The following is a 56,445-nucleotide window of genomic DNA, read 5'->3' as shown; positions in this document are numbered from 1 at the left end:
ACGCACCACCTTCACCGGGTGCCAAGGTGCATGCAGGCCCGGCGGTTCGGAAACTGGCGCGGGAGCTGGGTGCAGACCTGACTCGCATCAAGGGTTCCGGCCCGAAGAACCGAATCCTGAAAGACGATGTTCAGGATTACGTAAAGGGCCAGCTACAGCAGGTGCAGCAGGGTTCTTCTGTGGGTGGCGGAAGCGGCATCCCCGCAGTCAAACTGCCGGACTTCAGCAAGTTCGGTGAGGTTGAGCGGGAAAGCATGTCTCGCATGATGTTCACTACGGCGAACAACATGCAGCGCAGCTGGCTGAACGTGCCTCACGTGACCCAGTTTGACGATGCCGACATCACCGAAATGGAAGCCTTCCGCAAAGCACAGAAGGCCGCCGGCGAAAAGCGGGGCGTGAAAATGACTCCGCTGCCGTTCCTGCTGAAAGCCTGTGCTGCTGCGCTGGCCGAATTGCCTCAGTTCAACGTATCGTTGGACATGGAGCGCAAGGAAGTGGTGCGCAAGAAGTACATTCATATAGGCATTGCGGTGGATACCCCCCACGGTTTGATGGTGCCGGTGATCCGGGACGTTGACCAGAAAGGCTTGTGGGAGCTGGCGGCTGAAAGCGCCGAGCTTGCACAGAAGGCGAGAGACAAACAGCTCAAACCGGCTGAAATGCAGGGCGCTTGCTTCACCATCACCAGTTTGGGTGGTATCGGGGGCACTGCTTTCACACCGATCGTGAATACGCCGGAAGTGGCGATTCTGGGTGTGTCCAAGGCCTCCATGAAACCGGTGTGGGACGGCAAGGAGTTCCAGCCGCGGCTGATGCTGCCGCTGTCGCTGTCTTACGACCACCGGGCGGTGAATGGGGCAGATGCCGCCCGGTTTACCAACCTGTTGACGCAGCTGTTGGGGGATATTCGTACTCTGCTGTTGTGATCTCTCAACACCGCTCCGGTCATCCCTGGCCAGAGCGGTGTTGCTTCTCAGGTTCTATCAGATTCCCAATCGCTGAGGCTTCTGCCCTCACTTACCAGTTGCTCCAATAACGGAGCGGGTGCCCAGTGCGCCTCGCCGGTCTGTTTCTGAAGCCTCAGAATACTGTCGTAGACGTTTTTCAGGCCGCGCTGGCTGGCGTGGAACATCGGGCCACCCCGGTAAGACGGAAATCCATAGCCACACACGTATACCACATCAATATCGCTGGCCCGTTGGGCGATCCCTTCCTCCAGAATCCAGAATCCGGAAACCCTCATTGATCAGTGCCAACAGGTGTCGGTCCAGAATTTCCCCATCCGAAAGCTCCCTTTGCTGAACGCCGTGTTGTGCCGCCTGCGCCTGGATAATCTCCAGCACTTCCGGGTCTGGTGTGCGTGCGCGGGTTTGTGGGTCGTAGCGGTAATAGCCGGCACCCGTTTTCTGCCCCAGCCGATCCTGTTCAACCAGGGCATCGGCAATGCAATAGGTTCTGGGGTCGCCCTTCTGTTCAGCTGTCAGTGCCTGACGGGCCTTATAGCCAATATCCAGACCTGCCAAGTCGCCAACGGCCAGGGGGCCCATGGCCATGCCAAAGCTGGTCAGTACCCGGTCAATCTGCTCTGGTGCGGCACCTTCAATCATGCACAACTGGGCTTCCCTGCCATATTGTCTGAGCATACGGTTACCAATGAAGCCATAACAGACCCCTGCCAGTACCGGCACCTTGCCAATACGTTTGCCCAGCGACATGGCAGTGGCCAGAACGTCGTCTGCGGTTTTGTCTGCACGCACCACTTCCAGCAGTCGCATGACGTTGGCGGGGCTGAAAAAGTGCATGCCGACGACATCCTCTGGCCGGGTCGTAGTGGCGGCAATCTCGTTGACGTCCAGGTAGGAGGTGTTGGTGGCCAGGATGGCTCCTGGTTTGCAGACTTCATCCAGTTTGCTGAATACCTGGCGTTTCACATCCATGCTCTCGAAAACCGCTTCGATAACCAGGTCGGCATCGGCCAGGGAATGATAGTCTGTGCTGCCGGAAATCCGGGCCTGGCGAGCAGCCGCTTCCTGCTCAGACAACTTGCCTTTGCCGATGGTGATGCCGTAGTTCTTGTCGATCAGCGCCAGGCCGCGTTGCAGCCCTTCGTCGTTCAGTTCCAGCAGGGTCACCGGTATGCCGGCGTTGGCGAAGACCATGGCGATACCGCCGCCCATGGTGCCGGCACCGATAATGCCGACCCGATTGATGGGCCTGGGCTGCACGGCTGTGTCCAGGCCACGGATTTTTGGTGCCGTGCGTTCGGCGAAGAAAATATGGCGGAGGGCAGCGGACTGTTCCGAGGCCACGCATTCGGTAAAGCGTTCACGTTCGAATGCCAGTCCTTCGTCGAAAGTCAGCCGGGTAGCCGCCTCGATGCAGTCGACGATTTTCTGCGGTGCCTGCTGGCCTCGCTTACGTTTGCCCAATTGCTTGCGGTATTCGTCGAACGCATTCTGGTTGAATCCGGGGGCAGGCACGGAAAGGTCGCGAATCCGTCGCAGGGGCGCCCCACCGGCAATTAGCTCACGGGCATACGCGATGGCTGCAGGTTTCAGCTCGCCTTCCAGAACCCGGTCGATCAACCCCAGGCCGGCCGCGTCTGTTGCTGTAATTTTCTGGCCGCCCGTGATCATATCCAGGGCCGCTTGGGGGCCGATAAGCCGGGGCACCCGTTGCGTGCCTCCGGCACCCGGTAGCAGCCCCAGGTTGACTTCCGGCAGCCCCACCGCCGCCGAGGGACTGGCGCAGCGGTAGTGGCAACACAGTGCCAGTTCGAACCCGCCGCCGAGCGCAGTGCCGTGGATAGCGGCAACCACCGGTTTGCCGAGGGACTCCAGCCTCTCATTGACCTGCTGCAGTGAGGGGGATTGAACGGGCTTGCCGAACTCGGTGATGTCCGCTCCAGCCACAAAGGTCCGGCCCGCACAGAATAGCAAGACCGCCTCGGAGTCATCATTCCGGGCTTGGGCAAGGGCATCGTTCAGCCCCTGGCGAACGGCATGGGACAGGGCGTTCACCGGCGGATTGTCGACTGTGATGATGCCGAGCTCTTGTTCGCGATGATAGGTAACCGTCATGTGTGGCTGCTCCTTGGTTAAAACTACGGGCGATGCCACACCCTAACAGCTGCCTCGCAATGCCACTATTATATACTTTGTATATTTGCTATACCGATACGGTATCAATTGCCTGTTACTGGATGCGGTTATGAATCCCAGCCTGAAACTTGATCTGCGCCAACTGAAAACCTTCATCACCATTGCCGATAAAGGCAGCTTCAGCCGTGCCTCGGAAACGCTGTTTATCGCCCAACCAGCGCTTAGCCGGCAGATCCGGATGCTGGAAGAGGCCCTGGATGTGGAAGTGTTTGTGCGCCTGGGGCGGGGTGTGCAACTGACCACAGCGGGCGAGCTCCTGTATCAGCGGGCCCGGGCGTTATTGCAGGAAGCCGAGCAGTTACAGGCGGATGTCAGCGCGGTGGCGGGGAGCGTCACGGGGCACGTTACGCTCGGCCTGTTGCCGACGGTGTCCCATGGCCTGGCAACTGCGATTATCAAAGAGTTTCGTCGTCTCTATCCGCGGGTAACGCTGGCGCTTCGCTCTGCCATGAGCGGTACTCTGCAACAGATGGTTTCGCAACAGAAACTGGACATCGCCATCACCGACGACCAGAAAAAGAACCGGCACTTGCGTTACCAGCCACTGGTAGAGGAGCGCTTTGCCCTGATTGCACCTCCGGACTCGGACCTTGCGAAACGGGAGGCGGTCGACCTGGATGAGGTGCTGAGTCTGCCGCTCATACTGCCGGAAGAAAAGCACGGCGTGCGGGCCCGGATGGAAAAAGAAGCCATGGCCCGGGGGCAGAAGATTAACATGGCCTTTGAGGTCAGTGCCTGGCCGCTTATGGCGCACATGGTGAACCAGAATCTCGGCTATACCATTCTATCGTCGGTTTCGGTGGAGGAAGTGGCCGCTCGGGGCGAGGTGGCAGTGGTGCCGATTGTCAGCCCGGAAATCAAGCGTACCCTGGCGATTGCAACGCCCGGCAATATTCCCCCGTCCATCGCAACCATGAAACTGACGGAGGTGATTCTGCAGGAGGTCGCAGCGCAAGTGCATGACCAGCGCTGGGTGGGTGAGCTGCTGTTTTGACAGGGAATATCGGTCTGCCAGGGTATTCATTTCGGTTATGGGTTTTATGCCAAATATATAATTGTGGCATTTCTTTCAGGCTGTTAGCTTTGGTCAGGGCGTTTGGATGGCTGACCCCTTCCGACCGGTTCGATCACATCCACAGAGGTTTTCCCCATGCGTGAGGTTTTTATCTGTCACCCGCGTCGTACCGCTATCGGCCGTTTCGGCGGTTCTCTGTCGACGGTGCGTCCGGATGATCTTGCGGCCCACGTTATCCGCGCTGTCGTTGGCGAGGCACCGGGGCTAGCTCCGGAAGCGATTGATGAAGTCATGCTCGGCTGCGCCAATCAGGCGGGGGAAGACAACCGCAACGTGGCCCGGATGTCGGCGCTCCTGGCGGGCCTTCCGGTCTCAGTGCCCGGCGTTACCCTGAACCGGCTCTGCGGCTCAGGCATGGATGCCGTGGGCTCCGCATTCAGAGCTATTGCCACCGGTGAGATGGAGTTGGTCGTCGCTGGCGGTGTGGAGTCTATGTCCCGGGCGCCTTATGTCATGGGCAAGGCCGATACCGCCTTCTCCCGGGCCCAGATGCTGGAAGATACCACCATTGGCTGGCGCCTGGTAAACCCGTTGATGAAGCAACAGTACGGTATTGAATCCATGCCGGAGACGGCCGAGAACGTGGCGAAACGCTACGGGATTTCCCGCGTGGACCAGGACCGGTTTGCCCTGCGCTCCCAGCAAAAGGCCGAGGCTGCGCAGAATTCAGGTATCTTCAAGGATGAGATCGTGCCGGTGGAAATTCCTCGCCGCAAGCAAGAACCACTGTTGGTGGCGGTTGATGAACATCCCCGGAGCACGACGCTTGAGAAGCTGGCCGCGTTACCCACGCCTTTTCGGGAGGACGGCAGTGTCACCGCTGGCAATGCCTCCGGTGTGAATGACGGTGCCGCCGCCATGTTGGTCGCCAGCCGTGAGGCGGTGGAGGCCCATGGGCTTGAGCCAGTCGCACGTATTGTGGGTATGGCCACGGCGGGTGTGGAGCCGTCGGTGATGGGTATTGGCCCGGTACCTGCAACTGAGAAACTCTTGAAACGCCTGGGGATCGGCCTTGAAGAAATCGATGTTATTGAGCTGAACGAGGCATTTGCCGCCCAGGGGCTGGCGGTGCTCAGGGAGCTTGGTGTGGCTGATGACGACCCGAGGGTAAACCCTAACGGCGGAGCCATCGCGCTGGGGCACCCACTGGGCATGTCCGGCGCCCGCCTGGTGATGACGGCGGCGCTCCAGTTGCAACGTCAACAGGGCCGGTACGGCCTCTGTACCATGTGTGTTGGCGTCGGCCAGGGTATTGCCCTGCTGATCGAGCGCTGTTAAGCCGCTGGCGTGTCGTCTTCGCCGGCGAGGGAGACATTGATCAGATCCTGCTGTAGCTTCTTGAGCAAGTGCAGCAGGCTGACACCATCATCAAAGCTCATGCCCTGTAAGGCCTGCTCGTAGAAGTTGGTGATGGTGTCCTGCAGTTGGTTCCAGTACTCGCGGCCCGCACTGGTCAGAACCACCAGTCTTGCCCGGCGATCCTCCGGGTCTGGCATTCGTATCACATGGCCGTCTCTTTCCATGCGTTTGAGCACGCCATCCAGGTTCTGACGGCTGACAAACAGATAGCCTTTGAGCTGGTTGAAAGAGGTGCCGGATTCAAAGCCCTCCCGGGAAAGTGCCCCCAGCACCGCCCACTGGACGGCACTGATGCCCATTTCGTTCTGTACCTGGCGTTGTAGAATGTTTCCGGTTTGGAATAATCGGAAAAAAAGCCGGTTGGGAATGCCGCCGGATTCGTTTACGAGCATGTGCGGTCCTGCTGGGGGTGGTGCATTGGCAGACTGCCTGAATTTATGAATCATGGGTATCTTCACACAGATTCAGGGCAACTTTCCCCATTTTCTTTCCAGACTCGAGATGATTCAAGGCATGATGGATCTGCTCCAGGGGGAAGCTGCGATCAATCACCGGTTGAATTCGGTGGCGTTGGACGAACTTCAGAAGGTCGCTGAATTCGGCGAGCGTTCCACCGGTAGAACCGAAGATCTGGAGCTGGCGCACGAACAGGCGCTGCAAATCCGCGCCCGGCTGAGCTCCGGATGTGGCCCCGCAGGTTACCAGTCGCCCACCCCGTACCAGTGATTTCATGGCCTGGGACCAGACCGCTTCGCCGATGTTTTCAATCACCACATCCACGCCGCGCCCGTTCGTGTATTCAAGGGCCGCTTTCGCCACCTCCTGATCCTGACTGTTGATGGCGGCATCGGCCCCCATGGCCAGGGCGCGGTCGAGTTTGTCCGTGTCGCGAGAGGTTACAATTACCCTGGCGCCTGCCGCTTTAGCCAGTTGCATCGCCGCCAGCGATACCCCGCCACCCACGCCAAACACCAGAACGGTTTCCCAGGGTTTCAGTTGGGCCTTGGTGAACAGCATCCGCCAGGCGGTCAGGAAGTTTACCCCCAGAGCGGCACCTTCGGCGAAAGTGAGGTGTCCTGGCATTGGAAAAACATTGGCTGCCGGCACGCTGATCCACTCGGCGAAGGTGCCGTCGGTCTGCTCTCCCAGAAACTGAATTCGCAGGCACAGGCTCTGATCGCCCCGTTGGCAGAATTCGCACTGGCCACAGCTGAGGGCCGGAAACAGCACCACCGATTGCCCTTCGTGAAAGTGCCCGCTGGCCTTGCCGGTTTCCGCGACAACGCCGGCCCCGTCCACGCCCATGATCTGAGGCAAATGGTGCGTGATGCCGGCGCCACTGTTGCGCATATACAGGTCGACCTGGTTGAGAGTAGCGGCCTTGACGTGAACCAGAATGTCACCGGGCTGACGCCGAGGTTTTTCACAGTGCCGGACTTCGACCACTTCGTTGCCACCGTGGCCGGTAATAAATGCGGCTTTCATCATAGCTTCTCCTGCGTTGTGCCAGTATTGCTGGTTTATCGGAAGTTGCGTTTCACCAGGGTCTCAATTGCCCCCACAATCCCGCTGCGGAAGGCCAGTACGGTCAGTACAAAGATGCCGCCGAGGATCGGATCTACCCAGTCGCGCAGCGGCCCCTGGGACAGCTGGTATTCGATGTTCACCACAAAGGTGGCGCCCACCACCGGCCCCAGCAGCGTACCCATGCCGCCCACCAGAGTCATCAGGATGACCTCGCCCGACATGTGCCAGTGGGCATCGTTCAGGGACGCCAGCTGGAACACCACGGATTTCATGGAGCCGGCCAGGCCCGCCAGCGCGGCGGAGATGACAAAGGCCAGGATCTTGTAGCGATCCACGTTGTACCCCAGCGACACCGCCCGCGGCTCGTTCTGCTTGATGGCTTTCAGGATCTGCCCGTACGGGCTGCTGACAATGCGCTGCACCAGCAGGTAGCAGGCGATGAACACCACCAGCACGAAGTAGTACATGTTGAGGTTGTCTTCGAGGTTGATCAGGCCAAACAGCTCGCCCCGGGGGATACCGTGCATGCCGTCTTCGCCGCCGGTGAATTCCGACTGCACAAAGAAGAAGAACACCAGCTGTGCCAGCGCCAGGGTGACCATGGCGAAGTAGATGCCTTGCCGGCGGATCGACAGCAACGCAAAGGCCAGCCCCAACAGGGTAGCCGTGGCGGTACCGGCAATGATACCCAGCTCGGTGGTCAGGCCCGAGACATTACTGAGCAGGTAGCCCGTGGTGTAGCCCCCAGTGGCCAGGAAGGCGGCATGACCGAAGGACAGCAAACCGGTAAAGCCGAACAGCAGGTTGAAGGCCACCGCAAACAGCGCAAAACACAGGATCTTCATCAGGAAGACCGGGTACATCACGAAGGGGGCAGCCAGCAGCAACAGCAGCAGCACGCCGTTCACCATCAGTTTCTTGCGGTCCTGGATCTTCTGCTGCTCGACAATGGCTTTGTGGATGTCGGCAGGGTTCACAGACTGGTTCATGATTATGCCTCCTTACCGAACAGGCCACTGGGCCGGAACATCAGCACCAGAACCATGACGAGGAAAATGACCGCCGAGGAAGCCGGCGGGTAGAAGGTTTTGGTCAGCCCCTCAATAACGCCCATCAGAATGCCGGTGATGATAGCGCCACCAATGGAGCCCATGCCGCCGATCACCACCACGGCAAACACGGTAATCAGGGTCGCCGCCCCCATAACCGGCGTAACCGAGTAAATCGGTGCGGCCAGAACACCGGCGAACGCCGCCAATGCCACACCAAAACCATAGGTCAGGCTGATAAGCAGAGGTACGTTAATACCAAAGCCCTGCATCAGCTGTGAATCCTCGGTACCGGCCCGTAAGTAGGAGCCGAGCTTGGTTTTTTCGATGATGAACCAGGTTGCAAAACACACAAGCAATGCCGCAACGATGACCCAGGCCCGATAATACGGCAGGAACATGAAGCCAAGATTGACCCCGCCTTTGAACATATCGGGCATGCTGTAGCGGAGCCCGGAAACACCGAACCAGTTCACCAGCACACCGGAAATGATCAGCGCAACACCGAAGGTCAGAAGCAGGCTGTAAATGTGATCCTGCCCGGCGATGCGGCGCAGCAGGAAATATTCAATGGCAACACCCAATGTGCCTACCAGCAAGGGTGCCAGGAAAAGGGCGACCCAATAGTTCACGCCCAGATAATCGAACATCAGCACGGTGCCCATGGCGCCAAGCATGTACATGGCGCCATGGGCGAAGTTGATGATCTTCAGCAGGCCGAAGATAACCGCAAGGCCAAGGCTTAACAGGGCATAAAAGGCGCCGTTGATAATCCCGATCAGCAGCTGGCCAGACAGCACAGCAAGGGGGACGCCGAAAATCATGGTCATGTTGCTAACTCCACAAGCAGCGCAGACGTTGTTTTTGTTGGGGTATTCGTCCGGGCGGGTGCCCGGCGCCGGTCGCGCCTGAAGACCGGGCACCGGGCAATTCCCCGTTGCTTAGTTCACCAGTTTGCACTTGCTCTCGGAAAGCGGACGGAAGGCCTCGTCTCCGGGAATGGTGCGAACAATTTCGTAAAGATCCCACTCATTGGCGGATTCCTCGGGCGTCTTTACCCGGGTCAGGTACATGTCGTGCACCATGCGGCCGTCTTCCCGGATGTAGCCGTTGCTGGCAAACATGTCGTTGATCGGTGTTTTGATCATTTGCTGGCGTACGGTCTGGGCATCGTCAGAGCCGGTAGCTTCAACTGCTTTGAGGTATTGCATGGTGCTGGAGTAGACCCCGGCATGAATCATCGTGGGGCGCACGCCGGTTTCCGCCATGAAGCGATCGGACCATTCGCGGGTTTCGTCGTTCATGTCCCAGTACCAGCCGGTGGTGAGCTCCAGCCCCTGGGCGACTTCCGGGCCCAGGGCGTGAATGTCGCTCAGAAACACCACCAGACCGGCAATGGCCTGGCCTGCCTGGGTCACACCAAATTCCGCCGCGGTGGTGATGGCGTTGGTGGTATCGGAGCCGGCATTCGCCAGGGCGATCACGTCGGCACCGGAAGACTGCGCCTGCAAGATGAAGGAGGAAAAGTCAGAGGTCGGGAAGGGGTGTCGAATGCTGCCCACCACTTCGCCTCCATTGGCCTCTACCACGCGGGTCACGTCGGCCTCCAGAGCATGGCCGAAGGCATAGTCGGCGGCTAGAATGAACCAGCGCTTGTTGCCTTCCTTAACCATGGCGGTCGGGGTGCCGACGGAGAAGGCATAGGTGTCGTACACGTAGTGAATGTGATTGGGTGTGCAGCTTTCGTTTGAAATACTCGCTGCAGCGGCACCGGATACCAACCCGAGTTTATCGTTCTGCTCCAGCAGGCGTACCGCCGCCAGAGTCACCGAAGACGCCACCAGGCCGCCCACCATGTCCACGCCATCGTTCTCCAGCCAGCGGCGTACCGTACTTGAGGCTACGTCGGCGCTGTTACGATCATCCGCACTGACGATTTCAATCTTTGCCCCGTTGACTCGTCCCCCGAAATCCGCGACCGCCATCTCCATGGCTTTCAGCCCGTTTGGGCCAGCCAGATCCCGGTAAGTGCCAGACATGTCGGCCAGGTAGCCAATTTTTACAGTGTTGTCCGAGATAGCCGCCTGGGCACCTCCAGCCATCAGGGCTGAGGCAACGGCTGAGGTCAGAAGCTTTTTCATCATTGTCATTGTTGTTTCTCCGCTACTGTCTTGCGTTGGTTCGGGTTGTTGTTGGTGTCGGGTCAGACCCCGAGATAGCTGTCCAGCACCGACTGCTTGGCGCTCAGTTCGTTGGCGCTGATTTCTTCCACAATCCGGCCATGCTCCACCACGTAGTGTCGGTCGGCCAACGGCGCGGCAAAGTGGAAATTCTGCTCCACCAGAACAATGGTCAGGCCCTTGTTCTTCAGAGCTATCAGAACTTCCCCCAGTTTCTCCACGATCACCGGAGCCAGGCCTTCGGTGATTTCATCCAGCAACAGCATGTTGGCGCCGGTGCGCAGAATGCGGGCCATGGCCAGCATCTGCTGTTCGCCGCCAGAGAGCTTGGTGCCCTGGCTGAAGCGGCGCTCGTAGAGGTTGGGGAACATGGTGTAGATTTCTTCCAGGCTCATGCCGCCGCTGCGTACCACCGGCGGCAGGGTCAGGTTTTCCTGCACGCTGAGGGAGGAAAAAATGCCCCGATGTTCGGGGCAATACCCGACCCCCAACCTGGCAATATGATGAGGCGCGCGCTGCATGGTTTCTTCGCCGTTGATCATGATGGAGCCGGTGCGCCGGCCCACCATGTTCATGATGGCCTTCAGCGTGGTGCTGCGCCCGGCGCCGTTGCGGCCCAGCAGGGTGACCAGTTCGCCACGGTGCACCATCAGATCAATGCCGTGCAGAATGTGAGATTGGCCATAGTATGCGTGCAAGCCGGAAATGCGCAGCTGCTCGTATTCGCGATCCGGGCTCTTGCTCATTGGGCCGCCTCCACGTTATCACTGGCGGCGCCCTGTGAACCCCGTTCGCCGCTGCCGGCACTGCCCATGTACACCTCACGCACCCGTGGGTCGGCAGAAACCGTGTGGTAATCGCCCTCAGCCAATACTGCCCCCTGGGCCAAGACGGTGATGCGGTCGCACAGCTTGCTGACCACGCTCAGGTTGTGCTCCACCATCAGCACTGTGCGGCCCTGGGCGGCCTTGCGCACCAGTGCCACCACGCGGTCGACGTCTTCCGAGCCCATGCCCTGGGTGGGTTCATCCAGCAGCAACAGCTGGGGTTCCATGGCCAGGGTGGTGGCCAGCTCCAGCGCCCGTTTTCGGCCGTAGGCCAGCTCCACCGTGGTGGTGTTGGCGAACTCGGCCAGGCCGACAGACTCCAGCAGCTCCATGCAGCGCTCGTTGAGCTTGTGCAGGGAGTTGCCGGATTTCCAGAAACTGTAGGACGAGCCCTCTGCGGTTTGCAGGGCCACACGGATATTCTCCAGCGCGGTCATGTGGGGGAACACGGCGGAGATCTGGAACGAGCGAACAATGCCTTTGCGGGCAATGGCGGCGGATTTCAGGGGAGTGATGTCTTCCCCGTGAAAGAGGATCTGGCCACGGGTAGGCTGAAGAAATTTCGTCAACAGGTTGAACACGGTGGTCTTGCCGGCACCGTTGGGGCCGATCAGGGCGTGGATGCTGCCTTCGCTGATCAGCAGGTCGACGTCATCTACGGCGGTAAAGCCGCTGAACTCTTTGGTCAGGTTGCGTGCTTCAAGTACGGGTCTGGTCATCATGCCGCCTTTTGTCATTGTTTAAATCTGGCAGGATGGAAAAAAACCCATCTTCCCATTACCGGAGAAAATGGGTGAAAAGCCCAAGGACGGAGTGATTCGTTATTTGGGCAGGTATTCCCTTGCGATGATGTTCTTCATAATCTGGGCGGTGCCGTCGCCAATCTGCAGCCCGAGCACGTCGCGCAGCCGCTGGGCAAAGGGCAGATCCTCGCCCCAGCCGGTATGGCCGTGGGCCAGCAGGCACTGTTTCACCACATCAAACGCCAGCTTGGGTCCCCACCATTTATTCATGGCGGCCTCCGCGTTGTGGGGCAGGTTGTTATCCTTCAGCCACAAAGCGTGGTAGCACTGCATGCGTGCGGCATGGACATAGGTCTGATACTCGGCCAGCGGGTGCGTCAGGCCCTGGAAAGCGGCAAGGTTCTGGCCGAAGGCGGTACGCTCGGTCAGCCACTGCCAGGTTTCATCCAGGGATTGCTGGGCTACGGCCAGGCACTGGAGGCCAATCAGGGCACGGCTGTAATCAAAGCCTTGCATCACCTGTTTGAAGCCTTTGCCCTCGTCTCCCATCATGTAATTGGCGGGCACTTCCACGTTGTCAAAGAAGATGGAGCCACGGCCGATAGCGCGCTGGCCGTTATCTTCAAAGCGGGTGGTGGTGATACCCGGGGTGTTCATGGGTACCAGAAACGCACTGATGCCTGAGGCTCGTTGCTCAACGGTACCGGTGCGGGCAAATACCACCGCCACATCCGCCTGGTCGGCCATCGAGATGGACGTTTTCTCGCCGTTGAGCACGTAGACATCACCTTTCTTCTCGGCTTTCAGGCGCAGGTTGGCCGCATCGGAGCCACCGTGGGGCTCGGTCAGGGCAATGCAGGCAACCTTCTGGCCGGTCGTCATGCCGTGCAACCATTCTTTGGCAAGCTCCGGGCTGGCATGGCTGGCAATGATCTGGCCATTCAGCGACGTCAGCAGCGGGATGTAGCCTACGTTGAAATCGCCTTTGGCAATCTCCTCAATGATCAGGCCGCTGGTGACGCAGTCCATGCCGCTGCCGCCGAATTCTTCCGGCAGTTCACCACCGAGCAGGCCCATCTCACCAAGCTGGCGGATCACGTCGCGCTCGATCACCCCTTCCTGATCGCGCTTGCGATAGCCCGGAGCCAGCACCTCGGCGCTGAAACGGGCCACAACCTCGCGGATCGCGTTCTGTTCTTCATTGAATGCGAAATTCATGGTGTTCTCCGGGTCTGGTTGCCGCCCGGCCGAGAGTTGCGGCCGGGCTCAGGGCTTATTTGTAGTATTTGCGGAATTCCGGCTTGCGCTTTTCCTTGAAGGCATTCACGCCTTCCTTGGACTCCTCGGTGTCGTAGTACAGGCTCAGTGCCTGCATACCGAGGGCGCCAATGCCACCGATGTTGTCGCTGTCCGCGTTGAAGGAGCGCTTGGCGATGGTCAGTGCCGTCGGGCTCTTCTCGAGGATTTCCTCGCACCACTTCTGAACTTCCTCATCCAGCTGCTCGGGCGGCACCACGGCATTCACGAGGCCCCACTCCAGTGCTTGTTTGGCGCTGTATTTTCGGCACAGGTACCAGATTTCCCGGGCCCGTTTTTCGCCAACAACACGGGCCAGGTAGGCGGTGCCAAAGCCTGGGTCCACCGAGCCGACCTTGGGGCCGACCTGGCCGAAGATAGCGGTCTCAGAGGCAATGCTCAGGTCACAGATCACGTGCAGTACGTGGCCACCACCAATGGCGAAGCCGTTAACGCGGGCGATGACCGGTTTGGGAACTTCACGGATGGTGCGTTGCAGTTCTTCCACCGGCAGGCCGATCAGGCCGCGGCCGTCGTACTGGCCCTCGTGAGCACCCTGGTCGCCGCCGGTACAGAAGGCTTTGTCGCCGGCGCCGGTGAACACAATCACCCCGATCTCTTTGTTCCAGCCGGCGCGGTTGAAGGCGTCCAGAAGCTCCATGCAGGTCTGGCCGCGGAAGGCGTTGTAGCGGTCCGGACGGTTGATGGTGATGGTGGCTACGCCGTTGTTCTCTTCGTACAGAATGTCTTCGTAATTCATGATGCGTTCTCCTGAATCTTGTTGTGGTGCGCTTAGCCGGCCATGGTCAGGCCGCCGGACACACTGATCACCTGGCCGGTGATGAAATTCGCGTCGTCACTGGCAAGCAGGGCGATGATGCCGGGATAGTCTTCCGGCTGGGCCAGGCGCTTCATGGGAACGGCATTGCGGAAGGCTTCCAGCAGTTTTTCCGGGTTCGGGGCGGTTTCCGCCACGCCCTTGAGCAGGGCGGTATCGGTAGGGCCGGGGCAGACCACGTTCAGGCACACGTTCTTGGTCGCCAGTTCTCGGGCAACGGTCTTGCTGAAGCCCACCAGGCCGGCTTTGCAGGCGGCGTAGACGGATTCACCGGAAGAGCCAACGCGCGCTGCGTCCGAGGCTACGTTGATGACCTTGCCGCCGCCGGCTGCGATCATCTTCGGCAGCACCACGTGGTGCATGTTCAGAGCACCGGTCAGGTTAACGGCAATCAGCTGATCCCAAAGCTTGGGTTCGGTCTTCAGGAATGGCATGAAACGGTCGAAACCGGCGTTGTTTACCAGCACGGTCGGTACGCCCAGCTCGCTCTCAATAGTGGAAACCGTGTCATTGATGGCGGCGTAGTTGGTGATGTCTGCCGCATAGGCTTTCGCCTTGCCGCCGTTTTCGGTGATCAGGTCGACGGTGGCTTGGGCGGCGCCGGCATCACGATCGAGGACCGCCACCAGGCTGCCTTCTTCAGCAAAGCGCAGGCAGACGGCGCGGCCGATACCACCGCCACCGCCGGTCACAATGACTGTTTTTCCGTTAAGGCCTCTCATGTTGATCTCCTGTTTTGTGTTTTAAATGGGTTAGCTGCGCTTGGCGGGCTCAACACGAATGTCTTTGGCTTGCTCGCGCAGTTTGAATTTCTGGATCTTGCCGGATGCGGTCCGGGGCATGGCTTCGATGACCTGCAGGTATTCCGGCAGATAGCTCTTGGAGAGCTTCTGTTCCATGAGGTAGTTCTTGACGTCGTCCAGGCTGAGGTCGGTGCGGTGCTCTTCCAGTGTGACGTAGGCGCAGACCCGTTCCCCCAGGCGATCATCCGGGCAGCCGACCAGGGCCACATCGGCAATGCCGGGGAACTTGTAGAGCAGGTTCTCCACCTCAACGACGGGAATGTTCTCGCCGCCACGGATCACCACATCCTTGGTGCGCCCGGTAATGCGGATGTAGCCCTGTTCGTCCATGCGGGCGAGGTCACCGGTGCTGAACCAGCCGTCTTCATCCACGCCGTATAATTCGGGGCGTTTGAGATAGCCAACAAACAGGCTGGCGCCGCGCATCATCAGGTTGCCCTCCTCGCCGGCAGCCACGGGGTTGCCTTTGAAGTCGGTAACTTTCACTTCAGTGAAGGGCAGTGCTACGCCATCGGACTGGCTGGCGCGTTCGGCCGGATCTTCCGGGCGGGTCATGGTGACGGCGCCGTTCTCGGTCATGCCCCAGGCGGATACGATCTTGGCTTTCAGGGTCTTGCTGGCCTGTTCAACGATGGCGCTCGGAATCGGCGCACCGGCGGATACGAAAATACGGAGCGAATCCAGTTCGCCCTCGTGTTTAGGTGCGGTCTTTACCAGGTCGGCCAGGAACGGTGTCGAGGCCATGGTGAATGCGGGTTTCTCGGTAGCAATGACCTTGCACACGAAATCTGCATCCCAGATGTCCTGAAGGATGGCGGTTGTGCCCAGATAGACGGGCATCATGATGCCGTACAGGAAACCGGTCTGATGTGCCACGGGCGAGGCCATCAGAATGCTGTCGTCAGAGCTCAGGTGCAGGCGGTCGGCGTAGGGGCGTACGTTGGAGAACAACGTGTTGGAGGTGTGCATCACCCCTTTGGGTTCACCCGTGGTGCCGGAGGTGTAGAGAATCTGGATAACGTCATCCGCGCCGGGCTTGGCCGCAGCAAACAGTGCGTCGGTGTCCTGTTGGTTTTCCCAGTCCGTGGCCAGCAGGCGTTGTTCAAAACTGCGCTCCCCTTCACCGCCGATCACCAGCAGGGTCTCCAGTTTTGGCAGTTCCGCCAGAAGGCCCTCGACCATGGCTTCGTAATCAAAGTTACGAAATACCTTCGGGATAACCAGCAGTTTGGCCTCGCCATGGTTGAGCATGAAGCGCAGTTCCCGTTCCCGGAAAATCGGCATCAACGGGTTGAGGATGGCGCCAATGCGCATACAGGCGAGGTGCAGGGCGGTAGTTTGCCACCAGTTGGGCAGCTGGCACGCCACCACGTCACCCTTCTGGATACCCAGGGCGGCAAGCCCTGCCGCCATGCGTGTCACGGTGTCGTTCAGTTGTCGGTAGGTCAGTGTGGTGCGTGAATCTTCAGTGACCTGGTAGCCCACGATGGCGCTGCGATCAGGGGTTCTGGCCACCGCCTCGTCGAGATAATCAGTAATGATCTTGTCGTTCCAGGCGCCGCTTTCCAGCATGGCAGCACGACGTTCCGGATTAAGAGAGATACCTGTCTCCATCTGATTCACCTATTGCGTCCGGTTTGTTGTTGTAAGGGGCGCAGTGTGAAAAGCCTGCCCCGGTTGTATGCAAGATACGCCTGCTCAAAATAATATGTCAACATGTTGCCTTAAAAAATATTCGGGTGTAGTCTCGGAAAAAGACGTTGAAGATTACTTGCGTTGGCTTTGTGGTTAGGCGGGCGATTCCTGAAGTGGGGAGAATTATGAATTACAACAATATATTGCTTGAAAGGCGCCGGTCAGTGGCCATGATCCGGTTACATCGGCCGGAGGTGTATAACGCACTGAACGGCGACTTGATGGATGAGCTGTCTCATGCGCTGGTCATGCTGGAGGCCGATAACGAAATCCGCGCTATCGTACTGACGGGAAGTGACAAGGCGTTTGCAGCCGGTGCCGACATCTCGGAGGTTCGCCAACTGGATTTTTCCCGGGCTTATAGAGAAGGCTTTGTATCGGCGAACTGGGAAGCGGTGACCCGTTGTCGGAAACCGGTGATTGCGGCGGTAGCTGGCCTGGCGCTGGGTGGTGGCTGTGAGTTGGCGATGATGTGCGACATGATCATTGCAGCTGACAATGCCCGTTTCGGTCAACCTGAAGTCAAGGTGGGAACCTTGCCCGGAGCCGGAGGCACCCAGCGCCTGGCAAGGGCTATCGGCAAGGCAAAGACCATGGATCTGTGCCTGACAGGGCGCACCATGGATGCTGAAGAAGCAGAACGAAGTGGTCTGGTAAGCCGGGTGGTTCCCTCAGAGACGCTGGTGGATCAGGCCCTGGCCGTGGCGGCCGAGATCGCTGGCCATTCGTTGATGGCGACCATGCTAAACAAAGACGCGGTTAACCAGGCCTTTGAAACTGGTCTGAAAGCGGGCGTGGACTATGAGCGCAGGTTGCTCTGGGCCAGTTTTGCCTCCGCTGACCGAGATGAAGGCATGGGCGCATTCCTGGAAAAGCGCCAGCCAGACTGGACCCACCGTTAACGGAAGCAAGCCGAGGAGCCGTTATGAACATTCATTTTACTCCGGAAGAACAGGCGTTCCGGCAAGAGGTACAGGCCTTTCTCAGGAGCAACCTGCCCGACGATCTGGCCCGGAAAGTCCGCCTTGGTCGCCGGCTGGCGAAGTCCGATCATCAGCGCTGGCAGAAAATACTGAGCCAGCAGGGATGGTACGCCGTCAACTGGCCGGTTGAGCATGGTGGCACTGGCTGGTCGGTGGTGCAAAAGCATATTTTTGATGAAGAGTGTGCCGCCGCCGGTGCTCCGAGAATTGTCTCCTTTGGCGTCAACATGGTGGCTCCGGTGATCATCAGGTTCGGTACGCCCGCCCAGAAGGACTATTACCTGCCGCGTATCCTTTCCGGCGAAGACTGGTGGTGCCAGGGCTATTCTGAACCGGGTGCCGGCTCAGACCTGGCGAGCCTGAAAACCCGGGCTCATCGGGATGGTGACCATTACGTGGTCAACGGCCAGAAAACCTGGACCACCTTGGGCCAGCATGCCAACCGCATCTTCTGCCTGGTACGCACCGATCCTGGCGCCAAAAAGCAGGAAGGTATCTCCTTTTTACTGATCGATATGGACACCCCGGGCATTACCGTGCGGCCGATCATTACTCTGGATGGCGAGCACGAAGTGAACGAAGTTTTCTTCGACAATGTCCGGGTGCCGGTTGAAAACCTGGTGGGAGAGGAAAACCGCGGCTGGACTTGCGCGAAATACCTGCTAACCCACGAGCGCACCGGCCAGGCGGGCATTGGTCTGTCCAAGGCCGCCCTGGAGCAGCTCAAGCGGATCGCGATGGCCGAGACGGTTCGTGGTCGGCCCCTGATTGAAGATCCCATGTTCCGGGCCCGCATTGCGGAAGTGGAAATGCGCCTGATGGCAGTGGAAATGAGCACCTTGCGCATCCTCGCGGCTACCCGCGATGGTGGCGTGCCGGGTGCGGAAAGCTCGCTGCTGAAAATTCAGGGTTCCGAAATTCGCCAGGCCATTACCAATCTGATGCGCAAGGCGCTCGGGTCCAACGCTCTGCCATTCCTGGAGCATGAGCTGGAGCCGGACTTTGACGGTGACCCGCTGTACCAGGATTACAGTGCGGCACCGGCCAGTCAGTACTTCAACATGCGCAAGCTGTCGATTTACGGCGGCTCCAATGAAATTCAGAAAAACATCATCGCCAAGATGGTTCTGGAACTCTAGGAGGGGACCATGGATTTCAATCTCAACGAAGAGCAGCAAATGCTGGCCGATACCGTCCAGCGCATGGTTCGGGACCAGTACAGCTTTGAAAAGCGCGAGGCGTATTATAAGAGTTCTGATGGCTTCAGCCCGGCGTTCTGGCAACAACTGTCGGAACTGGGGATAACTTCGGTACCGGTCGGCGCCGACTACGAGGGCTTCGGAGGCACCGGGGTGGAGAATATGCTGGTGATGACGGAATTGGGGCGCGGACTCTGTCTTGAGTCCTTTCTGCATTCCCAGATCTACGCGGCCGGCCTGGTGGAGCAGTTGGGTTCTGGCGAGCAGCGCCGGAGCCTCCTGCCCAAGGTTGCGGCGGGGGAATGGCGGCTGGCAGTGGCGGATGAAGAGCCTGGCAGCCATTACGACCCTGAGTCGATTGCCTGTACGGCCATTCCCTGTGACCGGGGCTGGAGGTTGGAAGGCTCCAAGCGGGTTGTCATCGGTGGTGATTCGGCAAAGTTCATCCTGGTCAGTGCAAAAATACAGGATACCGACGGCGTCAGCGTTTTCCTGATTGATCCGGAAGCGGATGGGGTTACCTTACAGAGCTACCCCTGCATCGATGGCCCCAGGGCCTGCGACCTGGCCCTGAACGGGGTGTACGTAGAGTGTGATGACCTGCTAGGTGCGCCCGGCAAAGCCGCTCCGGCGCTGATTTACCAGCGGGGGCGTGCGGGTGCTGCCCAGTGTGCAGAGGCTCTGGGCAGCATGGAAGAGGCTTTCCGGCTGACGCTCGACTACCTGAAAACCCGGCAGCAGTTCGGGGCGCCGATTGGTCGGTTCCAGTCGCTCCAGCACCGTATGGCGGATATCCGTGGTGAACTGGAACTGGCGCGTTCCATGGTTATCCTCGCGGCTTGCGTGGCAGATGATCAGGCATCGGATGAGCGTAGCCGGCAACTTGCGGCGGCCAAATTTGTGGTTGCCCGGGCCTCTCAGTTCATTGCGGAACAGGCCATTCAACTACACGGTGGCATTGGCATGACCTGGGAATACTCCCTGGCACACCATGCCAAACGGCTGGTGATGCTGACCCATCAGTTCGGTGATGATGACTTCCACCTCGCACAGTATTCGGCACTGCTGGATCTTCCCCGGCAGGTGGCCTGACGGCCCGCCCTGACAACAAGACTGACAACGGAGATACCGATATGGCTAACAAAGCAAGTTTCAACTGGGAAGATCCCCTGTTGCTGGATCAGCAACTGACCGAAGAAGAGCGTATGGTGCGTGACAGCGCCCGCCAGTTTGCCGAGAGCAAGTTACGGCCTCGGGTTCTGGACGCGTTTCGCAATGAACAGACGGATCCGGAGATCTTCCGGGAAATGGGGGAGACCGGCCTGCTGGGATGCACCATTCCCGAACAGTACGGCGGCAGTGGCCTGAACTACGTTTGCTATGGCCTGATTGCCCGGGAAGTGGAGCGGGTGGATTCCGGCTATCGCTCCATGATGAGTGTGCAGTCCTCCCTGGTGATGGTGCCCATCTACGAATTCGGCAACGAAGAAACCCGCCAGAAATACCTGCCCAAGCTGGCCTCTGGCGAGTGGATTGGCTGCTTCGGCTTAACAGAGCCCAATCATGGCTCTGATCCAGGCTCGATGATTACTCGCGCCCGCAAGGTGGAAGGCGGCTATCGCCTGACTGGCAGCAAGATGTGGATCACCAACAGCCCCATTGCCGACGTGTTTGTGGTGTGGGCCAAGGACGACGACGGTGCCATCCGCGGTTTTGTGCTGGAAAAAGGCTGGGAGGGCCTGAGTGCTCCTGCGATTCATGGCAAGGTAGGCCTGCGGGCCTCTATCACCGGCGAAATCGTGATGGATGGGGTGTTTGTTCCCGAGGTAAATGCCTTTCCGGATGTGCGTGGGCTGAAGGGGCCGTTCACCTGTCTGAATTCCGCCCGCTACGGTATTTCCTGGGGCGCCCTGGGTGCGGCCGAGGATTGCTGGCACACCGCCCGACAATACGTGCTGGACCGCCAACAGTTTGGCCGGCCCCTGGCAGCCAATCAGCTGATCCAGAAAAAGCTGGCGGACATGCAGACCGATATCACCCTGGCCCTGCAGGGCTGCCTGCGCCTGGGGCGGATGAAAGACGAAGGCACTGCAGCGGTGGAGATTACCTCCATCATGAAGCGTAACTCCTGTGGTAAGGCTCTTGAGATTGCTCGGCTGGCCAGAGACATGCTGGGTGGCAACGGCATCAGCGACGAGTTTGGCATTGCCCGCCATCTGGTGAATCTGGAAGTGGTGAACACTTACGAAGGCACTCACGACGTTCACGCGTTGATACTGGGCCGCGCGCAGACAGGCATTCAGGCGTTCTTCTGATTGGTGTTAAGGCAAAGTGCAAAAGCCGGGCTACCCGAAAGGTAACCCGGCTTTTTTGTGTGTGAGCAATCAGTTTGCGAAAAACATCCAATCAAAGTAGTTGTGAAGATCCTGCATGGCGTAGGCCTCGGCAGGCTGGGTCAGTTCGAACAGCAGACTTTGGTCTTTGGCTGGTTTCATAATGACACCTCGTGAAATTTTGGCTGATTGATCGGGGCAGGCGCATTTCCGGCTGCCTCACAACAGATATTGCATGAGCTGTGCCAAATTTTAAGTTGAGCTTAGCTATCTGAAATTTATGATTTTTCTGGATTGATTGGTGTTGAGGACGCAAAGTCCTGGGCAAGTTTGGGGCGCCGCGCACCAAACCAGAACGAAAAAACCCCGGCGGAAGCCGGGGTTAAAGGAGAGTTAACGTCCACAAGGAGTCTTTAGAAGTTATATTGCGCTGCAAACAGGAGTCGGTTCGCATCGCCATCAGAGCCGTCTACGTTTTCACGCTTCAGGAACTGATATTCAACACCCATCATCACGTTTTTGACCGGAGTCCATTTGTAGTTGGCCATCACCGCAGAGTTGGTTTCGCTTTGGCCGTCAACTGCGCCTGCGAAGCCAGCTGCAGCTGCGTCATCCTCAGCGTCGTCCCAGTCGACTTCAACCATGCCGTAGCCTATGTTGATGCTGCGACCACCGCCAAGGTCGAATCCGGCACCAATAGATCCACCGTAACCGGAAATTGTTTCTACGTCGCCATTACTGTCAACGTAGGCGCTGGCTGCACCGAAGTTTTCTCCGGAGCGGTATAGATAGCTGTTGGCGCCATCGCTGTATGAGAGCGTGCCCTGTAGCGTGATCATGTCGGTCAGCATCATTTTAGCGGCAACGAAGGTGGCAAAGCCAAAAGCGCTCTCATCATTGCTGCCGGTCTCGTAACCGACTTGGTGAGCAAGCAGAGCGGCGGAGTAGCTCATACCATCATTGGAATCTTCGATGCGCGCGGTGAAGGCGGGCATACTATCTTTCGTGTCAACAGAAGCCGTTGTGCCATTGCCGCCGACAGTTGTCGCTGTGAGGATTGAATTTTGTGGATCTTCGAGCGAAATCGATAGCGGACCGGACGTATAGCGAGCTTGTACCGTGCGAGCTTGATAGCCGGCCAAACCAGGTAGCGAGTCAAAATCCAGAGTGGCGGTGTTACCCACGAAGCTGCTGAAGTTCGACCAGGTTTGCCCCATCAGCACGCCGTTGTATTCACCGAATGCGTGACGCAGGCGCAGGCTACCTCCGCCGCTGCCTCGGAAGTCACCTTCAACGGTGACAGCGACGCCTTGCGGTGAAACCGTTTTGACACCCAAGCGGCTCTGAAAAGCATCAGCGCCAAAGTGACCATCACTGCCGCTGTCGGAGGCAAGCCCGGAATATGAACCTGATCGCGTACTTAACGCTTGGTTGTTGTCGATATCGTAGCTGGCATTCAGGCGTGCATAACCGTACACGCTTGCATCGTAGTCGCCGGCGGTAAAGCTGATTGCCTGCGCCTGAGAAGCCATTCCCAGCACTGTCACAGCCGCCGTCGCACGAATCGCCATTCGCAATTTATTGTTCTGCATTGTTGTTGTCTCCACATATTTTGTTTTTGTTGGACCAACTCCAACTTAGTAACGGATGGTTCACATTTCAAACAAAAAATGCATTAAATAGACCAACGTCTAAGCAGCTAAAGCCGCGCAGGCAGGGCGATCTTGCAATGGGCTGTTCTTATACGTTCAGAGGCGTATTATGGTTGGATTAAACCTGTCACTTAGTAATGAGTCACTGAGAGAAATCCATGAACAAAGAACCCGTATCCCGCGAATTGTTTGACGAAGTAATGGTGCCCAACTACGCCCCCGGAAATATCATTCCGGTGCGAGGTGAAGGCTCACGCGTTTGGGATCAGGAAGGGCGAGAGTTTTTGGATCTTCAGGGTGGCATTGCGGTGACCAGTCTGGGCCATGCGCACCCGGGGCTGCTGAGTGCGCTTCAGGAACAGTCCGAAAAAGTCTGGCACCTCTCCAATGTAATGACCAACGAGCCGGCACTGCGGTTGGCGAAAACCCTGTGTGACCATACCTTTGCAGAGCGAGTGTTCTTTGCGAACTCCGGTGCCGAAGCCAACGAAGCGGCTTTCAAGCTGGCCCGTCGTTATGCTTGGGACAACTTCGGCCCGGAAAAGCACGAAATCATTTCATTCAAAAACGCCTTCCACGGCCGCACCTTGTTTACCGTGAGCGTGGGTGGTCAGCAAAAGTATCTGGAAGGCTTCGAGCCCGCTCCGGGCGGCATTCACCATGCAGATTTCAACGATCTGGATTCGGTAAAAGCCCTCATCTCCAAAAAGAAAACCTGTGCGGTGGTGATCGAGCCCATTCAGGGCGAGAGTGGTGTGATGCCGGCCGATCCAGAGTTTCTGAAGGGCTTGCGTAAGCTGTGCGATGAAAACAACGCGCTGCTGATCTTCGATGAAGTACAAACAGGTGTTGGCCGTACCGGGCATTTGTACGCTTATGAAATGTACGGCGTGATTCCGGATATTCTGACCAGTGCCAAAGGCTTGGGTGGCGGATTCCCGGTTGCGGCTATGCTGACAACCGCGAAGGTAGGTGCCAGCTTGGCGGTGGGAACCCATGGCAGCACCTATGGCGGTAACGCATTGGCCTGTGCCGTGGCGCAGAAAGTAATTGATACGGTTAGCCAGCCAGAGATTCTGAAAGGCGTGAACGAGCGTTCTGAAAAATTGCGTCAGGGCATGATGGCGATTGGTGAGCGGTACGGCGTTTTCTCGGAAGTGCGTGGAGCTGGCTTATTGCTGGGTTGCGTGCTGACCGAACAGTGGCAAGGCCGTGCCAAAGAGTTTTTGACCGCCGGGCTGGAAGAGGGCGTGATGGTGCTGATGGCAGGGGCAAACGTTGTGCGTCTGGCTCCGTCGTTGATTATCCCCGAGACCGACATTGAAGAAGCGCTTCAGCGTTTCGAAGCTGCCGTGAAAAAGCTGGCGCAATAATAAGAAACCGGTGGCTTGACGCCAGGGCCGCCCACACTCTGAGATAACAGAGGGAGGGAGCAGTATGTTGATTATTCGGCCGTTGCAATCCACGGACCTCGAGGATCTATACGCGATGGCCCAGAGTGCCGGCAAGGGGCTAACCACCCTGCCGGCCGACCGGGAATTGCTTCAACGAAAAATCGACTGGGCAACAGACTCTTTCAGCAAACGATGTAAGCCGGAAGAGGCCCTGTATCTGTTTGCGCTCGAAGATACCGAAACCGGCCGGATGGTTGGCATCAGCGGTATCGAGGCTCGGGTAGGCCAGGATGAGGTGTTCTACAACTACCGGCTAAGCCTGACCGTTAATGCCTCCCGTGAGCTGGGTGTGCACGTGCGTACGCCCACGCTCCATCTTTCCAGCGACATGACCGATGCCACTGAAATCTGTTCGCTGTTGCTGGCAGATGGTTATAAGGGGGGCGGCAATGGCTTGTTGCTGTCCCGCAGCCGCTTTATGTTTCTGGATGATTTTCGCGAGTTCTTTTCGGACAAAGTGTTTGCTGAAATGCGCGGGGTGTCGGATAAGGATGGGCAAAGCCCTCTTTGGAACGCCTTGGGCAGCAAGTTTTTTGATATGGAATTTGTAGAAGCTGACCGGCTGTCGGGCTTGGGTAACAAGTCCTTCATTGCCGAACTTATGCCCCAGTACCCGATTTACCTGTCGTTGTTGCCGGATTCCGCCAGAGCGGTCATCAGCCAGGTGCACGATAACACCCGCCCGGCACTCAAAATGCTCGAGGCCGAAGGTTTCAACTTTAATGGACTGGTCGATATTTTTGACGGCGGCCCGGTGGTTGAAGCCTTTTTACACACCATTCGAACGGTGCGCGATTCCCTGAACCGGGATGTGGTGGTGGGGGATTCACCCATAGACCTCGATGTGCCGGCGGAACACCGGGTGATGGTGTCCAACCGTTCGTTCAGTAACTTCCGGCTGACCACTCTGCCAATGAGCTGTGTTGGGCAAGATACCGTAACCATTCCGCAGGCGATGGCTGAAGCTTTGGATCTACAAGACGGTGATACCGTTCGTTTGGCGCCCCTGAAAGACGGCGGCCTTTCGCCCATTCATCTGGAAGACTCGATAGGGGTTAACGATGGCAAAACACGCAGTTGAGGCTAACTTTGATGGGCTGGTGGGGCCAACCCACAACTACGCCGGGCTGTCTTGGGGCAATGTCGCGTCCAAATCGAATGTGAATGCGGTCTCCAACCCAAAGGAGGCGGCCCTGCAGGGTTTGGCGAAGATGAAAGCGCTGGCCGATCGGGGGTATATGCAAGGAGTATTGCCTCCCCACGAACGGCCCCATGTGCCGACTTTGCGCTCCCTGGGTTTCGAGGGCAGTGACGAGCAGATTCTTCAGGCTGCGGCAAAACAAAGCCCGGCTATTTTGGCTGCGGTGTCGTCGGCATCCACCATGTGGACGGCCAACGCGGCCACGGTTTCACCCAGTGCCGATACGGCAGATCGCCGGGTTCATTTCACGCCCGCAAACCTCAGCGCCAAATTCCATCGCTCGATTGAACACAAGGTTACTGGTCGGGCATTGAAGGCCATCTTCCGGGACGAGCAGTACTTCGCTCATCATTCCGCGTTGCCTTCCGTCAGTCACTTTGGCGACGAAGGCGCAGCCAACCATACCCGACTGTGCAGCCACTATGGAGAGCCGGGCGTGGAGTTGTTCGTTTACGGTCAGCAAGCGTTTAATCAACAAGCACCGGCCCCCGTAAAGTATCCGGCGCGTCAAACGCTGGAAGCTTCTCAGGCCGTGGCGCGGTTGCACGGTTTGGCTGAACGGAATCTTGTGTTCGCCCAGCAAAACCCCGCAGCGATTGATGCCGGGGTGTTTCATAACGACGTGATTGCGGTGGGTAATGGCAATTGTCTGTTCTATCACGAGCAGGCGTTTCTGGATGAGGCCCGGGTGCTGGCGGATATTCGTGAACGTCTGACGGGTACCGAGCTCGAAGCCATCAAAGTATCCGGCCAGCAGGTGCCGCTCGAAGATGCGGTGGCATCGTATTTGTTCAACAGTCAGTTGCTGAACAGTCCCGACGGCATGCTGTTGGTCGTGCCGGGAGAGTGTCGCGAGATTGCCTCGGTCAGCCAATATCTGGATCAACTGGTGTCGTCAGACGGTCCGATTACCTCCGTCGAAGTGATGGATGTGAAGCAGTCCATGCGCAACGGCGGAGGGCCTGCATGCCTGCGTTTGCGGGTGGTGCTCAATGACGAGGAGCGCCACGCAATCAACCAAGGTGTTGTTCTAACCGACGAGCTTTATCAGCGGCTGACGAGTTGGGTGGAAGCCCATTATCGTGACAGGCTTGTTCAAGATGATCTGGCGGATCCGAAATTGCTGAACGAAGTCCGGCAGGCGCTGGACGAGCTTACCGGCATTCTCCACCTCGGCCCCATCTACGATTTTCAGCGTTAGAGGCCGCTTACGGGGTTTCGATCGAGTGGGAGAGCATGTCCATGGTGTGCTGGATCAAGGCATCAGAGGGCATGCTTTCGCCTTCGCAGAGCATAATCACGCCGTGTAAGGCACCTCGTAAATACAGTGCGGTCTGAGTGGGGTCAATAATCCGGGCCTTGCTCATGGTGCCGTCTTCCAACCCTTTTTCCAGGGCGGCGACCATAAGTCCGATCAGTTCATCCCTTGAGCTGAACATTTCGCAGGCCTGTTTTTCGTCCACATCAGCAATCACCGTGGATGCTTTAGTCAGCGCCGCAAAGTACTCCGGTTCTTCCCGATAGAATTGGTAATAGGCCTCTCCCATAGCCCGAATCTGCGCAATCCCGGTGTCGTTGGGGCAATGGGAGGCTTTAAAGCGCTCGACCAGATTCTGCCCCGCCCGCTGCATGATCCCCATCTGAATAGCCGCTTTATCTTTGAAATACACGTACAGAAGTGCCCGGCTCAGGTTGGCAGTTCGGGCAATGTCGTCCATAGAAGTGCGGTCGTAGCCTTTGTCCGAGAAAACGGTTTCAGCCGCGTCCAGTATGGCGTCGTATCGTGCCTGTTTTTCCTTTTCCCGGCGTGATTTCAACGGCTCATTCATGGTTTGCGGTTTCCTCAGGGCTGGCTGTGCGGTGGATAAGTATCGATGAAAACCTATTATTGACAAATTGTCAAAGAATGACATTATGTCGTCAGAATAGGGCTGCTTGTAACTTATGGATTGGCATGCCCACCATCAACCATTCAGGGAAAGGGGCTGTCTGTTCATGTCTCCCATAAAACAATCACTCCCATTTACCGTTGTTACCTTCTTGCTCGTGATGCTGTCCTTGTCGGGGTGTCGTGGCGGGAGCAGTGAAGCGGCAGAAAAATCAGCCGTGGTATCGGTTCGTGTTGCTGATGTGACCGGGGGGCAAGTAGAGGAAATTCCGCTGCGTTTTTCCGGTATTGTTCGTGCGGCCCAGCGTGCAACATTGACGTTTCAGGTCAGCGGAACACTGAAAGAGCGTCCGGTCGAATTAGGGCAGATGGTAAAGCCGGGTGACACACTGGCCAAACTATACAACCCCGCGTTACAACCCGCACAGGACTCGGCGGCGGCCAAGCTTCAAGAATTGAGAACCCAGTTCGATCAGGCCCAGCGTGAATGGGAGCGGTCAGCGCGACTGCATAAGCGCGGAGTCGTATCCGAGCAGAATTTGGAACAAATCGCTGCACGTCGGGATTCGCTGCGAGCCAGTATGGCGACAGCCGAAGCGGCTTTGTCGGAAGCAACCCATTTGCTTGAAGAAAGTGTGTTGAAAGCTCCGTTTGCCGGACAGGTGGAAGCGTTGCTGGTGGAGCGTGATGAATTCGTGTCGGCCGGGCAACCGGTTATGCGCTTGTCGTCACCGCTGGGGCGCGAAGTTGAAATACGAGTCCCGGCACACCTGCTAAGCCATGTACGAGTGGGTATGGAATTGCCAGTGTGGCAGGTTCAGGATCGTAACCGCGCGCCCGAAACCGGTACCGTTATTGAAATTGCTCAAGGCAGTTCTATTCGGGGCGAGCTGCACCCGGTGCTGGTGAGCTTGCCGGCGAATTCGTTGTCATCCGGTGAGCCTGTTGAAGTGGGTGTTACGCCGGTTCGCGAATCAGCAGTTACTGTGCCGATGCTGGCGATTGTGCGCGATGCCACTGGCACCAGTGTGTATCGGGTTAGCGAGAATGTGGCGCACCGGGTGCCCGTTAAAGTCGATCGGGTGATTGGCGAGCGCGTGATGGTGCATCCCGGCGAGCTTCAGCCCGGTGATCAGGTGGTGTATGCCGGCATGACGCGTTTGGTGGATGGCGACACCGTGGAGGTTCGCTGATGACGCGCAGCCTACTCAACTACCAACGTTTGCTGGGCATGGTGGTTACCATGCTTTGCCTGTTGGGCATTGCGGCATACAGCACCATGCCCCGCCAGGAAGACCCTTCCTTCCCGTATCGTGCCGGTATGATTTCGGTGAGTTACCCGGGTGCCAGTGCCGAAGCGGTTGAGCGGCTCGTGCTGCGGCCGTTGACCGATGAGTTGCGCCAGGTCGAAGAAGTCGATTTCAGCCAGGGCACCGCGCGTACCGGTGTTGCCTTGGCGCGCATAAAACTGCTAGACCGCATCTACGATACCGATGCTGCGTGGGATCGTGTGCGCCAGGCAATGGAGCGTGCTAAGCAGGATTTCCCCGACGGCGTAGGGCAGATGAGCCTGGACGACCGGCTCATCGATATTCCTGCCGTAGTGCTGGCCGTGGGCGGTTCTCCCTCCATAACGGAGCTGTCGAAAGCTGCAGAGCGCCTCAAACAAAACCTTTCGGATATCCCGGGTGTCTCACGCATCGAACTTGAAGGTGATGTGGATGAGCAAATCACCTTGGCTTTGGACGATGCCGCCTTGTTCCGGTTGGGTGTTTCGCCCCAGCGGGTGCTGCAAACTCTGTCTCAACGAAACCAGACCACGCCCGGTGGTTTTGTTGTCGTTGATGGCAAACGACTGTCTGTTTTACCAAACTCCGAATTCAGCGACATCGAAGCCATACGCGCCACACCCATCGAACTGCCCGATGGCTCACAGGTCCCTTTGGCCGCGGCTGCAGAGGTATGGCGCGGGCCAGTTGAACCGCGCCAGCCGGAAACCTGGTTTGATGGCGAGCGTGTCGTGTTGGTATCCCTCATCATGGAGGAAGGCAACACCGATGCCATTCGCTTTGGTGAGCGAATCCGCAACAGGCTAAATGAGGTTCGTTCGGACTTCGAGCCCTACGAGCTAAGGGAAATGTTCTTCCAGCCCGACAAGGTTTCAGACCGACTGGATAATCTGGCGTGGAGTTTGGTGTTCTCGGTGCTGATTATCGTCGCCGTGGTGTTTACCGGCATGGGCATACGAATGGGGCTGTTGGTTGCCTCCATTCTGCCGATGGTGGCGATGATCAGTGTTGGGTTGTATGACCTCGGCGGCGGGGTGCTGCACCAGATTGCTGTCATCGGTATGGTGATTTCGCTCGGCATTCTCATCGACAACGCCATCGTGATTGTGGAAAGCATTCAGGGTTATCTGGATGCCGGCATGCGCCGGTTAGATGCCTTGAAGAAGGCCGTTGGCGAACTGGCCGGGCCGCTTGGCGCATCCACCGGCACCACGTTGGCAGCCTTCGCCCCATTGTTGATGGCGAAAGGTGGCGCTGCCGACTTCACGCGCGGTGTTCCGGTTATGATCATGCTGACCTTGTCCGTCAGTTATCTGCTGGCGATTTCAGCGGTTCCTCTATTGGCGACTCGTTTTCTAAAAGCCCGCAAGAACGTGAGCGAAGATCGACTGGTTGGTTTTGCGCGCCTTCTTGGCGGTTTGGTTTACCGGCATCCGAGCAAGCTCATCCTTTTGGGCGCTGTGCTCGTTACCATCAGCGTGGGTTTGACGCCGTTTATGGCCCAGCAATTCTTTCCGAACGCTGACCGGCCTCGGGTAATTGTTGAAATGTACATGCCTGAAGGCACCGATCAGGCTCGCACGGCGGAAGTGGCGGAAAACCTCGAACGTGCCATTCGCACGCAGCCAGAAGCGCTGGAAGTTCACCGTTTTGTCGGCTTCACCGGCCCAAGCTTCTACTATAACTTGCAGCGAGCGCCGCAGTCGCCGAACCGGGCGCGTTTGGTGGTACGAACGCCCACCTTGGCAGACACCACCGATCTGGTTCGAAAGATTCGGAAAGAGGTAGCCCAAAACCTGCCGGAACTGGATATCTCGGTGGGCATTCTGGGGCAGGGGCCACCACGCACTGCGCCGGTTGAAGTCCGTGTCTATCATGCGGATGACGACGCTCGAGTCTTGGCCATTGAACAGATCTATTCGATTCTTCGCGATGTGCAAGGCACTGTAGACGTTCGCCATGATCTGGATATCGGCGTGCCCAGCATCGCCATCAACGTTGACGATGCCACAGCGGCCCGTTATGGCCTGACCCGCGCTGACGTTGCACAAAGCCTCTACGGCCAGAGCTTTGGGGCCATGGCAGAACGCTATCGCCAGGAAGAAGACCCGATACCCATCGTGCTTCGCTCGCGCGAAGGCACCTTGTTGTCGCTGTCCCGCTTGTTGTCGGTGAACATCTACAACAACCGCGGCGACGCCATACCGCTTTCTGCGGTGGCGACGGTTGAAACCACGTGGGAGCCGGCCGCTCGATACCTGCGCAACGGGGTACGCGTGAATGCGGTAACCGCCAATCTGGAGAAGGGTTACAGCTTTAGCCAGGCACTCGACGGACTGAACGCAGCGCTGGAAGACAATCCGCTACCACCCGGAACGCGGCTGGAAATGGGCGGCGATGCCGAAGGCTCAAACGACGCCAACAGCGCGCTGTTGACGGCGGCCCCGATCGGCATGCTGTTGTTGCTGTTCTTCCTGCTGCTGCAGTTCAACTCGTTCCGCCGTGTAGGCATCATCCTGCTGACCGTGCCCTTGGCGACAGTGGGCATCTTCCCCGGGCTGGTGTTGTCGGGATCGCCTTTCGGCTTCCAGTCACTGTTAGGGGTAATTGCGCTGGTAGGTATTGTGGTTAACAACGCCATCGTGCTGCTGGACGTAATGGATCGGGAACTGGAAAAGGGCAGGGCGATTAGAGATGCGGTGCGAACCGCCGTAGAGCGCCGAACCCGGCCAATCCTGCTGACCACCGCCACCACCGTAGCGGGTCTGCTGCCGCTGGCTCTGTCCAGCTCCACCCTGTGGCCGCCCATGGCTTGGGCGATCATCTCAGGTTTGTTGGCCTCGACCGTGCTTACCTTGCTGGTGATCCCGGCGGTATGCACCAAGCTGATCAAGTTACCGGTGGCTGAACCCGAAAACGCCCCGGCATAAAAATATCCGGCCGGGTAACGAATCAGCAGCCCGGCCGGAAATTTACTTCACGCTTTAACCATCAAACCAACACGCTGCCCCACCGGCACCTCCCGATTAGGGAACACAATCGCCTCCGGCTCAGCGCCCACCTTGTAACAGCTAACGCCATCTTCCCAAATCACCGTGCCGGGAGGGTACAGCGTAAAATTGGCGACATCGTCCGGCACATGAAACTGAAAATCCGGCCCGGTATTTAACACCTCGTGCACCACTTCAAAGATCGTTAGTGGCTCCAGCGTAGCCCCGGCTGCAGGGGCAGGCTCACCACAAAACCGCCGCCGCAATGCCTGTTCAATACCGCTATAACGCTGCAAATCATTCTGACCAAACGGCCGAACCTTCCCCAGTTCAACCGTAAAGCTCTCAGCATTCAGCTGACTGGAAGAAAACGAAGAGAACACCGTGGATTCTTTATGCTGCAGCAACAGCGCACCCACCTCCGCCTCCAACAAAAACGCGCACTGCTCCGGCGGAGCCGCACGCCCCGCCACAAACGGATACAGCGCAAAGCGCTCCTGCTTCGACGGCCGAATCGCCGTATGCAAATCGTAGTGGCTCAACGCCAAACCGGAGTGCTCCGCCGCAAATTCCCGGCAGACCTCCTCAATAAACCGGGCCCGTTCAGCTTCTGGCAGACCCACATACTCCGCCTTCCCATGGGCTCCGTTAAACAGCCGATTCATGTTCACATCCAAAAACCGCGTCCCGGCGGCCATGGCTGGCGGATTACCGAAAATCAGTAGCAATGGGCAAGCCAGCGGCCACTTGCCCGCGAGCAACTCCAACACCAGCCCGTTCAGCACCTCAATCGGCGCCGTCTCATTGCCATGAACCCCGGCAGAAACGATCAGTGCCTCGCGGTTCGGATTCTCTCGGTCGGCAGGCGGCGTTAGCCAAAGTACGCCAGTGGCGATTCGAACAACGTGGGTGCCGTCGGCAAGTTGTGTCGTGGTTTCAGGAAGAACAGAAGAAGCGTGAGAAAGGGTGTGCGAAAGCCAGTCGGGAGATGTGCCGAAAAGGTGTGTGAATGTGTTCATGAAGCCCTCTCCCGTACAGTTTTTGTGATTACCGGAGCGGGCCAAGCTTAAGGCCCGGAAACAGGTTCGGGGCTGGGTGTCGGGGTGGTCTTGCCGAGAATGTCGAAGGCCAAGGATGGCCTGAGAGAAGCGCACATGGATGTGCTCGTAGCGGTTCTCGGCAAGACCACCCTGACACCTAGCCTTGCACCAATACTCAAAGAATCAGGAATTGGCCGGCCGCTGATGCCGCAACAAATGATTTTCCAGTTTACGAAACACGAAAACCAGAATGAACGTCAAGGCCAAATAAATCAGCGCCACAAAAATAAACGCATCAAACGGCGCATAGAACCGCGAGTAAATATTCCGCGCCGCCCCGGTAAGATCCACAATCGTCACGATACTCGCAATGGCACTCGCATGAAGCATAAAAATAACCTCATTCGAATACGCCTGCACCGCGCGCCGCGCCGCACTCGGAAGAATAATCCGACGCATCCGCAAAAACCAATTCATACCGTAAGCCTTCGCCGCCTCAATCTCACCATTCGGCGTAGACATAATGGCACCGCGAATAATCTCAGTCGTATAGGCTGCCGTATTCAACGTAAACGCCAGCAGAGCAGGGTAGAGCGGCTCCTTGAAAATCTCCCACCAGAAGGTTTCCTGAATCCCCGGAATCTGCGCCACACCGTAGTAAATGATATACAGCTGAATCAGCAACGGCGTACCGCGAAACAAATAGGTGTACAGCCAGATGGGACCAGAGACAAACGGATTTCTCACCGTCCGAAGAATCGCCAAAGGCACCGCCACAACCAGCCCAATAACCAACGACAAAAACACCAGGTGCACGGTAGTAACCAGCCCGTCCCAGTATTCCATCAAAGTCATGGCCGTAAAAATTTCGTTGGAATTCAGCCAATCGGCAATAAAATCAGGCATCACTTAATTCCCCTGAACCACGCCGACGTTAGCTCGCTTATCGAGCCACCGGATGAATAACTCAGTCGCTGCCGTCAGCGCCAGATAAACCGCTGCAACAGGAATAAAGAAATGGAACGGCATGCGCTCGGCTTTTGCCGCTTCCTCGGCCACACGCACCATATCCGTAAGGCCGATGATGGAAACCAACGCCGTAGTTTTAAGTAGTACCTGCCAATTGTTCCCGATGCCCGGCAAGGCATGACGCATCATCTGCGGGATCATCACTCTTCGAAACGTATGCCAGCGGGTAAAACCATAAGCTTTAGCTGCTTCAATCTGCCCCACATTCACCGCCAAAAACGCGCCGCGAAAGGTTTCCGTCATGTAAGCGCCGAAAATCAGACCGATGGTCACAACGCCCGAAATGAAAGGATCAAACTGAAAAAAGAAATCGATTTCGCGGGTTTCCCACAAATAATCTGAAAGCGCATTAACCGCTACCTGACCGCCATAATAAAACAGCAGCATCATCACCAAATCGGGCACGCCGCGAATCAGCGTAGTGTAAGCGGTGGCAATGCCAGTCAGCACACGGTTGCCAGAAAGTTTGGCCGAAGCGCCAAGCAGGCCAAGAGTGACCGCCAGTGCCAACGACAAAAATGCCAGCTCAATGGTAACCACAGCACCTTCTGCGAGGGCGGGGCCATAGCCTTTCAGGTCAAGCATGAGAAAGTCCGGAATGCTGGGAGCAGCCAGTTGGCTGCTCCCGGAGTGGTTTAAATCTTGATGTCGTAGTTGAAGTACTTGGCCATGATGGTGTCGTACGTGCCGTTCTCTTTCAGAGTCTTGAGAGCGGCATTGATCTCTTTGGCCAGTTTGGCGTCACGCTTACGCATGGCAACACCAACACCTTCGCCCAGCTTCACTGGTTCGCCCACTTCTTTGAAACCTTCGCGGTTCAGAATGGTTTGCTCGCCAACCGGGTAGTCTACAAAAGCAACATCAATACGCTGGCCTTCAAGGTCCAGAACCATATCTTCAGCGGTGGTGTAACGCTTGATGGTTACGGCGCTGTGCATGTTCTCGGTTACGTAGGTGTCCATGGTGGTGCCGCGCTGAACGCCAACGGTCTTGCCCTTCATGGCTTCCAGATCGGTAACATCGGTATTGAACGACTCAGGACCAAACCAGCCGCCTGGAGTGATGTAGTAAGGGTCGGAGAACAGAACGCGCTTGGCCCGCTCTTCAGTGATCGACATGGAAGACATGATCAGATCAAACTTACGGGCGAGCAGGCCAGGAATCATGCCGTCCCACGCCTGAATAACGAACTCGCAATTGGCTTCCAGTTCTTCGCACATGGCGCTGGCGAGTTCTACTTCAAAACCGGTCAGTTCGCCGTTATCGTCTTTGTATTCAAACGGCTCGTAAGGTACGTCAAACGCAATCCGCAGATCCTGAGCCTGTGCGCCGCTTGCGAACATGGCCATGGCGCAACTTGCTGCAATCAATAATTTCTTCATGTGTCACTTCTCCAATCATTTGCCATTCAGGCTTTATTTTTTATAGAAGTTTTCTATTTTAGTCCCGGTTTCAAGATAGCACCGGTGCTCAGAACTTGGGAGCAAGAAATTGTTGCATCCGCTCGGATTCCGGGTGATCAAACACCTTTTCCGGCGTACCTTGCTCCTCAATCACGCCCTGATGCAAAAACAGGACCTGACTCGACACATCCCTTGCAAACGCCATTTCGTGAGTGACCACGATCATGGTGCGGCCTTCCTCGGCCAGGCTCTGCATGACTTTCAATACCTCACCGACCAACTCGGGGTCCAGGGCCGAAGTGGGCTCGTCAAACAGCATGACCTCTGGCTCCATCGCCAAAGCACGGGCGATGGCAGCTCGCTGCTGCTGCCCGCCAGACATCTGAGCCGGGTAGTAATCTTTGCGCTCGTAAATGCCGACTTTGTTCAAATAGGCCTCGGCCCGTTCGATCGCTTCTTTTCTGGGTACTTTCAACACATGCACGGGCGCTTCGATGATGTTTTCCAACACCGTCATGTGTGACCACAAGTTGAAGCCTTGGAAAACCATCGACAGACGCGCACGAATCAGTTCCACCTGACGATTGTTGGCGGGTATCCGCTCGCCTTTCCGGTTGTGTTTGAACTGGACGGGATCGCCGTGAACGATGATGTCGCCCGACGTAGGGGTTTCCAGCAGGTTGATGCAGCGCAGGAAGGTGCTCTTGCCAGAACCGGAGCTGCCAATCAGAGACACGACATCGCCTTTACGGGTCTCTAGGGAAATGCCCTTGAGAACTTCGAGGTCGTTAAAGGTTTTGTGAATGTCCCTACAAATCAGAGGCGCTGCATCCGCCATGGGGTGACTCCTGGGGGCTGTCGTTCAAAGGCGCATGTTTTACGGACTGTCGCCGCGGAAATCAACACCATTTTGTTGGATTTTGGTGAAAGTGCGGGTAATAACGTGTCGTACATTTTGGCGGATTCGTTCATCAATGCAAGTGTTTTGACTTGGGGTAGCGAGTGTATCCCGGTCTTGGGCTTTGGTCGGCTTGTGCAGGAACAGGTTTCGGCTACTGTTTAGGCTGGCGCGAATAACAAATAAAGAGCAGATGATGGCCAAATCAAAAGCAAACAAAGCGCAGTTAGCGGAATTGTTCCGTTCTTTTATCGACCCGGAATTCGTCATTACCGACGACGAAACCCTAAAGCCGTACGAATGCGATGGCTTGGCGATGTACCGGGAGCTTCCTTTAATAGTGGTGTTACCTGAAACCGTCGAACAGGTTCAGCGGGTGATGCGCATTTGCCATGAGCATGAGGTGCCGGTTGTTGCTCGTGGTGCGGGAACCGGGTTGAGTGCAGGAGCGATGCCACATAAAGAAGGGGTGGTTTTGTCGCTGGCGAAGTTTAACCGGGTACTGGAGATTGATCCGCTCAGCCGCACGGCGCGCCTGCAGCCCGGTGTTCGTAACTTGGCAATCAGTGAGCAGGCTGCGCCTTATGGCCTTTATTACGGGCCAGACCCGTCCTCGCAGATTGCGTGCACCATTGGCGGCAACGTGGCAGAGAACGCCGGTGGTGTGCATTGTCTTAAATACGGACTGACGGTGAACAACCTGCTCAGTGCCGAAGTGATTACCGCGGAAGGCGAGCGAGTGACGCTGGGTAGTGATGGGCTGGATGGTTGCGGCATGGATTTGCTGGCTTTGCTTACTGGCTCCGAAGGTTTGTTGGGAGTGGTCACGGAGGTAAAGGTAAAGCTGTTGCCCATTCCCGAAGTGGCCCGAGTCATCATGGCCGGCTTCGACAGTATAGAAAAAGCCGGTGATGCCGTAGGCGGTGTGATCAACCACGGCATTATCCCGGGCGGCCTGGAAATGATGGATAGCCCGGCTATTATCGCCGCTGACGATTTCTGCGGCGCCGGCTATCCACGAGACGCCAAAGCGCTGTTGCTGTGCGAAGTCGATGGCACTGAAGAAGAGGTCAGCGAGCATATTGCCGAGGCCGAGGCGCTTTTCCGCGAGTTAGGCGCCACATCTATACGCACTTCCAAAAACGAACAAGAACGGGCCTTGTTATGGAAAGGCCGCAAATCCGCGTTTCCGGCCGTGGGCCGGATATCTCCGGACTATTACTGCATGGACGGCACCATCCCGCGGCGATATCTGGCCAAGGTACTGTTGGAAATGGAAAAGATGTCGGAAGAGTACGGCCTGCGGGTGGCCAACGTATTCCATGCCGGTGACGGCAACCTGCACCCGTTGATTCTGTTTGATGCCAATGTGCCGGGTGAGTTCGAGAAAACCGAAGCCTTCGGCCGCAAGATTCTGGAACTGTGTGTGGCTGTGGGAGGCTGCATTACCGGCGAGCACGGTGTGGGTGTGGAAAAAATCCGGCAGATGGCGGTGCAGTTCGATGATCAGGAGTTGCAGCAATTCCACGATGTAAAAGCGGCCTTTGATCCTTTAGGGATACTTAACCCCGGCAAGGGTGTGCCCACCCTGAAGTTTTGTCAGGAATACCGGTCCCTTGAACACAACCAGCACAGGCATGAACAGCCGGGAGCGCATCATGGCTGATCAGATCAACCTTCTGCAGGAGCAGTTGCAACACGCTCGCAGCAATAGTCGAAAACTGAATGTTGTCGGTGGCGGTACTAAAGCGTTCATGGGGCGCGCCGTCAACGCCGAGACTGACACGCTAAGCATGGCGGGGCACACCGGCATCGTGGAATATCACCCCGTGGAGCTGGTGTTGACGGTGCGGGCAGGCACCACTCTCAAAGAGATTGAAGCGGTGTTGGCAGAACAAGGGCAGTGCCTGCACTTTGAGCCGCCGCATTTCGGTGAGGCGTCTTCCATCGGCGGCACCTTGGCGTGTAATTTGTCCGGGCCTGCCAGGCCTTGGGCAGGTTCCGTGCGGGACCAAATACTTGGTGTTCGCTTGCTGAATGGCAAAGGGGAGCATCTGCGTTTCGGCGGTCAGGTGATGAAAAATGTGGCGGGCTACGATGTCTCGCGCCTGCAAGCAGGGGCTATGGGTACGTTAGGCGTTATCACCGAAATCAGTTTGAAAGTGATGCCCAAACCCGCAGCGACCGTCACATTGGTGCGGGACATGCCGATGGATGAGGCGGTGAACTACATGAATCGCCGGGCCGGCGAACCTAAACCGATGACCGGCGCCTGTTGGGTGGACGGAAAGGTATACCTGCGGTTGGCCGGGGCTCGGTCCGCGGTAGAGGCAACTGCTCATAAGTGGCAAGGGGAAGTGATGGAGCAGAGTGATCACTTTTGGCAGCAGATACAGGACCTGAAACACAACTTTTTCACCGATACAGAAGCACCACTGTGGCGATTCTCTGTGGGTTCGTCGGCCACCGTGCCGGTTCTGAACGGTCAATGGATGGTGGATTGGGCGGGTTCGCAACGCTGGTATCGTGGGGAAGCAGGGCTGAGTGACCTAGAGCCTATCGCCCAAACGGCAGGCGGTCAGGTGAGCTTGTTTCGCGGTGGGGACCGCACCGGTGAGGTGATGCACAGTCCGCCGGAGGCTCTGAAAACTATTCAGCGTCGCGTGAAACAGTCTTTTGATCCCGACGGGTTGTTTAACCCCGGTCGCCTCTACAGCTGGTTGTAATTATGCAAACAAATCTGGTTCAACATTTCGCCAACACGTCCGAAGGGCAGGAAGCTGAAGACATTCTTCGGGCCTGTGTGCATTGTGGTTTTTGCACAGCGACCTGCCCAACGTATCAGGAACTGAATGACGAGCGAGACGGCCCGCGAGGCCGGATTTATCTAATGAAGATGTTTCTGGAAGGGGCCGAAGTTACCGAAAAAACCCGCGAGCATCTGGACCGCTGCCTCACCTGCCGAAGCTGCGAGACCACCTGCCCCTCAGGTGTACAGTACGGCCGGTTAGTGGATATCAGTCGCGGGTTCCTCGAAAAGGAGTTGCCCCGCCCGCGTCAGCAGAGGTGGCTGCGCTGGGCGTTGACGCGGGTGTTGCCCGACCGACGTTTGTTTGGGGCATTGTTACGGGTGGGGCAGGTCGTAAGGCCGGCGGTGCCAGGTAAATTTCGGGCCAAGATCCCTCCGCGCCGCAAGCCCAACCCTTGGCCGGTTTCCAACCATTCGCGCTGGGTACTGGCTTTGGCTGGCTGTGCACAACCCGCAGCGGCACCCAACACCAATGCCGCTGCCGCTCGGGTGTTGGATAAGTTGGGCGTGTCGCTGGTGGAAGCGTCCGAAGCGGGCTGTTGTGGTGCGGTGAATTATCATCTGTCTGAGCACGAGCGTGGATTAGAGCAAATGCGCCGTAATATCGATGCTTGGTGGCCGGCGATTGAGGCCGGGGCCGAGGCAATCGTCATGACAGCCTCTGGCTGCGGCGCCATGGTTCAGGATTATGGCCATTTGCTCAGAGAGGACCCGGTTTATGCCAGTAAAGCCCGGCGAGTGAGTGAACTGTGCGTGGACCTTGGAGCGTTTCTGTTAAACGAGAATCTGGAGCCTTTGAAGGTTCCTGCAGGGCAGGGAAAAGTGGCTTTCCATTGCCCCTGTACTTTGCAGCACGCGATGAAACAGAGCGGAGTGGTTGAACAAGTCCTGAGTAAGGCAGGTATTGAGTTGGCGGCCACCCAAGATCCACACTTGTGCTGTGGTTCAGCGGGCACTTACTCGATTACCCAGCCACAAATGAGCCAGAAGCTGCTAGATAACAAGCTTAAGGCGCTAACGGTGGATAACCCTGAGCGCATCGTAACGGCTAATATTGGCTGCCAGTTACACCTCGAAACCAAAGCTCAAATACCGGTGAACCATTGGATTGAGTTGCTGGATCGATAACTTGGTGCCGGAGTTCCGCAGCGTTTTGCGGTATGGTTTCAGGGTTGGCTCGGCAGGGGAAAACCGGTCGGGTATTCGATAACGACATTTCACAGGATGTGAAGCCATGCGAAGGATTGCACTAATGGTGCTGTGCATGCTGGTGACGGTGCCCGCACACGCTGAAATATACCGCTGGACCGATGCCCGTGGATCGATCCATTTCTCTGATACACCACCGAACCTTGAAGGCCATGCCGCGATCACTGTGCGGGAGCCCGTCACCGTTCCGTTAAGCGTGAATATTCGCCAATCCGAAAAGGTTCGTCAGAGCCGGCAATCGGTTGAGCGTCTGTTGCACTCAAAGTCGAAAAAACGATATGCCAAGGCAGCGAAAGACGAGCAGATGAAAGCTTCCCAATGCGCCAAATACCGTGCCCAACTGGACCGGATACAGATGCAGTTGAGGGCTGGATACAGTAATGACCGGGGCAACAATCTAAGGCAAAAGCGCAGAAAGGTCAGCCAGTTATACGGCAACCATTGCGTGCTGGACTAAGCTGCCCCTCGGTTAGCGCGCATTGAGATTTATCGCCGGTTGCCGTTAGCTATCTACCTAACAAAAGGAGATAGATCTTGTCCCATTTTCAGCTCGCCTTACTGCTTGGCATGACCGTCGCCCTGGGGCCTTTGGCTCTGGATGCGTATTTGCCGGCGTTTCCAAGCATTGCCCGAGATTTTGCGGTTCCCCATGCCAGCGTGGGGCTGACATTAAGCGCCTACGTCGCCACCATGGGGTTGGCACAGCTGGTGGGCGGCCCGTTGTCAGACCGCTACGGTCGTCGGCATATATTGCTGTTCGGCTTGGCGGTGTTCGCAGTGGCTTCGGTGATGGTGGCGCAAACGGATGGCCTGAGCGAGATGGTATTCTGGCGCGTGGTGCAGGGCTTTGGCGGTGCTTTCTGTGCCGTGTCTGTGCCGGCGATTGTGCGGGATCAGGTCGGCGGGCAAGATGCCGCCCGATTGTTCGGTTTGATCGGTTTGATCATGTTTATTGCGCCTGCCGCGGCACCGGGGCTTGGCGCAGCCATGTTGGCGCTTGGACATTGGAACTGGATCTTCCTCGTGCTGGCGGCGTACAGCATCTTTCTGGCGGTGGTGTTGAAGCTGGCTTTGTTCCCGCGCCTTAAGCCACGGCCGAGAACGTTCACGCCAGTGAAAACGTTGGTAACCAATTACATGCTGGTGCTGCGCCACAAAACCACTATGCGTTTCGTCGGCATCCAGGTGCTTTGCTTCAGCTCCATGATGCTCTTCATAACTCACTCGTCTTTTATTTATCAGGAATGGTTTGGTGTATCGAATAGCTCTTTTGCCATGTTGTTCGCGGCCAACATTGTGCTGATGGCGGTGATGAATTTAGCGAACCGGCCGCTGCTTCGCCGATTCACCTCCGTGGTGCTGCTCAGAGCTCAGGTGCTATTGCAGTGCGCAGCGTTGTTGTTGCTGGTGACGGTGGTGTTATTCGACGGCCCGTTCTGGGCAGTGGCCGCCTGCTTTATCGCTGCCATCGGCTGCCAGGGCGGTATCGTGCCCAATAACATGGCCAACGCTTTGGAATTCTTCCCGCACCTGGGAGGCACAGCTTCCGCTATGCTGGGAGCATCACAGTTCACCATTGCGGGTATCGTCAGCGCGGTCTCTTCTTCGGTCAGTGGTGAGGCTCTGTTGCCCATCGTCGCGAGTATGTTGGCGTGCTCGATTGGTGCTGTAGTGTTAGCTTGGGGAGGCCCCAAGGCAGTGGCAAGGGAGCTGGCCGTTTCATCCAGCTGAGTAAGTGCGCTCGACAGGAGGGTTCTATGGCTCAGGATAAAGGTAAATTGTTGGTGTTTTACGATGGCGCTTGCCCGACCTGCATTCGGGATCGCCGCTGGTATGAAAAGCTGGCCGGCCATGGCGGCGACTCCGTAGGGTGGCTGGACATCACCGGCCGTGACGAAGAATTGAAGGCTCAAGGTGTAGACCCGGATAAAGCCTTGAGAGAGTTGCACGTGAAAGACAGTGCGGGAAAGATCCATCAAGAGATGGACGCCTACATCCTGCTGATGTCCCGGGTGCCGGTGTTGAAACCGCTCGCTTGGATGATTGGGCTGCCTGTGATCCGGCCCTGCTTGGCCGCGCTTTATCATCGCTGGGTTGCTCGCCGGCTTGCTGAGCGCTCCGGAAACTAGTGTTTCGGGGTGGTCCGGAGATTCATATTCTTTCCCGTTTGCTGGTGTAGAAAATTATCCAAGCTGTATGATGCGGGGTTTATTTACCTAATTGACGGGAGTCCCCATGGCAAAGTTGAACGCATTGCAGATCGATACCGGTCCCGAGCCCCAGCACACTATTATCTGGCTGCATGGCCTTGGCGCCAGTGGTCACGATTTCGAGCCGGTAGTGCCGGAATTCGCTTTCTCCCGTGAAACCCCTGTGCGTTTTATCTTTCCTCATGCCCCCGAACTGCCGGTGACCATTAACGGTGGCATGGTGATGCCCGCCTGGTACGACATTCTTGCCATGGACGTTGACCGCAAAGTAGATGCGGAGCAGCTTCGTGCGTCTGCGGGTATGGTGGCAGAGTTGATCAAGGCCGAGCGTGAACGGGGTGTGGCCAGTGAGAACATCATTCTTGGGGGGTTCTCTCAGGGTGGTGCGGTGGCCTACGAATTGGCCTTGAGCTACCCGGAGCGTTTGGGTGGTTTGTTTGCTTTATCCACCTACTTTGCCACGGCCGATTCCATAGAATTGAGCGATGCCAACCGCAACTTACCGATTTTTATCGGCCATGGCCGGTTTGATCAGATCGTAATGGAGCGTTTGGGGCAAGCGGCTCATAAAACGTTGCAAGATCTGGAATTTGAGCCCGAGTACCAAAGCTATGGCATGGAGCACAGTTTGTGCCTGGAAGAAGTCAGAGATCTGGACCGATTCCTGAAAACACTTTTGGCGTAAGCAGGCGTCTATACTTCAGAAAAAATTCTAAAAAAGGGTTTTGTATGAGTACTGATGCGAATCCGGCTGAATCGCCAACGGAAGAAACCGTACCTGCAACTGCCACCTCGCAAGATGAAACCGCCCGGAAAAATCCCGCCAAAGCTGTTGCCACTGTTGTTGTGCTGGTGTTGATCGCCCTGGTGTTTATTTATGCCCTCAGTGACCGACTGGCTCCGTCTTCGTCACGTGGGGTGGTGTCCGCTCATGTGGTTCAGATAGCACCTCGGGTAGCCGGTGAAGTTGTCTCGGTAGACGTGACTGACAACGCTGTCGTGGAAGCTGGAGATCCATTGTTCTCGATTGATCGTAGGCCGTTCGAACTTGCGCTCAAGCAAGCGGAAGCGAATCTTGCCTCCGCTGCACAAGGGATAGATGCCTCAGTGGCATCGTTGGTCGCCGCACAGGCTGCAGTCACCCAAGCCCGCACCCAATTGGATATGGCGCGTACCGACGCAGAGCGCACCTTGAAGCTAGAAGCCCGCGGGATTGTTCCAACAGCTCAGGGCGATGCCGCCAGAACCAAAGTGGCTGATGCTGAAGCTCAGTTGAGTGCGGCTCGGGCCAATCTTGAAAGTGCCCGGGTGCAGCTCGGGCCAAAAGGGGCCGAGAATCCGACCATCCTCGCGGCGCAAGCCCAACTGGAACGAGCTCAGTATGATCTGGCATCAACAACTGTGCGCGCGCCCCACAGAGGTGTAGTGACCAACGTGACTCTGTCTGAGGGCCACTTCGTGAATGCTGGCAACCCAGCGATGACCTTCATCGATGCCCGAGGCGCCTGGATCACCGTAGACCTGCGGGAAAACCAGTTGCAACTGCTGGAGCCCGGCGACCCGGTGCGATTGGTCTTCGACGCGGTGCCCGGAGAAATCTTCGATGGTCGGGTACAGAGCATTGCCTGGGGTATCGATATCGGTCGTCAGGAGAAGGGCGGTTTGGTTGCTGACCAGTCGTCCAATCGCTGGTTTGAGCCCGCCCGGCATATCCCGGTGCGGGTTGAGCTGGAAGGCGGTGTGGAAAACTGGCCGAACAAGGTTCGTGTAGGCGGTAAGGTCCATGCGGTTATCCTGACCGGCGGAGAGAACAATCCGATTGCCTTGTTGGTTCGCGGTCTGCAAAAAATCCGATCTTGGGTCAGCTACCTGCACTAGGAGCGCGCCATGTACGTAACTCCGGCACCGCGGGTTAGCGAAGACCCGCTCTATGCCGTCCGTCTGGGCGCAACCGGTTTGTTGTCCTGCGCGGCTATTCCCATTCTGGACCCGGCCTTGCCAGCGATTATCGCTGCTTTGCCGGTTGGCTTGGTTGCATCCCAACGTAAAGCGATGAATCTCGGTAAAGCCATCGGTGGACCCATAGCCATGATCGTCATGGTGTGGTTGATGACATCTCTGATTGAGCTGTTGCGGCCTATGCCTTTGGTGTTTGTGCTGGTGATGTGGTGGGTTTATTTCATCGGCTTTCGGATGATCCTGCAGACCGGCGCGCAGGCGGGTATGTTGATCGTCGTGGTGGCGGTGTTGGTGTCGGTCATGGGGATGAATGGCAATGCCACGGTGGAAGTTCTGAGAGACGGTTTTACCCAGGCCTCGTTAGTCGCCTTGGTGGTCGGCCCCCTGGTGTACGCGTTGTTTCCACCAAACACCAAAGAGCAACATGTTGATGAGCCGACACCTGCTGAGGGCGGGGTAGTGACCGGTGCTATCGTTCGGGCGACGGTGTTGCTGGTGCTGAGTTTCTGGCTATACACCGTGATGCAGCCGTCCGACATGATGATGGCGGTGATTGCCGCCATGGTTCTGGTGTTTCCGACCCGGCACGCCGTGTTCTACGAAGCCAGTCAGCGTATTCGGGCGACGGCCTATGGCGGAGCTTTGGCCTTGGTGATTCTTGTGCTGTTCTCCTACCTGCAGTATCTGACGGTCGTGCTAGGCCTGATCTTTCTTGGCGGGCTGTTTTTAGGTACCCGCATGTTGGATGGCAAACATCCAAGCATGGTGTACCAGTATGCATTCTCGGTATCGCTGGCATTGATTGCCGGGGCTCTGTCTACCCAAGACGCCGGCTACGCGACCTTTACCCGATTGGTACTCACGGTTGGCGGAGCCTTGTCCGCTGCATTTCTGGTGGCTTTGCTGGACGCATTGACCAACTGGCAGAAGGAGCCTGATAACCCGGCTCCGATTGATAACAGCAAACCTGTGGCGGAGGCTAAGTGACCGAGCAAGTGAAATCCAAACCGGTACCGTCGCTGATTGGCGGCGCAAGTATCATCGCCAGTGTGTGCGTTGGGGCGGGTATGCTGGGGCTGCCCAGCTCTGGTGCCGGTGCCTGGACGGTCTGGTCCAGTTTGGCCTTGGTGCTCACCATGGTGGTTATGACCTTATCCGGCTGGATGCTGCTGGAAGCGTTCAAGCATTTTGATTTGCGGGCATCGTTCAACACGGTCACCAAATCCTTGTTGGGCGCGCGGGTGAACGTTTTCAGTAACCTGACGGTGTATTTCGTGGGCGGGATTTTGCTGTACGCCTATATCACCTCGTCGGGATTGATCATTCAAAGCATGACAGGGGTGGATAGCAAGCTGGCATCGGTGGCCTTCGTGCTGCTTTTTTCTTTGGTGGTGTGGCATTCGACTCGTGCGGTGGACCGGCTGTCGGTTGTGCTGGTGACGTTTATGTTGCTCAGTTTTGTGCTGGGTGTGTTCGGCTTGGCAGCACGAATTGATCTCGGCATTCTATTCGACGCGGCGAATGTGAATGGCCAATACGCGCCTTACGCCATGGCCATGCTGCCTGTGGCGCTCACTTCGTTTGGTTACCACCATTCGGTTGCCTCTTTGCGAGCCTATTACGGCGAAGAGCGCAAAGCCCAGAAGGCGATTGTTGGCGGCACGGCAGTGGCTTTGACGTTTTATCTGGTGTGGTTGTTAAGCATCTTCGGTAACTTGCCGCGAGCGAGCTTTGGGCCTGTGGTGGCGCAGGGCGGCGATGTAGATGTGTTGTTGGCGGCGCTCGGGTTCGCCATCGATTCTGAGCGGGTTGCCAATACCATCAGTGCTTTCTCGACGGCCGCGATTTTGTCATCGTTCGTGGGCGTTGGCCTGGGTACGTTCGACTTTATGGCAGATCTGCTAGGCTTTAAAAATGATCGTAAAGGGCGCACCAAAACCTGGGCGATCACCTTTGTGCCGCCGCTGCTGCTCTCTTTGCTCGCGCCATTCGGCTTTGTATTAGCCATAGGCTATGCCGGTGCTGCAGCTGCGGTATGGGCATGCATTGTTCCGGCATTGTTGGCTCGAAAATCCAGGATGATGGAGGGTGGTTATACCGGCTTTATGGCGCCGGGAGGCAAGGCGGCGGTTATTCTGGTGCTGGTCTTCGGGGTGTTGACCATTGTGTTTCACTTCATGGGGCTGGCGGGATGGTTGCCGGAGGCGGAGTTGGGGATGGCGTAATTTAGAAGAGATAAAAAGCTTCGCTCCTCGTAACTAATCTGTCAGCAAACTTTACATTTTGCATAAGTGAGCCAGTGAGCTGTTTTTTTAAGCACCTGTATTAAATTGATATTGCCTGCTGTGGAGCGATTTTTGCCTCAGATCGTATCGAAGGAATCTTTGTAAGATTCATAAGGGGTAACGGTAATGAAAGCTACAATTCGACTAATGGCTGCAAGTTCTCTTGCATGGCTTTTGATAGCAGGCAGTCCAGCACAGGCCGCGTTGATGACGTGCAGCGTTCCTGGTCCCGGTGGAACTAGCTATTCGCTGTCCGATGCATCGAATAAAGCGTGTTTCAGTGGTAATGACACCAACCAGATTGACGCAAGTTTTTCACTTTTTGGAATGACCGGTTGGGTACTCTCGGATAAAAACGATGGTCCAGATGGTGATGGAGTGATTGAGTTTTTAACTGCACCGACGAACGGAGACAAGTCCGGAAATTGGGCGATCGATACGCTCGCTGGTCTAAGCAATATCGTGATTACGCTCAAGGCGGGGAATGGGTTCGGGGCGTTTCTACTCGATCTGACTGTTGCTGATCCTCTTTCCGGAAGATGGGCGTCAGGTAAAGATTTGTCGCACGCCTCTATCTATTACAATGGACAGCCTACCACTAAAGTGCCCGAGCCAAGCACGCTGGCTTTGATTGGCTTGGGTTTGTTGGGACTAGGTATGGCTAGGCGAAGAGCCCACAAGTAATACTTGGGAGTAGGTTCTTCGGACGGCTCGGCATCTATTGGATCCCGGGCCGTTTTTTTTGATGGGGTGGATGTTGGGCTGCGTAACTTATGAAAAAAATTATTGGCCAGAAACGAAAAAGCCCGCTTAGAAGCGGGCTTGATCGAGAAATTAGTGGTGCCCGGAGGCGGAATCGAACCACCGACACGAGGATTTTCAATCCTCTGCTCTACCGACTGAGCTATCCGGGCGTGTTGAGCTATGTGCTCCAACGGGGCGCTATTAAACCGGTTTAGGGTTTGGGAGTCAAGGCCGGCGAGCAAAAATTTCTTAATATTTCCGCAGTTGATCAGGCCTTGAACAAATTCCTTACTTTTCGGGTGGAACATACCCTTCGGCCTTGTCGAAAGGCTCGTTATTGAAGAAATGGTCCATCTGCGCTTGCAGGTACTTACGGTTGTTCACGTCCATCAGATTCAGGTGCTTTTCGTTGATCAGCATGGTCTGCTGATTCTGCCATTCTTCCCAGGCGGCCTTGGAAATGTTTTCAAAAATATCCTGGCCCTTGGGGCCGGGCATCGGAGGCATGGACAGGCCTTCCATCTCCTTCTGGTACTTTCGGCAGAATACAGTGCGGCTCATGATGACTCCTATGTTGGGGTTGTTGCAGCAAGCATGATAACAGATTGGATCAGAGCAGGGCGCTTTGCTCCGGCTCGGTCAGCAGGCTGCGAATGGGCGCTGGCAGGCCTAGCGTGAGTGCTTCGTCGCGGTGTAGCCAGCGCTGGCTTTCTGAATCCGCGATTCTGGTGTTGCCAGATACAGGCAGGCGGGCCGGCTGTATGTGGAGGTGATAGTGGCTGAACGTATGGCGAAAGCCGCTGATCAACTCTGGATCGCTGCACACAAGCCCTAGCTCCTTCTCGCAGGCTTCTTGCAGCTCTTCAGCGCCGTAGGCTGGGTCCAGCTCTGGAAGGCTCCAGAGGCCGCCCCAAATGCCGCTGGGCGGTCGTCTTTCTAGCAGAATGCGGCCTTCGGTATCTTCAAAGATCAGCATCCAGGTGGTTTTTTCCGGCTTCTGTTTTTTCGGCTTGGAGCCGGGGTAAAGGTGGGTTTGGCTTTCTGCATAGGCAACGCACCCACTATTGAGCGGGCAACTGTCGCATTTAGGTTTGCTGCGAGTGCACACCATAGCACCCAGATCCATAATGCCCTGGGTGTAATCACGCACGCGGTGGTTCGGTGTGTGAGTTTCAGCATGTTGCCACAGCTGCTTTAGTACAGCGCTTTGCCCCGGCCAGCCGGGTACAGCGTGGTAGCGGGCCAAAACCCGTTTTACGTTGCCGTCCAGAATCGCGGCGCGCTTGCCAAAGGCTTGGGCCAGAATGGCGGCTGCCGTTGAACGTCCGATGCCCGTGAGTGACTCTAGCGCCTCCTGATCTTGCGGAAACTCACCGTCATAAGCCTCGACGATTTGCTTGGCCGCTTTGTGCAGGTTGCGGGCCCGAGCGTAGTAGCCAAGGCCGGACCAGTGGCTGAGCACGGCATCTTCAGGTGCCGAGGCCAGTGCCTGAACGTCCGGGAAGCTGGCCATAAAGGCTTCAAAATAAGGGATTACGGTGGCGACCTGGGTTTGCTGAAGCATGATTTCAGAAACCCAGACGCGGTAAGCGTTACGGTCATGGTGCCACGGCAGGTTGTGCCTGCCGTGGTTGTCGTACCAATCAAGCAGCTTTTCGGCGAACAGGTCCGGCATTAGTTGAACAAACCTTTGAGCGCATCCTTCACTTTGCCGCCTTCTTCGCCCAGCTTTTCCTTAAGTTTTTCGTCAACTTTGTCTTTTGCCTTCTGCTTGGCTTCGTCCACCTTTTCTCCTGCTTTAGCCTTGGCGCGGTCGATTTCCTCTTTCGCTTTCGCGCGAGCAGCATTGGCCGCAATGTCTTTCAGTGTGTCGCGAAAACGGGAACCGTCAAAGGAGCACAGGCCGGCCGGGTCTTCGGCGAAATTGCCGCGGCATTCAACCGGAATCACTACATTCTGCACGTACTCGGTAGTCCGGCAGGCTTGGTCGCGGTGGATGTCACCCACAATGCGCAGCCCGACTTCGTAATCAAGTTCGCTTTGCTCTAGGTCAACAGTGCCATCGCCTTCCAGGCGCATGCCGGCCAGTTCAGCCACCAGGTCTGTGTTGTTCAGGGTGTTGCCGTCGATCTTGAGCGTGCCACGCATGTCGTTGAACGGTGTGGTTGAACCCCAGTCAGAAGTGGACAGCTGTTCCTGATTGACCAGTGCGATGCCCTGGCAAGCCATACGCGTGAGGTTCATTTTTCGGAACTCACCTTCGGCGAGATTAAAGCTGACTTCACCTTTAGCGTTGTTTCGCAATGCCGAGATGCGGTTGCCGGTCGTGTCTACGGCAAGATTCAGGTTGGCGCCGCCAGACAGCATGTCGACCTCTGCCAGCTGAGTCAGCAGCGGAAGCGTTTGCACGTTGTTAACATCTGAGCGGATTTTCCATTTCGGGTTGTCGGTGCGGGCATCAATGGTGACGTTGGCGCCGAAGGTGCCGTAGTAAAGCTTGCCGCTGAATTCGTCGACCTTCAGCAGGCCATCTTTAGCCGTGGTGCTGGCTTTGATTTCGTTGATGGTCAGGTTGCTGACAACGAGTTCGCCCAAATCGAAATTGATGTCCAATAGCAACGAACGCAGAGTGTCCAGTGGGAGCAGGTCGGTTTCCGGCTGGTTGGCCGAGGCGGTCTCTGTTGCCGGGCTATCGGTGTTGCTGGCTGTTTCTCCAGCAGCGCCTTCTTCAGCGGCCGGTGGCAAATAACGGTCTGCGTTTAGCTTGTCGCCTTGCAGATTGAAGACCAGACCACCGTTGCTCAGGGTATAGCTGCCGTTACCGTTGAATTGGGTGTCGTCCAAGATGATCTTAAGATCACTCAATGCCACTGTACCCGGCTTGCCGCCAAGGTTGGTTGAAAACGCGATGGCTTTCAGTACATCTGGGTCAGCCGTCTCAATGGCTGGTTGGCCAAGATTGCTAAGCAGCTTCTTCAGAGAAAACTCTGAAATGGCCAGGTTGCCATCCAGGGCTGGCTTGTCGCCAAAGCCTTTTACGTTAAGGTTGGTGCTTAGCTTCAGGTTGGCCAGGCTGGCGGTGAAATCGCTCAGTGACGCGGTTTCATCTTCGAGGTTGGCCGCCAGAGAACCGCCCAGTTCTGCGGTGACAGATTTGCCGCCAAACGGTTCGCCGTTCATGTCGAAGACGGCTTTCAGGCCAGACATGGTGAATTCGTTCAGCGCCTGATTGGCTTTCAGGTTGGCGCTGATGCTGCCATCTACAGCCAGCTTGGGTTGTGCGGTTTCTACCTTGAATTGAATATCCAGCGGGAACTCGGAACCTAACGTGATGTTGCTGGCCATCACCGAGAAGTCTTCCAGTACAACCGACTGCCCGGTGCTCAGGTCGTTGTAGTGAACACGGGCGTTGCTGATTTCAACGTTCTCTACGTTGAAGTTAAGGGCGTCGCCGCCTTCACTGGACTCTGCGGTTTGTTCAGCGCCTGCCGGTGTTTCTGTAGTGTCCGCCTTTTCGGGTTCTTCGGCACCGGCTGGCTTCTCTGCCATGATCCGGGCCCAGTTGCCTTCGCCTTGCTCATTCACTTCGAAATGCGCGTCCAGGCCGTTAAGGACGAAGGTGTTCACCTGCGGTGACATGGCAATCAGTGACCAAAAATCGATCTGGGCAATCAATTGCTCCAGAGCCACAAAACGCTCGCCTTCCAGCGTTGCTTCTACTTTATTCAGTTCCAGGCCTAGCGGGATGAAGGACCAGCCAATATCGCCTTCAAGAATCAGATCCAGATTGGTTTGCTTCTCGACTGCCGCTTCAATTTGCGGTTTGTAGTCATTTGGATTAATTACGGCCACAGCGATAGCAACGGCTGCGACAGCCAGGACGACAAGGCCTATGAGGGCATAGAGCGCGTAGCGTAGGACTTTCATTACATGATTTCCTTTTCTTCCCTGATGAAGGGAATTGCCTGATGTATGACGAATGAATTACTTAAAGGATAACGCAGGGTTAGCAAATTAACAGTGCAGGAATATGACAATGCGGTAGTCTTGGTTCAAAATACACCGCAAACGTGCCGGGGAAAACGCTCTGTCACGCAAATAAGCATAACAAGGAGTCGGATGTGGCTATCACTGTTTCAATCGAGCTTAACCGTGAACTGGAAATTCAGGCGAGCTATGACGAAGTATTCGACCTGCTGGCAGATGTGCCCGAATCCGTCAGTCATTTTCCTAAAGTAGAAAAGTTGGTTGATCTTGGCGACAACACCTATCGCTGGGAAATGGAAAAGGTGGGTATTGATAAGCACGCCATTCAGTCGGTTTACGCCTGTAAGTACTATGCAGATAAAGACGCCGGCAAAATTACCTGGGAACCGGTTAAAGGCGAAGGTAATGGGGTCGTGAGCGGATCCTGGGTTGTCACCGCCAAAGATGCGAACACCACAAGCCTGCGCTTCCAAACCAGTGCCGCTCTGACTTTGCCCCTGCCAAGCCTGCTTAAGCTGGCTATCAGTCCTGTTATCAAGCACGAGTTTAACAGCTTGGTTGACACTTACATGAACAACCTGAAAAACGCGTTCTAAACCTGATCCTGACGATACAGTCCATTGCGGGACTCCTGCTGTGTAAATCGGTATAATCCGTAAACATCTAAGTTTTCGGTAGCAAGCCAGTTTTTACAACGGAGTCTCCATGGCTGAACGTAAGGCTCGGGTAGAGCGAAATACCCTTGAAACCCAGATCACTGTTGAGATCAATCTCGACGGTACCGGCAAAGCTCGTTTCGACACGGGCGTGCCTTTTCTCGACCACATGATGGACCAGATCGCCCGCCATGGTTTGATCGACCTGGATATCACCTGCAAAGGCGATACCTACATTGATGATCACCACACCGTGGAAGACATCGGCATCACCTTGGGCCAAGCGTTCAAGCAGGCCGTGGGCGATAAAAAAGGGATTCGCCGCTACGGTCATGCCTACGTGCCGCTGGATGAAGCGCTTTCCCGCGTTGTGATCGACCTTTCTGGCCGTCCAGGCCTGTGCATGAACATTCCCTACACTCGTGCGGTGGTTGGTGGTTTCGACGTAGACCTGTTCGAAGAGTTCTTCCGTGGGTTTGTGAACCACTCCATGACAACCGTCCACATCGACAATCTGAAGGGTAAGAACACCCACCACCAGATTGAAACCGTGTACAAAGCCTTCGGCCGTGCCCTGCGCATGACCATTGAGATGGACGAGCGTATGGCCGGCATCATGCCGTCTACCAAAGGCGCTCTGTAATCCGGTTGCCAACAGGAATCTGAACCACCATGAAGACCGTCGCCATCATCGACTACGGTATGGGCAATTTGCACTCCGCGCGGAAAGCCGTGGAGCATGTGGCCCCGGATTGTACCGTATTGGTAACCGATAACGCCGATCAGATACGCGAAGCCGACCGGGTGATCCTGCCTGGCGTTGGCGCCATTCGTGATTGCATGGCTGAAATTCGCCGCTTGGAAGTGGACAAGCTGGTGAAAGAAGTCTCTCAGGACCGCCCCTTTCTGGGCATTTGCGTGGGTATGCAGGCGCTGATGGCTCGAAGTGAAGAAAACGGCGGAGTGGAGGGCATCGGCCTGTTTCCTTCAGAAGTGCGTTACTTCGGGGACAATCTGTCCGAAAACGGTGAGCGCCTGAAAGTGCCTCATATGGGGTGGAACCAGGTTCACCAAGCGATGGATCATCCTCTATGGTACAACATCCCGGACGGTGACCGTTTCTACTTCGTACACAGCTACTACGCCGAAGCCAACGGCAACACCCATATGGCGGGCCGCACCCATTACGGTGTGGATTTGGCGGCTGCGGTGGCGAAAGACAATACCTTTGCAGTGCAGTTCCACCCTGAGAAAAGTGCTCGGGCGGGGCTGCAGTTGCTGGAAAACTTCACAAATTGGACTGGAAACCGCTGAACGCGGGCAGGGAACAAGACATGCTGATTATCCCCGCAATCGATCTGAAAGACGGCAAGTGCGTAAGACTGCGCCAAGGCCGCATGGACGACTCCACCGTGTTCGGAGACGATCCGGTAGATATGGCCACCAAGTGGGTTGAAGCCGGTGCTCGTCGCTTGCATTTGGTCGACCTTAACGGCGCCTTTGCCGGTGAGCCCGTAAACGGCGAAATCGTTAAAGCCATCGCCAAAAAATACCCGGATCTGCCCATCCAGATTGGTGGCGGCATCCGTTCTGCCGAAACCATCGAAGCCTACCTGAAGGCGGGCGTACAGTGGGTCATCATCGGCACTAAAGCGGTTAAAGAACCCGAATTCGTTACCGACATGTGCAAACGCTTCCCCGGCCACATTATCGTGGGGCTGGATGCCAAAGACGGCCGCGTAGCCACAGATGGCTGGGCCGAAGTGTCCGAAGTGATGGCGGTTGATCTGGCCAAGCGTTTCGCTAACGACGGCGTAGACTCCATCGTTTATACCGACATTGCCCGCGATGGCATGATGCAGGGTGTGAACGTTGAAGCTACCGCAGCTTTGGCAGAGCAGGGCGGCATTCCGGTGATTGCATCCGGCGGTGTCACCAACATGGACGACCTCAAGCGTCTGGCAACTGTGGCAGACAAGGGCATCCTGGGCGCAATCACTGGCCGTGCTATCTACGAAGGCACGCTCGATGTCGCGGAAGCCCAAGCCTACTGCGACAGCTTGAACAACTGAGGAAGCACCATGGCACTGGCAAAACGCATCATTCCTTGTCTGGATGTGGACAAGGGTCGAGTGGTTAAAGGCGTAAATTTCGTGGATATCCGTGACGCCGGCGATCCTGTTGAAGTGGCCCGGCGCTACAACGAACAGGGTGCAGACGAAATTACGTTTCTGGATATCACCGCCAGTCACGAAAGCCGTGACACCACCTACGAAACCGTAGAGCGTATGGCTGCTGAAGTGTTCATCCCGCTGACGGTTGGTGGTGGCGTTCGTACGGTAGACGACATCCGTAACTTGCTGAACGCCGGCGCCGACAAAGTGTCGATCAATACCGCCGCGGTATTTAACCCGGAGTTCGTGCGCGAAGCTGCAGAGCGATTTGGGCGCCAGTGCATTGTGGTGGCCATTGATGCCAAGCAAGTCAGCGCCGAAGGCGAAGAGCCCCGGTGGGAAATCTTCACTCACGGTGGCCGTAAACCGACCGGGCTGGATGCCGTTGAATGGGCTGTAAAGATGGTCGAAATGGGTGCGGGTGAGCTGTTGCTGACCAGTATGGACCGTGACGGCACCAAGATCGGTTTCGACCTTGGCTTAACTCGTGCAATCAGTGATGCGGTATCCGTGCCGGTGATTGCCTCCGGCGGGGTCGGTGAACTTCAGCACTTGGCTGATGGCGTTACCCAAGGTGGGGCCGATGCCGTATTGGCGGCGTCTATCTTCCACTTCGGGCAGCACACCATTCCTGAAGCCAAAGCCTTTATGAAGGCTCAGGGCATCGAAGTCCGCGATTAATTGCTCTTGGCGTAAGCAGGTCGAATGGCCTGCTTTTCGCCTTCTGCAAACATCTCCCGATTGTCATTGCGTATCGCCCAGATTCCTCTAACGGTTGCAATGGCAATACCTTGCTCATCCAGTTCCGGCAAATGCTTTTCCAGGTAGTCCACTGTCACCGTGTGCGGGTGGCCAATGCCGATGGCGGTACCCTTCTCTTTGGCGGTTTTAATCAAAAGCTGGAATTGTTGATCAACAAATTCTTCGGTTTGTTCGTGGTCCAGAAACACATCACGGGTCAGGCTAGGGATTTGATAGGAGCTGGCCATGCTCCCGGCGACGGAGCTGGCGATGGTGCGGCTATCCACAAAGTACACCGGATAGCGGCTCAGCTCTTTCATCACCCATTCCATCGGCTGCATTTGTTGGGTTAACAGGCTGCCCATGTGGTTGTTTACCCCTGTTACGTGGGGGATGGACTGCAGGGCGCGACGGAGCGTGGTGGTCACAGCGGCTTCGTCCATGTCCGGCGTTAACCCGCCGGGGCCCAGGCCGAAGTTCCGGGTGTTGGCCATAGGGGCGTGCAGCATAACCTCTTTATCGTTCGAGTAAGCCTCTTTGGCAAGGCGTACCGTGTGGCGACGATAAGGCAGGAATGCCAAGGTCAGCGGCTGGTCCAGTTGCACCAAACGCTGACCTTCATGCAGGTTGTGGCCTACGTCATCAATGATGATGGCGATGGTTGGCGGCAGAGCTTCTCCCGGTGCTGCGCTGTGCGCAACACCCGAACCCAGTGCAAAAACCGCTGCAAGCCAAAAGCCACCTAGACGTTTCATCACTGCTTGCTGTCCTTGGAGCCAGACAGAATGCTCATGCCTTTCAGCAGGTTCAGGGCGGAACGAAGCTGGTAGTCCCGGCTTTCTGCAGACTCCCGTGCTTGCTCTTTCTTTTCACGTTCCTGGCGGGCTTTCTCTTCATCCTCGCCTTCCAGGTGACCACTTAGATCCGCCTCGGTAAAGAATGGGCGGCTGTCCAGTTCAGTCAGCTCAGCCGGGCGAACCTCGATATCCGGTGTGATGCCTTTGGCCTGAATCGAACGGCCATCTGGCGTGAAGTAGCGCGCAGTGGTCATCTTGATCGCATGGGTCTCGTCCAGTGGGATGATGGTTTGCACGCTGCCTTTACCGAAGGATTGGGTGCCCATAACCACGGCCCGTTTATGATCTTGCAGGGCGCCAGCCAGAATTTCCGAGGCCGAGGCAGAGCCGCCGTTTACCAGAACGACAATGGGCGTGCCTTCCATCAAGTCACCTTTCTTGGCGCTGAATCTCAGGCGAGAACTTTGAATGCGGCCTTCGGTGTAGACGATCAGGCCACTATCAAGCAGTGCGTCAGCGGCTTCAACCGCAGCTTGCAGGACGCCGCCCGGGTTGTTGCGCAGGTCAATCACCAGACCTTTGAGATCGTTGCCATAATCGTTTTCCAGCTTGCTCAGGGCTTGTCGGAACTGGCGGCCGGTTTCAGCCTGGAACTGGGTGATGCGAACGTAGCCGTAGCCGCTTTCGAGCATACGAGATTTAACGCTGGTGACTTTGATGATGTTACGGGTAACATCAATCTCGATGGGCGCGTTCTGGCCTTCACGCATAATCGTCAAGGTGAGGACCGTGCCGGGCTTGCCGCGCATCAGGTTGACCGCTTCTTCCAGCGACATACCTTTGACCGGCTTTTCATCGAGCTTGATGATCAAGTCGCCCGCTTGTACCCCGGCTTTTTGTGCCGGCGTGTCGTCGATGGGGGAGATGACTTTGACGAAGCCGTTCTCCATGCCCACTTC

Annotated in this window: 51 protein-coding genes, 1 tRNA gene and 1 pseudogene (2 of these 53 running past the window's edge); 28 read left to right on the top strand and 25 right to left on the bottom strand. The window is 56.8% G+C overall.

Features of this window, described 5'->3' with window-relative positions; genetic code table 11:
- Positions 1-929 carry the 3' portion of a dihydrolipoyllysine-residue acetyltransferase gene (gene aceF, locus DOQ08_RS08710; RefSeq protein WP_114334510.1) on the top strand. Its footprint begins 745 nt before the window's first position, so only the last 929 of its 1,674 coding nucleotides appear in the window; the start codon falls outside the window, past its left edge; its stop codon occupies positions 927-929.
- 47 nt (positions 930-976) lie between these two features.
- Here aceF and DOQ08_RS08705 read toward each other — a convergent pair.
- Positions 977-3,083: pseudogene (locus DOQ08_RS08705) on the bottom strand (3-hydroxyacyl-CoA dehydrogenase NAD-binding domain-containing protein).
- A gap of 130 nt (positions 3,084-3,213) precedes the next feature.
- Between DOQ08_RS08705 and DOQ08_RS08700 the strand changes: the two are divergent.
- Together DOQ08_RS08700 and pcaF are read left to right on the top strand one after the other, a co-directional pair.
- On the top strand, positions 3,214-4,158 hold the full coding sequence (locus tag DOQ08_RS08700) for a LysR family transcriptional regulator (RefSeq protein ID WP_114334509.1): 945 nt from the start codon (positions 3,214-3,216) through the stop codon (positions 4,156-4,158).
- A gap of 156 nt (positions 4,159-4,314) precedes the next feature.
- Entirely contained in the window at positions 4,315-5,517 is a 1,203-nt protein-coding gene (gene pcaF / locus DOQ08_RS08695) for a 3-oxoadipyl-CoA thiolase (protein WP_114334508.1), read from the top strand.
- Here the strand turns inward: pcaF and DOQ08_RS08690 are convergent.
- From DOQ08_RS08690 to DOQ08_RS08640, 11 genes are all read right to left on the bottom strand, one after another.
- Positions 5,514-5,990 (bottom strand): MarR family winged helix-turn-helix transcriptional regulator, encoded by a 477-nt coding sequence (locus DOQ08_RS08690; protein ID WP_114334507.1) that lies wholly within the window; start codon positions 5,988-5,990, stop codon positions 5,514-5,516. The genes pcaF and DOQ08_RS08690 overlap by 4 nt on opposite strands.
- Before the next feature lie 43 nt (positions 5,991-6,033).
- Complete coding sequence (locus DOQ08_RS08685; protein ID WP_206074818.1) at positions 6,034-7,086, bottom strand: zinc-binding dehydrogenase; 1,053 nt, start codon at positions 7,084-7,086, stop codon at positions 6,034-6,036.
- Positions 7,087-7,118: 32 nt separating this feature from the next.
- Positions 7,119-8,114: a branched-chain amino acid ABC transporter permease gene (locus DOQ08_RS08680; RefSeq protein WP_114334506.1), complete on the bottom strand. Its 996-nt coding sequence runs from the start codon at positions 8,112-8,114 to the stop codon at positions 7,119-7,121.
- 2 nt (positions 8,115-8,116) lie between these two features.
- Entirely contained in the window at positions 8,117-9,004 is an 888-nt protein-coding gene (locus DOQ08_RS08675; protein ID WP_114334505.1) for a branched-chain amino acid ABC transporter permease, read from the bottom strand.
- Positions 9,005-9,115: 111 nt separating this feature from the next.
- The gene (locus DOQ08_RS08670) at positions 9,116-10,324 is read right to left on the bottom strand and encodes an ABC transporter substrate-binding protein (RefSeq protein ID WP_114334504.1); all 1,209 of its coding nucleotides are present in this window, start codon (positions 10,322-10,324) and stop codon (positions 9,116-9,118) included.
- Between the two features lie 53 nt (positions 10,325-10,377).
- Positions 10,378-11,100, bottom strand: a complete 723-nt coding sequence (locus DOQ08_RS08665; RefSeq protein ID WP_114334503.1) for an ABC transporter ATP-binding protein — start codon at positions 11,098-11,100, stop codon at positions 10,378-10,380.
- A complete protein-coding gene (locus DOQ08_RS08660; protein WP_114334736.1) occupies positions 11,097-11,900 on the bottom strand; it encodes an ABC transporter ATP-binding protein in 804 nt (267 codons plus the stop codon). The genes DOQ08_RS08665 and DOQ08_RS08660 overlap by 4 nt, the downstream gene beginning before the upstream one ends.
- Positions 11,901-12,002: 102 nt before the next feature.
- Positions 12,003-13,142, bottom strand: a complete 1,140-nt coding sequence (aliB, locus tag DOQ08_RS08655) for a cyclohexanecarboxyl-CoA dehydrogenase (RefSeq protein WP_114334502.1) — start codon at positions 13,140-13,142, stop codon at positions 12,003-12,005.
- A gap of 55 nt (positions 13,143-13,197) precedes the next feature.
- Positions 13,198-13,980 carry a 2-ketocyclohexanecarboxyl-CoA hydrolase gene (gene badI / locus DOQ08_RS08650; RefSeq protein WP_114334501.1) on the bottom strand — a complete coding sequence of 261 codons (783 nt, stop codon included), beginning with the start codon at positions 13,978-13,980 and terminating at the stop codon, positions 13,198-13,200.
- A 32-nt stretch (positions 13,981-14,012) separates the two neighbouring features.
- Positions 14,013-14,780: an SDR family NAD(P)-dependent oxidoreductase gene (locus DOQ08_RS08645; protein WP_114334500.1), complete on the bottom strand. Its 768-nt coding sequence runs from the start codon at positions 14,778-14,780 to the stop codon at positions 14,013-14,015.
- A 30-nt stretch (positions 14,781-14,810) separates the two neighbouring features.
- Entirely contained in the window at positions 14,811-16,475 is a 1,665-nt protein-coding gene (locus tag DOQ08_RS08640) for an AMP-binding protein (RefSeq protein ID WP_114334499.1), read from the bottom strand.
- Between the two features lie 206 nt (positions 16,476-16,681).
- Here DOQ08_RS08640 and DOQ08_RS08635 point away from each other — a divergent pair, with 206 nt between their 5' ends.
- From DOQ08_RS08635 to DOQ08_RS08620, 4 genes are read left to right on the top strand one after another with little or no spacing between them, the layout of a single operon-like run.
- A complete protein-coding gene (locus DOQ08_RS08635; protein ID WP_114334498.1) occupies positions 16,682-17,458 on the top strand; it encodes an enoyl-CoA hydratase-related protein in 777 nt (258 codons plus the stop codon).
- 23 nt (positions 17,459-17,481) lie between these two features.
- The gene (locus tag DOQ08_RS08630; RefSeq protein WP_114334497.1) at positions 17,482-18,678 is read left to right on the top strand and encodes an acyl-CoA dehydrogenase family protein; all 1,197 of its coding nucleotides are present in this window, start codon (positions 17,482-17,484) and stop codon (positions 18,676-18,678) included.
- 9 nt (positions 18,679-18,687) lie between these two features.
- Positions 18,688-19,830 (top strand): acyl-CoA dehydrogenase family protein, encoded by a 1,143-nt coding sequence (locus DOQ08_RS08625; RefSeq protein ID WP_114334496.1) that lies wholly within the window; start codon positions 18,688-18,690, stop codon positions 19,828-19,830.
- Between the two features lie 41 nt (positions 19,831-19,871).
- On the top strand, positions 19,872-21,053 hold the full coding sequence (locus DOQ08_RS08620) for an acyl-CoA dehydrogenase (RefSeq protein WP_114334495.1): 1,182 nt from the start codon (positions 19,872-19,874) through the stop codon (positions 21,051-21,053).
- A gap of 431 nt (positions 21,054-21,484) precedes the next feature.
- Here the strand turns inward: DOQ08_RS08620 and DOQ08_RS08615 are convergent, their stop codons facing one another.
- Positions 21,485-22,663 carry a DcaP family trimeric outer membrane transporter gene (locus DOQ08_RS08615; RefSeq protein WP_165823633.1) on the bottom strand — a complete coding sequence of 393 codons (1,179 nt, stop codon included), beginning with the start codon at positions 22,661-22,663 and terminating at the stop codon, positions 21,485-21,487.
- 218 nt (positions 22,664-22,881) lie between these two features.
- On the opposite strand from DOQ08_RS08615, the gene DOQ08_RS08610 reads away from it, so the two are divergent.
- The 3 genes from DOQ08_RS08610 (at position 22,882) to astB (ending at position 26,579) form a co-directional block, all read left to right on the top strand.
- Complete coding sequence (locus DOQ08_RS08610; RefSeq protein ID WP_114334494.1) at positions 22,882-24,096, top strand: aspartate aminotransferase family protein; 1,215 nt, start codon at positions 22,882-22,884, stop codon at positions 24,094-24,096.
- 64 nt (positions 24,097-24,160) lie between these two features.
- Entirely contained in the window at positions 24,161-25,258 is a 1,098-nt protein-coding gene (gene astA, locus DOQ08_RS08605; protein WP_114334493.1) for an arginine N-succinyltransferase, read from the top strand.
- Positions 25,239-26,579 carry an N-succinylarginine dihydrolase gene (gene astB, locus DOQ08_RS08600; protein WP_114334492.1) on the top strand — a complete coding sequence of 447 codons (1,341 nt, stop codon included), beginning with the start codon at positions 25,239-25,241 and terminating at the stop codon, positions 26,577-26,579. Before astA ends, astB begins: the two co-directional genes overlap by 20 nt.
- A 7-nt stretch (positions 26,580-26,586) precedes the next feature.
- On the opposite strand, the gene DOQ08_RS08595 is transcribed toward astB, so the two are convergent.
- Positions 26,587-27,207 (bottom strand): TetR/AcrR family transcriptional regulator, encoded by a 621-nt coding sequence (locus DOQ08_RS08595; protein WP_114334491.1) that lies wholly within the window; start codon positions 27,205-27,207, stop codon positions 26,587-26,589.
- Between the two features lie 166 nt (positions 27,208-27,373).
- Between DOQ08_RS08595 and DOQ08_RS08590 the strand changes: the two genes are divergently transcribed.
- Together DOQ08_RS08590 and DOQ08_RS08585 are read left to right on the top strand one after the other, a co-directional pair.
- Positions 27,374-28,459 carry an efflux RND transporter periplasmic adaptor subunit gene (locus DOQ08_RS08590; protein WP_114334490.1) on the top strand — a complete coding sequence of 362 codons (1,086 nt, stop codon included), beginning with the start codon at positions 27,374-27,376 and terminating at the stop codon, positions 28,457-28,459.
- A complete protein-coding gene (locus DOQ08_RS08585; protein WP_114334489.1) occupies positions 28,459-31,485 on the top strand; it encodes an efflux RND transporter permease subunit in 3,027 nt (1,008 codons plus the stop codon). Before DOQ08_RS08590 ends, DOQ08_RS08585 begins: the two co-directional genes overlap by 1 nt.
- A 47-nt stretch (positions 31,486-31,532) precedes the next feature.
- On the opposite strand, the gene DOQ08_RS08580 is transcribed toward DOQ08_RS08585, so the two are convergent.
- From DOQ08_RS08580 to DOQ08_RS08560, 5 genes are all read right to left on the bottom strand, one after another.
- Complete coding sequence (locus tag DOQ08_RS08580; protein WP_114334488.1) at positions 31,533-32,564, bottom strand: succinylglutamate desuccinylase; 1,032 nt, start codon at positions 32,562-32,564, stop codon at positions 31,533-31,535.
- 204 nt (positions 32,565-32,768) lie between these two features.
- Positions 32,769-33,491: an ABC transporter permease gene (locus tag DOQ08_RS08575; protein ID WP_114334487.1), complete on the bottom strand. Its 723-nt coding sequence runs from the start codon at positions 33,489-33,491 to the stop codon at positions 32,769-32,771.
- A gap of 3 nt (positions 33,492-33,494) precedes the next feature.
- Positions 33,495-34,199, bottom strand: coding sequence for an ABC transporter permease (locus DOQ08_RS08570; protein WP_114334486.1), 705 nt, complete (start codon positions 34,197-34,199; stop codon positions 33,495-33,497).
- 50 nt (positions 34,200-34,249) lie between these two features.
- Positions 34,250-34,996, bottom strand: a complete 747-nt coding sequence (locus tag DOQ08_RS08565; RefSeq protein ID WP_114334485.1) for a transporter substrate-binding domain-containing protein — start codon at positions 34,994-34,996, stop codon at positions 34,250-34,252.
- 88 nt (positions 34,997-35,084) lie between these two features.
- A complete protein-coding gene (locus DOQ08_RS08560) occupies positions 35,085-35,855 on the bottom strand; it encodes an ABC transporter ATP-binding protein (protein ID WP_114334484.1) in 771 nt (256 codons plus the stop codon).
- Positions 35,856-36,108: 253 nt separating this feature from the next.
- Here DOQ08_RS08560 and DOQ08_RS08550 point away from each other — a divergent pair, with 253 nt between their 5' ends.
- From DOQ08_RS08550 to DOQ08_RS08500, 11 genes are all read left to right on the top strand, one after another.
- Positions 36,109-37,581: an FAD-linked oxidase C-terminal domain-containing protein gene (locus DOQ08_RS08550; protein WP_114334482.1), complete on the top strand. Its 1,473-nt coding sequence runs from the start codon at positions 36,109-36,111 to the stop codon at positions 37,579-37,581.
- On the top strand, positions 37,574-38,641 hold the full coding sequence (gene glcE, locus DOQ08_RS08545) for a glycolate oxidase subunit GlcE (RefSeq protein ID WP_114334734.1): 1,068 nt from the start codon (positions 37,574-37,576) through the stop codon (positions 38,639-38,641). Before DOQ08_RS08550 ends, glcE begins: the two co-directional genes overlap by 8 nt.
- A 2-nt stretch (positions 38,642-38,643) precedes the next feature.
- Complete coding sequence (glcF, locus tag DOQ08_RS08540) at positions 38,644-39,852, top strand: glycolate oxidase subunit GlcF (RefSeq protein ID WP_114334481.1); 1,209 nt, start codon at positions 38,644-38,646, stop codon at positions 39,850-39,852.
- Between the two features lie 106 nt (positions 39,853-39,958).
- Positions 39,959-40,390 carry a DUF4124 domain-containing protein gene (locus tag DOQ08_RS08535; protein ID WP_114334480.1) on the top strand — a complete coding sequence of 144 codons (432 nt, stop codon included), beginning with the start codon at positions 39,959-39,961 and terminating at the stop codon, positions 40,388-40,390.
- A 77-nt stretch (positions 40,391-40,467) separates the two neighbouring features.
- On the top strand, positions 40,468-41,664 hold the full coding sequence (locus tag DOQ08_RS08530) for a multidrug effflux MFS transporter (RefSeq protein ID WP_114334479.1): 1,197 nt from the start codon (positions 40,468-40,470) through the stop codon (positions 41,662-41,664).
- 26 nt (positions 41,665-41,690) lie between these two features.
- The gene (locus DOQ08_RS08525) at positions 41,691-42,062 is read left to right on the top strand and encodes a thiol-disulfide oxidoreductase DCC family protein (RefSeq protein ID WP_114334478.1); all 372 of its coding nucleotides are present in this window, start codon (positions 41,691-41,693) and stop codon (positions 42,060-42,062) included.
- 106 nt (positions 42,063-42,168) lie between these two features.
- A complete protein-coding gene (locus tag DOQ08_RS08520; RefSeq protein ID WP_114334477.1) occupies positions 42,169-42,828 on the top strand; it encodes an alpha/beta hydrolase in 660 nt (219 codons plus the stop codon).
- A 44-nt stretch (positions 42,829-42,872) separates the two neighbouring features.
- Positions 42,873-44,021: an HlyD family secretion protein gene (locus DOQ08_RS08515; protein WP_114334476.1), complete on the top strand. Its 1,149-nt coding sequence runs from the start codon at positions 42,873-42,875 to the stop codon at positions 44,019-44,021.
- Between the two features lie 9 nt (positions 44,022-44,030).
- On the top strand, positions 44,031-45,089 hold the full coding sequence (locus DOQ08_RS08510; protein ID WP_114334475.1) for an FUSC family protein: 1,059 nt from the start codon (positions 44,031-44,033) through the stop codon (positions 45,087-45,089).
- Complete coding sequence (locus tag DOQ08_RS08505) at positions 45,086-46,327, top strand: aromatic amino acid transporter (protein ID WP_206074816.1); 1,242 nt, start codon at positions 45,086-45,088, stop codon at positions 46,325-46,327. Before DOQ08_RS08510 ends, DOQ08_RS08505 begins: the two co-directional genes overlap by 4 nt.
- Before the next feature lie 186 nt (positions 46,328-46,513).
- Positions 46,514-47,071, top strand: a complete 558-nt coding sequence (locus DOQ08_RS08500) for a PEP-CTERM sorting domain-containing protein (protein ID WP_114334474.1) — start codon at positions 46,514-46,516, stop codon at positions 47,069-47,071.
- A 154-nt stretch (positions 47,072-47,225) separates the two neighbouring features.
- On the opposite strand, the gene DOQ08_RS08495 is transcribed toward DOQ08_RS08500, so the two are convergent.
- The 4 genes from DOQ08_RS08495 to DOQ08_RS08480 all read right to left on the bottom strand — a co-directional run bounded on the left by DOQ08_RS08495 (position 47,226) and on the right by DOQ08_RS08480 (position 51,058).
- Positions 47,226-47,301: transfer RNA gene (locus tag DOQ08_RS08495), tRNA-Phe, on the bottom strand.
- A gap of 118 nt (positions 47,302-47,419) precedes the next feature.
- Positions 47,420-47,692: an oxidative damage protection protein gene (locus DOQ08_RS08490; RefSeq protein ID WP_114334473.1), complete on the bottom strand. Its 273-nt coding sequence runs from the start codon at positions 47,690-47,692 to the stop codon at positions 47,420-47,422.
- A gap of 49 nt (positions 47,693-47,741) precedes the next feature.
- Positions 47,742-48,806 (bottom strand): A/G-specific adenine glycosylase, encoded by a 1,065-nt coding sequence (mutY, locus tag DOQ08_RS08485; RefSeq protein ID WP_114334472.1) that lies wholly within the window; start codon positions 48,804-48,806, stop codon positions 47,742-47,744.
- The gene (locus DOQ08_RS08480) at positions 48,806-51,058 is read right to left on the bottom strand and encodes an AsmA family protein (RefSeq protein WP_114334471.1); all 2,253 of its coding nucleotides are present in this window, start codon (positions 51,056-51,058) and stop codon (positions 48,806-48,808) included. The genes mutY and DOQ08_RS08480 overlap by 1 nt, the downstream gene beginning before the upstream one ends.
- 194 nt (positions 51,059-51,252) lie before the next feature.
- On the opposite strand from DOQ08_RS08480, the gene DOQ08_RS08475 reads away from it, so the two are divergent.
- From DOQ08_RS08475 to hisF, 5 genes are all read left to right on the top strand, one after another.
- On the top strand, positions 51,253-51,714 hold the full coding sequence (locus DOQ08_RS08475) for an SRPBCC family protein (RefSeq protein WP_114334470.1): 462 nt from the start codon (positions 51,253-51,255) through the stop codon (positions 51,712-51,714).
- Positions 51,715-51,823: 109 nt separating this feature from the next.
- Entirely contained in the window at positions 51,824-52,417 is a 594-nt protein-coding gene (hisB, locus tag DOQ08_RS08470) for an imidazoleglycerol-phosphate dehydratase HisB (protein WP_114334469.1), read from the top strand.
- A gap of 29 nt (positions 52,418-52,446) precedes the next feature.
- Entirely contained in the window at positions 52,447-53,088 is a 642-nt protein-coding gene (gene hisH, locus DOQ08_RS08465; RefSeq protein WP_114334468.1) for an imidazole glycerol phosphate synthase subunit HisH, read from the top strand.
- A gap of 20 nt (positions 53,089-53,108) precedes the next feature.
- Positions 53,109-53,846 carry a 1-(5-phosphoribosyl)-5-[(5-phosphoribosylamino)methylideneamino]imidazole-4-carboxamide isomerase gene (hisA, locus tag DOQ08_RS08460; RefSeq protein WP_114334732.1) on the top strand — a complete coding sequence of 246 codons (738 nt, stop codon included), beginning with the start codon at positions 53,109-53,111 and terminating at the stop codon, positions 53,844-53,846.
- Between the two features lie 9 nt (positions 53,847-53,855).
- Positions 53,856-54,629, top strand: a complete 774-nt coding sequence (gene hisF, locus DOQ08_RS08455; RefSeq protein WP_114334467.1) for an imidazole glycerol phosphate synthase subunit HisF — start codon at positions 53,856-53,858, stop codon at positions 54,627-54,629.
- Here the strand turns inward: hisF and DOQ08_RS08450 are convergent.
- Together DOQ08_RS08450 and DOQ08_RS08445 are read right to left on the bottom strand one after the other, a co-directional pair.
- Positions 54,626-55,444: a divergent polysaccharide deacetylase family protein gene (locus DOQ08_RS08450; protein ID WP_114334466.1), complete on the bottom strand. Its 819-nt coding sequence runs from the start codon at positions 55,442-55,444 to the stop codon at positions 54,626-54,628. The two genes, hisF and DOQ08_RS08450, sit on opposite strands and share 4 nt — an antisense overlap.
- On the bottom strand, positions 55,444-56,445 hold the 3' portion of the coding sequence (locus DOQ08_RS08445) for a S41 family peptidase (protein WP_114334465.1). 393 nt of this gene lie beyond the right edge of the window; the window shows 1,002 of its 1,395 coding nt (coding positions 394-1,395); the start codon falls outside the window, past its right edge — the gene reads right to left on this strand; the stop codon is at positions 55,444-55,446. Before DOQ08_RS08445 ends, DOQ08_RS08450 begins: the two co-directional genes overlap by 1 nt.

Origin of the sequence: Marinobacter litoralis, assembly GCF_003336705.1 — a bacterium.
Taxonomy (GTDB): domain Bacteria; phylum Pseudomonadota; class Gammaproteobacteria; order Pseudomonadales; family Oleiphilaceae; genus Marinobacter; species Marinobacter litoralis.
Note: the sequence above shows the minus strand (reverse complement) of the source record. Positions and strands in the feature narration are given on the sequence as shown.

What these genes read in the sequence shown, in the direction of transcription:
- DOQ08_RS08615 (WP_165823633.1), bottom strand. Translation starts at nt 22,663, where the DNA reads ATGCAGAACAATAAATTGCGAATGGCGATTCGTGCGACGGCGGCTGTG.
- hisB (WP_114334469.1), top strand. Translation starts at nt 51,824, where the DNA reads ATGGCTGAACGTAAGGCTCGGGTAGAGCGAAATACCCTTGAAACCCAG.
- DOQ08_RS08510 (WP_114334475.1), top strand. Translation starts at nt 44,031, where the DNA reads ATGTACGTAACTCCGGCACCGCGGGTTAGCGAAGACCCGCTCTATGCC.
- DOQ08_RS08680 (WP_114334506.1), bottom strand. Translation starts at nt 8,114, where the DNA reads ATGAACCAGTCTGTGAACCCTGCCGACATCCACAAAGCCATTGTCGAG.
- glcE (WP_114334734.1), top strand. Translation starts at nt 37,574, where the DNA reads ATGGCTGATCAGATCAACCTTCTGCAGGAGCAGTTGCAACACGCTCGC.
- aliB (WP_114334502.1), bottom strand. Translation starts at nt 13,142, where the DNA reads ATGAATTTCGCATTCAATGAAGAACAGAACGCGATCCGCGAGGTTGTG.
- DOQ08_RS08535 (WP_114334480.1), top strand. Translation starts at nt 39,959, where the DNA reads ATGCGAAGGATTGCACTAATGGTGCTGTGCATGCTGGTGACGGTGCCC.
- DOQ08_RS08560 (WP_114334484.1), bottom strand. Translation starts at nt 35,855, where the DNA reads ATGGCGGATGCAGCGCCTCTGATTTGTAGGGACATTCACAAAACCTTT.
- DOQ08_RS08500 (WP_114334474.1), top strand. Translation starts at nt 46,514, where the DNA reads ATGAAAGCTACAATTCGACTAATGGCTGCAAGTTCTCTTGCATGGCTT.
- DOQ08_RS08620 (WP_114334495.1), top strand. Translation starts at nt 19,872, where the DNA reads ATGGCTAACAAAGCAAGTTTCAACTGGGAAGATCCCCTGTTGCTGGAT.
- DOQ08_RS08515 (WP_114334476.1), top strand. Translation starts at nt 42,873, where the DNA reads ATGAGTACTGATGCGAATCCGGCTGAATCGCCAACGGAAGAAACCGTA.
- DOQ08_RS08480 (WP_114334471.1), bottom strand. Translation starts at nt 51,058, where the DNA reads ATGAAAGTCCTACGCTACGCGCTCTATGCCCTCATAGGCCTTGTCGTC.
- astB (WP_114334492.1), top strand. Translation starts at nt 25,239, where the DNA reads ATGGCAAAACACGCAGTTGAGGCTAACTTTGATGGGCTGGTGGGGCCA.
- DOQ08_RS08700 (WP_114334509.1), top strand. Translation starts at nt 3,214, where the DNA reads ATGAATCCCAGCCTGAAACTTGATCTGCGCCAACTGAAAACCTTCATC.
- DOQ08_RS08645 (WP_114334500.1), bottom strand. Translation starts at nt 14,780, where the DNA reads ATGAGAGGCCTTAACGGAAAAACAGTCATTGTGACCGGCGGTGGCGGT.
- DOQ08_RS08690 (WP_114334507.1), bottom strand. Translation starts at nt 5,990, where the DNA reads ATGCTCGTAAACGAATCCGGCGGCATTCCCAACCGGCTTTTTTTCCGA.
- DOQ08_RS08490 (WP_114334473.1), bottom strand. Translation starts at nt 47,692, where the DNA reads ATGAGCCGCACTGTATTCTGCCGAAAGTACCAGAAGGAGATGGAAGGC.
- DOQ08_RS08665 (WP_114334503.1), bottom strand. Translation starts at nt 11,100, where the DNA reads ATGAGCAAGAGCCCGGATCGCGAATACGAGCAGCTGCGCATTTCCGGC.
- DOQ08_RS08675 (WP_114334505.1), bottom strand. Translation starts at nt 9,004, where the DNA reads ATGACCATGATTTTCGGCGTCCCCCTTGCTGTGCTGTCTGGCCAGCTG.
- hisA (WP_114334732.1), top strand. Translation starts at nt 53,109, where the DNA reads ATGCTGATTATCCCCGCAATCGATCTGAAAGACGGCAAGTGCGTAAGA.
- DOQ08_RS08640 (WP_114334499.1), bottom strand. Translation starts at nt 16,475, where the DNA reads ATGGAGACAGGTATCTCTCTTAATCCGGAACGTCGTGCTGCCATGCTG.
- DOQ08_RS08550 (WP_114334482.1), top strand. Translation starts at nt 36,109, where the DNA reads ATGATGGCCAAATCAAAAGCAAACAAAGCGCAGTTAGCGGAATTGTTC.
- DOQ08_RS08590 (WP_114334490.1), top strand. Translation starts at nt 27,374, where the DNA reads ATGTCTCCCATAAAACAATCACTCCCATTTACCGTTGTTACCTTCTTG.
- DOQ08_RS08630 (WP_114334497.1), top strand. Translation starts at nt 17,482, where the DNA reads ATGAACATTCATTTTACTCCGGAAGAACAGGCGTTCCGGCAAGAGGTA.
- mutY (WP_114334472.1), bottom strand. Translation starts at nt 48,806, where the DNA reads ATGCCGGACCTGTTCGCCGAAAAGCTGCTTGATTGGTACGACAACCAC.
- DOQ08_RS08520 (WP_114334477.1), top strand. Translation starts at nt 42,169, where the DNA reads ATGGCAAAGTTGAACGCATTGCAGATCGATACCGGTCCCGAGCCCCAG.
- badI (WP_114334501.1), bottom strand. Translation starts at nt 13,980, where the DNA reads ATGAATTACGAAGACATTCTGTACGAAGAGAACAACGGCGTAGCCACC.
- DOQ08_RS08525 (WP_114334478.1), top strand. Translation starts at nt 41,691, where the DNA reads ATGGCTCAGGATAAAGGTAAATTGTTGGTGTTTTACGATGGCGCTTGC.
- DOQ08_RS08565 (WP_114334485.1), bottom strand. Translation starts at nt 34,996, where the DNA reads ATGAAGAAATTATTGATTGCAGCAAGTTGCGCCATGGCCATGTTCGCA.
- DOQ08_RS08635 (WP_114334498.1), top strand. Translation starts at nt 16,682, where the DNA reads ATGAATTACAACAATATATTGCTTGAAAGGCGCCGGTCAGTGGCCATG.
- glcF (WP_114334481.1), top strand. Translation starts at nt 38,644, where the DNA reads ATGCAAACAAATCTGGTTCAACATTTCGCCAACACGTCCGAAGGGCAG.
- DOQ08_RS08610 (WP_114334494.1), top strand. Translation starts at nt 22,882, where the DNA reads ATGAACAAAGAACCCGTATCCCGCGAATTGTTTGACGAAGTAATGGTG.
- DOQ08_RS08450 (WP_114334466.1), bottom strand. Translation starts at nt 55,444, where the DNA reads ATGAAACGTCTAGGTGGCTTTTGGCTTGCAGCGGTTTTTGCACTGGGT.
- DOQ08_RS08625 (WP_114334496.1), top strand. Translation starts at nt 18,688, where the DNA reads ATGGATTTCAATCTCAACGAAGAGCAGCAAATGCTGGCCGATACCGTC.
- DOQ08_RS08570 (WP_114334486.1), bottom strand. Translation starts at nt 34,199, where the DNA reads ATGCTTGACCTGAAAGGCTATGGCCCCGCCCTCGCAGAAGGTGCTGTG.
- DOQ08_RS08580 (WP_114334488.1), bottom strand. Translation starts at nt 32,564, where the DNA reads ATGAACACATTCACACACCTTTTCGGCACATCTCCCGACTGGCTTTCG.
- DOQ08_RS08585 (WP_114334489.1), top strand. Translation starts at nt 28,459, where the DNA reads ATGACGCGCAGCCTACTCAACTACCAACGTTTGCTGGGCATGGTGGTT.
- DOQ08_RS08660 (WP_114334736.1), bottom strand. Translation starts at nt 11,900, where the DNA reads ATGACCAGACCCGTACTTGAAGCACGCAACCTGACCAAAGAGTTCAGC.
- DOQ08_RS08670 (WP_114334504.1), bottom strand. Translation starts at nt 10,324, where the DNA reads ATGACAATGATGAAAAAGCTTCTGACCTCAGCCGTTGCCTCAGCCCTG.
- DOQ08_RS08575 (WP_114334487.1), bottom strand. Translation starts at nt 33,491, where the DNA reads ATGCCTGATTTTATTGCCGATTGGCTGAATTCCAACGAAATTTTTACG.
- pcaF (WP_114334508.1), top strand. Translation starts at nt 4,315, where the DNA reads ATGCGTGAGGTTTTTATCTGTCACCCGCGTCGTACCGCTATCGGCCGT.
- DOQ08_RS08595 (WP_114334491.1), bottom strand. Translation starts at nt 27,207, where the DNA reads ATGAATGAGCCGTTGAAATCACGCCGGGAAAAGGAAAAACAGGCACGA.
- hisF (WP_114334467.1), top strand. Translation starts at nt 53,856, where the DNA reads ATGGCACTGGCAAAACGCATCATTCCTTGTCTGGATGTGGACAAGGGT.
- DOQ08_RS08685 (WP_206074818.1), bottom strand. Translation starts at nt 7,086, where the DNA reads ATGATGAAAGCCGCATTTATTACCGGCCACGGTGGCAACGAAGTGGTC.
- astA (WP_114334493.1), top strand. Translation starts at nt 24,161, where the DNA reads ATGTTGATTATTCGGCCGTTGCAATCCACGGACCTCGAGGATCTATAC.
- hisH (WP_114334468.1), top strand. Translation starts at nt 52,447, where the DNA reads ATGAAGACCGTCGCCATCATCGACTACGGTATGGGCAATTTGCACTCC.